This is a genomic window from Undibacterium sp. 14-3-2 (assembly GCF_016595265.1).
In the GTDB taxonomy this organism is placed as follows: Bacteria; Pseudomonadota; Gammaproteobacteria; order Burkholderiales; family Burkholderiaceae_D; genus Undibacterium; species Undibacterium aquatile.
The window spans coordinates 1-57,671 of the sequence record NZ_JAENGS010000005.1 but is presented as its reverse complement, the minus strand read 5'-3'; the positions used below and the strand labels follow the sequence as shown (position 1 = coordinate 57,671).

General features: G+C 48.7%; 51 protein-coding genes and 1 pseudogene (1 of these 52 running past the window's edge). 36 read left to right on the top strand and 16 right to left on the bottom strand.

Annotated elements, in window-relative coordinates; translation table 11 throughout:
* Both Undi14_RS12220 and map read right to left on the bottom strand, forming a co-directional pair.
* A protein-coding gene (locus Undi14_RS12220) for a [protein-PII] uridylyltransferase (protein ID WP_200180551.1) crosses the window boundary here: on the bottom strand, positions 1 to 1,320 show its 5' portion. It extends 1,233 nt beyond the left edge of the window; the window shows 1,320 of its 2,553 coding nt (coding positions 1-1,320); its start codon is at positions 1,318 to 1,320; its stop codon lies beyond the left edge, outside the window.
* Positions 1,321 to 1,342: 22 nt separating this feature from the next.
* A complete protein-coding gene (gene map / locus Undi14_RS12215; RefSeq protein ID WP_200180550.1) occupies positions 1,343 to 2,152 on the bottom strand; it encodes a type I methionyl aminopeptidase in 810 nt (269 codons plus the stop codon).
* A gap of 320 nt (positions 2,153 to 2,472) precedes the next feature.
* Here map and rpsB point away from each other — a divergent pair, with 320 nt between their 5' ends.
* The 17 genes from rpsB (at position 2,473) to Undi14_RS12130 (ending at position 20,972) form a co-directional block, all read left to right on the top strand.
* Complete coding sequence (gene rpsB / locus Undi14_RS12210; RefSeq protein ID WP_186885349.1) at positions 2,473 to 3,219, top strand: 30S ribosomal protein S2; 747 nt, start codon at positions 2,473 to 2,475, stop codon at positions 3,217 to 3,219.
* Positions 3,220 to 3,354: 135 nt separating this feature from the next.
* A complete protein-coding gene (gene tsf / locus Undi14_RS12205) occupies positions 3,355 to 4,236 on the top strand; it encodes a translation elongation factor Ts (RefSeq protein WP_200180549.1) in 882 nt (293 codons plus the stop codon).
* 156 nt (positions 4,237 to 4,392) lie between these two features.
* On the top strand, positions 4,393 to 5,109 hold the full coding sequence (gene pyrH, locus Undi14_RS12200) for a UMP kinase (protein ID WP_186885347.1): 717 nt from the start codon (positions 4,393 to 4,395) through the stop codon (positions 5,107 to 5,109).
* An 84-nt stretch (positions 5,110 to 5,193) separates the two neighbouring features.
* On the top strand, positions 5,194 to 5,754 hold the full coding sequence (frr, locus tag Undi14_RS12195) for a ribosome recycling factor (protein ID WP_186885346.1): 561 nt from the start codon (positions 5,194 to 5,196) through the stop codon (positions 5,752 to 5,754).
* Between the two features lie 298 nt (positions 5,755 to 6,052).
* Positions 6,053 to 6,871, top strand: coding sequence for a phosphatidate cytidylyltransferase (locus tag Undi14_RS12190; protein WP_200180548.1), 819 nt, complete (start codon positions 6,053 to 6,055; stop codon positions 6,869 to 6,871).
* A 4-nt stretch (positions 6,872 to 6,875) separates the two neighbouring features.
* Positions 6,876 to 8,057: a 1-deoxy-D-xylulose-5-phosphate reductoisomerase gene (gene ispC, locus Undi14_RS12185; RefSeq protein WP_200180547.1), complete on the top strand. Its 1,182-nt coding sequence runs from the start codon at positions 6,876 to 6,878 to the stop codon at positions 8,055 to 8,057.
* Positions 8,054 to 9,421, top strand: a complete 1,368-nt coding sequence (rseP, locus tag Undi14_RS12180) for an RIP metalloprotease RseP (protein ID WP_200180546.1) — start codon at positions 8,054 to 8,056, stop codon at positions 9,419 to 9,421. The genes ispC and rseP overlap by 4 nt, the downstream gene beginning before the upstream one ends.
* 70 nt (positions 9,422 to 9,491) lie before the next feature.
* Complete coding sequence (bamA, locus tag Undi14_RS12175) at positions 9,492 to 11,840, top strand: outer membrane protein assembly factor BamA (protein WP_200180545.1); 2,349 nt, start codon at positions 9,492 to 9,494, stop codon at positions 11,838 to 11,840.
* Between the two features lie 78 nt (positions 11,841 to 11,918).
* Positions 11,919 to 12,395, top strand: a complete 477-nt coding sequence (locus Undi14_RS12170; protein ID WP_186885618.1) for an OmpH family outer membrane protein — start codon at positions 11,919 to 11,921, stop codon at positions 12,393 to 12,395.
* Between the two features lie 3 nt (positions 12,396 to 12,398).
* A complete protein-coding gene (gene lpxD, locus Undi14_RS12165; RefSeq protein ID WP_200180544.1) occupies positions 12,399 to 13,460 on the top strand; it encodes a UDP-3-O-(3-hydroxymyristoyl)glucosamine N-acyltransferase in 1,062 nt (353 codons plus the stop codon).
* Positions 13,457 to 13,918: a 3-hydroxyacyl-ACP dehydratase FabZ gene (gene fabZ / locus Undi14_RS12160; RefSeq protein WP_186885340.1), complete on the top strand. Its 462-nt coding sequence runs from the start codon at positions 13,457 to 13,459 to the stop codon at positions 13,916 to 13,918. The genes lpxD and fabZ overlap by 4 nt, the downstream gene beginning before the upstream one ends.
* Positions 13,918 to 14,706: an acyl-ACP--UDP-N-acetylglucosamine O-acyltransferase gene (lpxA, locus tag Undi14_RS12155; RefSeq protein ID WP_200180543.1), complete on the top strand. Its 789-nt coding sequence runs from the start codon at positions 13,918 to 13,920 to the stop codon at positions 14,704 to 14,706. Before fabZ ends, lpxA begins: the two co-directional genes overlap by 1 nt.
* Positions 14,707 to 14,715: 9 nt before the next feature.
* Positions 14,716 to 15,879, top strand: a complete 1,164-nt coding sequence (gene lpxB, locus Undi14_RS12150; RefSeq protein WP_370589947.1) for a lipid-A-disaccharide synthase — start codon at positions 14,716 to 14,718, stop codon at positions 15,877 to 15,879.
* 58 nt (positions 15,880 to 15,937) lie between these two features.
* Complete coding sequence (locus Undi14_RS12145; RefSeq protein ID WP_200180541.1) at positions 15,938 to 16,717, top strand: TatD family hydrolase; 780 nt, start codon at positions 15,938 to 15,940, stop codon at positions 16,715 to 16,717.
* An 8-nt stretch (positions 16,718 to 16,725) separates the two neighbouring features.
* Positions 16,726 to 17,376: an ankyrin repeat domain-containing protein gene (locus tag Undi14_RS12140; protein ID WP_200180539.1), complete on the top strand. Its 651-nt coding sequence runs from the start codon at positions 16,726 to 16,728 to the stop codon at positions 17,374 to 17,376.
* A gap of 444 nt (positions 17,377 to 17,820) precedes the next feature.
* Positions 17,821 to 19,554, top strand: a complete 1,734-nt coding sequence (locus Undi14_RS12135; protein WP_200180537.1) for an ABC transporter permease subunit — start codon at positions 17,821 to 17,823, stop codon at positions 19,552 to 19,554.
* Between the two features lie 107 nt (positions 19,555 to 19,661).
* Complete coding sequence (locus Undi14_RS12130; RefSeq protein WP_200180536.1) at positions 19,662 to 20,972, top strand: nitrate/sulfonate/bicarbonate ABC transporter ATP-binding protein; 1,311 nt, start codon at positions 19,662 to 19,664, stop codon at positions 20,970 to 20,972.
* Positions 20,973 to 21,100: 128 nt separating this feature from the next.
* Here Undi14_RS12130 and Undi14_RS12125 read toward each other — a convergent pair whose 3' ends face one another.
* On the bottom strand, positions 21,101 to 21,310 hold the full coding sequence (locus Undi14_RS12125) for a hypothetical protein (protein ID WP_200180535.1): 210 nt from the start codon (positions 21,308 to 21,310) through the stop codon (positions 21,101 to 21,103).
* Between the two features lie 128 nt (positions 21,311 to 21,438).
* Positions 21,439 to 22,179 carry a toll/interleukin-1 receptor domain-containing protein gene (locus Undi14_RS12120; RefSeq protein WP_200180534.1) on the bottom strand — a complete coding sequence of 247 codons (741 nt, stop codon included), beginning with the start codon at positions 22,177 to 22,179 and terminating at the stop codon, positions 21,439 to 21,441.
* A 365-nt stretch (positions 22,180 to 22,544) separates the two neighbouring features.
* Between Undi14_RS12120 and Undi14_RS12115 the strand changes: the two genes are divergently transcribed.
* Together Undi14_RS12115 and Undi14_RS12110 are read left to right on the top strand one after the other, a co-directional pair.
* Entirely contained in the window at positions 22,545 to 22,892 is a 348-nt protein-coding gene (locus tag Undi14_RS12115; RefSeq protein WP_200180533.1) for a YkvA family protein, read from the top strand.
* Positions 22,893 to 22,968: 76 nt separating this feature from the next.
* Positions 22,969 to 23,910 (top strand): L-lactate dehydrogenase, encoded by a 942-nt coding sequence (locus Undi14_RS12110; protein ID WP_200180532.1) that lies wholly within the window; start codon positions 22,969 to 22,971, stop codon positions 23,908 to 23,910.
* A 117-nt stretch (positions 23,911 to 24,027) separates the two neighbouring features.
* Here the strand turns inward: Undi14_RS12110 and Undi14_RS12105 are convergent, their stop codons facing one another.
* From Undi14_RS12105 to imuA, 3 genes are all read right to left on the bottom strand, one after another.
* The gene (locus tag Undi14_RS12105) at positions 24,028 to 27,231 is read right to left on the bottom strand and encodes an error-prone DNA polymerase (protein ID WP_200180529.1); all 3,204 of its coding nucleotides are present in this window, start codon (positions 27,229 to 27,231) and stop codon (positions 24,028 to 24,030) included.
* Entirely contained in the window at positions 27,231 to 28,781 is a 1,551-nt protein-coding gene (locus tag Undi14_RS12100) for a DNA polymerase Y family protein (RefSeq protein ID WP_234030573.1), read from the bottom strand. The genes Undi14_RS12105 and Undi14_RS12100 overlap by 1 nt, the downstream gene beginning before the upstream one ends.
* Before the next feature lie 65 nt (positions 28,782 to 28,846).
* The gene (imuA, locus tag Undi14_RS12095; protein ID WP_200180527.1) at positions 28,847 to 29,623 is read right to left on the bottom strand and encodes a translesion DNA synthesis-associated protein ImuA; all 777 of its coding nucleotides are present in this window, start codon (positions 29,621 to 29,623) and stop codon (positions 28,847 to 28,849) included.
* Between the two features lie 391 nt (positions 29,624 to 30,014).
* Between imuA and Undi14_RS12090 the strand changes: the two genes are divergently transcribed.
* Positions 30,015 to 30,242: a hypothetical protein gene (locus Undi14_RS12090; RefSeq protein WP_186883374.1), complete on the top strand. Its 228-nt coding sequence runs from the start codon at positions 30,015 to 30,017 to the stop codon at positions 30,240 to 30,242.
* Between the two features lie 144 nt (positions 30,243 to 30,386).
* Here Undi14_RS12090 and Undi14_RS12085 read toward each other — a convergent pair whose 3' ends face one another.
* Both Undi14_RS12085 and Undi14_RS12080 read right to left on the bottom strand, forming a co-directional pair.
* Positions 30,387 to 31,004 carry a 4'-phosphopantetheinyl transferase superfamily protein gene (locus tag Undi14_RS12085; protein WP_200180525.1) on the bottom strand — a complete coding sequence of 206 codons (618 nt, stop codon included), beginning with the start codon at positions 31,002 to 31,004 and terminating at the stop codon, positions 30,387 to 30,389.
* 17 nt (positions 31,005 to 31,021) lie between these two features.
* Positions 31,022 to 35,089, bottom strand: coding sequence for a Pls/PosA family non-ribosomal peptide synthetase (locus Undi14_RS12080; protein WP_200180523.1), 4,068 nt, complete (start codon positions 35,087 to 35,089; stop codon positions 31,022 to 31,024).
* A 423-nt stretch (positions 35,090 to 35,512) separates the two neighbouring features.
* On the opposite strand from Undi14_RS12080, the gene Undi14_RS12075 reads away from it, so the two are divergent.
* On the top strand, positions 35,513 to 38,440 hold the full coding sequence (locus Undi14_RS12075; protein WP_200180520.1) for an EAL domain-containing protein: 2,928 nt from the start codon (positions 35,513 to 35,515) through the stop codon (positions 38,438 to 38,440).
* Between the two features lie 67 nt (positions 38,441 to 38,507).
* Positions 38,508 to 39,713: a 3-oxoadipyl-CoA thiolase gene (gene pcaF / locus Undi14_RS12070; RefSeq protein WP_200180518.1), complete on the top strand. Its 1,206-nt coding sequence runs from the start codon at positions 38,508 to 38,510 to the stop codon at positions 39,711 to 39,713.
* Positions 39,714 to 39,938: 225 nt separating this feature from the next.
* Here the strand turns inward: pcaF and Undi14_RS18535 are convergent, their stop codons facing one another.
* A complete protein-coding gene (locus tag Undi14_RS18535; protein ID WP_200180516.1) occupies positions 39,939 to 40,181 on the bottom strand; it encodes a hypothetical protein in 243 nt (80 codons plus the stop codon).
* Positions 40,182 to 40,357: 176 nt separating this feature from the next.
* Positions 40,358 to 40,891 carry a hypothetical protein gene (locus Undi14_RS12060; RefSeq protein WP_200180514.1) on the bottom strand — a complete coding sequence of 178 codons (534 nt, stop codon included), beginning with the start codon at positions 40,889 to 40,891 and terminating at the stop codon, positions 40,358 to 40,360.
* 425 nt (positions 40,892 to 41,316) lie between these two features.
* Here Undi14_RS12060 and Undi14_RS12055 point away from each other — a divergent pair.
* The 6 genes and pseudogenes from Undi14_RS12055 (at position 41,317) to Undi14_RS12030 (ending at position 47,728) form a co-directional block, all read left to right on the top strand.
* Positions 41,317 to 41,741: pseudogene (locus Undi14_RS12055) on the top strand (VIT1/CCC1 transporter family protein).
* Between the two features lie 310 nt (positions 41,742 to 42,051).
* Positions 42,052 to 42,630 carry a superoxide dismutase gene (locus Undi14_RS12050; protein WP_200180868.1) on the top strand — a complete coding sequence of 193 codons (579 nt, stop codon included), beginning with the start codon at positions 42,052 to 42,054 and terminating at the stop codon, positions 42,628 to 42,630.
* A gap of 190 nt (positions 42,631 to 42,820) precedes the next feature.
* On the top strand, positions 42,821 to 43,372 hold the full coding sequence (locus Undi14_RS12045) for an NADPH-dependent FMN reductase (protein ID WP_200180866.1): 552 nt from the start codon (positions 42,821 to 42,823) through the stop codon (positions 43,370 to 43,372).
* 198 nt (positions 43,373 to 43,570) lie between these two features.
* Complete coding sequence (locus Undi14_RS12040; RefSeq protein ID WP_200180512.1) at positions 43,571 to 44,872, top strand: cytochrome c; 1,302 nt, start codon at positions 43,571 to 43,573, stop codon at positions 44,870 to 44,872.
* A 44-nt stretch (positions 44,873 to 44,916) separates the two neighbouring features.
* On the top strand, positions 44,917 to 45,390 hold the full coding sequence (locus Undi14_RS12035) for a (2Fe-2S)-binding protein (protein ID WP_200180510.1): 474 nt from the start codon (positions 44,917 to 44,919) through the stop codon (positions 45,388 to 45,390).
* Entirely contained in the window at positions 45,383 to 47,728 is a 2,346-nt protein-coding gene (locus tag Undi14_RS12030; protein WP_234030572.1) for a molybdopterin cofactor-binding domain-containing protein, read from the top strand. The genes Undi14_RS12035 and Undi14_RS12030 overlap by 8 nt, the downstream gene beginning before the upstream one ends.
* A gap of 74 nt (positions 47,729 to 47,802) precedes the next feature.
* Here Undi14_RS12030 and Undi14_RS12025 read toward each other — a convergent pair whose 3' ends face one another.
* Entirely contained in the window at positions 47,803 to 48,420 is a 618-nt protein-coding gene (locus Undi14_RS12025) for a hypothetical protein (protein ID WP_200180508.1), read from the bottom strand.
* 19 nt (positions 48,421 to 48,439) lie between these two features.
* A complete protein-coding gene (locus Undi14_RS12020) occupies positions 48,440 to 50,602 on the bottom strand; it encodes a catalase (protein ID WP_200180506.1) in 2,163 nt (720 codons plus the stop codon).
* A gap of 435 nt (positions 50,603 to 51,037) precedes the next feature.
* Between Undi14_RS12020 and Undi14_RS12015 the strand changes: the two genes are divergently transcribed.
* From Undi14_RS12015 to Undi14_RS11995, 5 genes are all read left to right on the top strand, one after another.
* A complete protein-coding gene (locus Undi14_RS12015; protein WP_200180504.1) occupies positions 51,038 to 51,211 on the top strand; it encodes a hypothetical protein in 174 nt (57 codons plus the stop codon).
* A 23-nt stretch (positions 51,212 to 51,234) separates the two neighbouring features.
* Entirely contained in the window at positions 51,235 to 51,495 is a 261-nt protein-coding gene (locus Undi14_RS12010) for a DUF1003 domain-containing protein (RefSeq protein WP_200180502.1), read from the top strand.
* A gap of 320 nt (positions 51,496 to 51,815) precedes the next feature.
* Positions 51,816 to 52,205: a PRC-barrel domain-containing protein gene (locus Undi14_RS12005; RefSeq protein ID WP_200180862.1), complete on the top strand. Its 390-nt coding sequence runs from the start codon at positions 51,816 to 51,818 to the stop codon at positions 52,203 to 52,205.
* A 106-nt stretch (positions 52,206 to 52,311) separates the two neighbouring features.
* A complete protein-coding gene (locus tag Undi14_RS12000) occupies positions 52,312 to 52,794 on the top strand; it encodes an NAD(P)-binding domain-containing protein (RefSeq protein ID WP_200180500.1) in 483 nt (160 codons plus the stop codon).
* Positions 52,795 to 53,023: 229 nt separating this feature from the next.
* Positions 53,024 to 53,242, top strand: coding sequence for a hypothetical protein (locus Undi14_RS11995; RefSeq protein WP_200180905.1), 219 nt, complete (start codon positions 53,024 to 53,026; stop codon positions 53,240 to 53,242).
* 949 nt (positions 53,243 to 54,191) lie between these two features.
* On the opposite strand, the gene Undi14_RS11990 is transcribed toward Undi14_RS11995, so the two are convergent.
* Complete coding sequence (locus Undi14_RS11990; protein ID WP_200180498.1) at positions 54,192 to 54,941, bottom strand: SDR family oxidoreductase; 750 nt, start codon at positions 54,939 to 54,941, stop codon at positions 54,192 to 54,194.
* A gap of 99 nt (positions 54,942 to 55,040) precedes the next feature.
* On the opposite strand from Undi14_RS11990, the gene Undi14_RS11985 reads away from it, so the two are divergent.
* The gene (locus tag Undi14_RS11985) at positions 55,041 to 55,415 is read left to right on the top strand and encodes a helix-turn-helix domain-containing protein (RefSeq protein WP_234030570.1); all 375 of its coding nucleotides are present in this window, start codon (positions 55,041 to 55,043) and stop codon (positions 55,413 to 55,415) included.
* A gap of 12 nt (positions 55,416 to 55,427) precedes the next feature.
* Here the strand turns inward: Undi14_RS11985 and Undi14_RS11980 are convergent, their stop codons facing one another.
* Together Undi14_RS11980 and Undi14_RS11975 are read right to left on the bottom strand one after the other, a co-directional pair.
* Positions 55,428 to 55,877 carry a hypothetical protein gene (locus tag Undi14_RS11980; RefSeq protein ID WP_200180496.1) on the bottom strand — a complete coding sequence of 150 codons (450 nt, stop codon included), beginning with the start codon at positions 55,875 to 55,877 and terminating at the stop codon, positions 55,428 to 55,430.
* Between the two features lie 45 nt (positions 55,878 to 55,922).
* On the bottom strand, positions 55,923 to 56,270 hold the full coding sequence (locus tag Undi14_RS11975; protein WP_200180493.1) for a DNA-binding protein: 348 nt from the start codon (positions 56,268 to 56,270) through the stop codon (positions 55,923 to 55,925).
* Positions 56,271 to 56,460: 190 nt separating this feature from the next.
* On the opposite strand from Undi14_RS11975, the gene Undi14_RS11970 reads away from it, so the two are divergent.
* Entirely contained in the window at positions 56,461 to 56,940 is a 480-nt protein-coding gene (locus Undi14_RS11970; protein ID WP_200180491.1) for a hypothetical protein, read from the top strand.
* Positions 56,937 to 57,479 (top strand): tyrosine-type recombinase/integrase, encoded by a 543-nt coding sequence (locus tag Undi14_RS11965; RefSeq protein ID WP_200180859.1) that lies wholly within the window; start codon positions 56,937 to 56,939, stop codon positions 57,477 to 57,479. The genes Undi14_RS11970 and Undi14_RS11965 overlap by 4 nt, the downstream gene beginning before the upstream one ends.
* The last annotated feature ends 192 nt before the right edge of the window (positions 57,480 to 57,671 follow it).

Sequence of the window (57,671 nt, the reverse complement as noted above, 5' to 3'; positions counted from 1 at the left end):
CAGGATATGCTGATCGACGGTGTAGGCATGAAACAGATCATGTTGCATCTGTCCGATAATCCGCCGGAAATTGGGCAGATAACGGCCGAGTATGCTCATCTGATTCATGCGCCGCAAAGCATGCGTGATGCCCTGTGGGGCCTGCAATATCTGTAAAAAGAGTGAGCGATTGAAAATGTTGTGCCTGAATTCGGCATCAATCAGCAAGCGGGCATGCCATAACGCGCGCGTTGTTCGCGCTGTCATACCTTTCAGTTCACTATGGCGCGCCATCACGAGAAAAATTTCCAGTAACGCTGACGGATTGCTTTGGAACGTGTCGTCAGAGGCAATATCGATGAAGCCATTGACCTCATTGAAGCGCTCATTGATGGGACGTGGCACCGAGGGCTGAGGAAACAAAACGGCTTCGATATTCTGCAGCAGTATCAGATTTAACTGGGTGACCGCTTTGGCGGCCCAGTAATATCGCTGCATCAGATATTCGCTGGCACGTCGCGATTCCGTCGTTTTGAATCCGAATGATTCTGCAATCGGTGTCTGTATATCAAACACTAGCCGGTCTTCACGGCGTCCCGCAGCGATGTGCAGGCGTGCGCGTATGTCTTTAAAGGCGCGTTCATTACGTTTGAGTTGATGCGCTTCGGTGTCGGTAATCAGACCGCGCTGCGCCAGTTCTCGCCAGGAATTGCCGAGATTAGCTGCCCTGGCAACCCAGAGGATGACTTGTAAGTCGCGCAGACCACCAGGACTTTCCTTGCAATTCGGCTCCAGACTGTATGGCGTGTCTTCATATTTGACATGCCGCTGCCGGAGCTCCAGCAGTTTTTCCTGGAAAAATTTTTGCGGATTCATTGCCTCTGCGTAGCATTGTTGCAGCTTACGGAACAGGCTGCGACTGCCGCAGACCAGACGCGCCTCAAGCATGCTGGTCTGCACAGTAATATCTGCTGCCGACTCCTGAAGGCATTCTTCTACCGTACGTATACTGTGACCGATATCGAGTCCGATGTCCCAGAACAACTGCACCAGACACTCAAGTTTGCTTTGCGTTTCTGCTGTCGGCGCTTTGTCCAGTAAGATCAGAACATCCACATCAGAATAAGGAAAAAGCTCGCCGCGACCATAACCTCCGACGGCGACCAGTGAACATTCCTTGGGTATGTCGAAATGTTTCCAGATCTTTTCCAGCACATGATCCACACTGCGGCATAAACCCTTCAGTAACTGTTCAGCTTTGTGATTGTCATTAAACGCCAGTATTGCTGACGCTTGTGCTGACTTGATTTCTTCTTTGAATGCAAGTGCTGGTGAAAGCATTATTCCGGGTCGCCTTGTACGTTTAAACGAGTTGAATGTAGTCAGGAATTGGTGGGTAGCCAGCCGACAACGTTAAGATTTCATAACCTGTTTCGGTGACGAGCACAGTATGTTCCCATTGTGCAGACAAGCTGCGGTCTTTGGTGCGGATAGTCCAGCCGTCACCCATGGCGCGAATCTCACGTCGGCCGGCATTAATCATCGGTTCTACGGTAAAAATCATGCCCGCTTCCAGTTTTTCCATGGTGCCGGGTTTGCCGTAATGCATGACCTGAGGCGCTTCGTGGAAAACTTTACCGATGCCATGTCCACAAAACTCACGGACCACGCTGTAACCGGCTTTTTCAGCATGCTGCTGAATCACATGTCCAATGTCTCCCAGATAAGCGCCAGGTTTGATTTTTGAAATGCCCAGCCACATGCATTCATAAGTGATCTGGTTCAGGCGCTTGCTTAAAATAGATGGTTCACCAAGCAAAAACATACGACTGGTGTCACCGTGGTAGCCATCTTTAATGACGGTAATATCAAGGTTGACGGAATCGCCGTTTTTTAAGACTTTATCGCCAGGAATACCGTGACAGATCACGTCATTGACAGAAGTGCAGATTGCTTTCGGGTAGGGCGTGTAACCAGGAGGGCAATAGTTCAGCGGAGCCGGAATCGTGCCTTGTACATTCACCATATATTCGTGACAAAGACGATCAAGTTCACCGGTTGTTACGCCAACCTGAACGAATGGGGTAATGTAATCAAGGACTTCTGATGCCAGTTTTCCGGCGATACGCATACCGGCGATATCTTCCGCGGTTTTAATTGAAATGGATTCCATATTGTTTCGTAGTAGAGCAGCGATATTGAATTGAATGAAAAAGAATGCATCGCTGCGTGAGAAAGTGCGATAAATAAGTGCTATCAGCAGGTAATCAATAATTATAGACGTGAAAAGTGCGCCTGTCGCAGTGAAGTCAACTTCATACTTGAGGAGAATCGCAATTTCATAGTAGAATAGATGGTTAGCTTGTAAATGAATGCAAATTTCTTATAGGTTAATTCATATTCTTATCAATCGAATCCGGTCGAAAAGGGTGTCTTTTCTGCTCAGGTAGAGAGATCACTGGCTGGATTCAAGACCTAACCCTGGAGTTTATTATGTCTGTAACAATGCGTGAAATGCTGGAAGCTGGCGTGCACTTTGGTCACCAAACACGTTTTTGGAATCCAAAAATGGCACCGTACATCTTCGGTCACCGCAACAAAATTCATATCGTTAACCTGGAAAAAACACTGGCTTTGTACCAGGAAGCGATGAAGCATATCCGTCAATTGTCTGCAAATCGCGGCACAATTCTGCTGGTTGGTACAAAACGCCAATCTCGCGAAATCATCGCAGCAGAAGCGCAACGTGCAGGTATGCCTTACGTTGATCAACGTTGGTTGGGTGGTATGCTGACTAACTTCAAAACAGTAAAAACATCGATCAAGCGCCTGAAAGAAATGGAAGCTGCTGTTGAAGATGGTTCCGTAGAGAAGTTGTCCAAAAAAGAAGCGCTGATGTTTGATCGTGAAATGATTAAACTGCAAAAATCTATCGGCGGTATCAAGGATATGGGCGGCGTTCCTGATGCAATTTTCGTGGTTGACGTTGGCTACCACAAAGGTGCAATTACTGAAGCAGCTAAACTCGGCATCCCTGTTATCGGCGTGGTCGATACTAACCACTCTCCTGAAGGTGTTGCTTACATCATTCCTGGTAATGATGACTCATCCAAGGCAATTGCTCTGTATGCCCGCGGTGTTGCTGATGCAATCCTGGAAGGCCGTGCAAACGCAGTGAATGAAGTTCTGGAAGCAGTGAAGCCAGGTTCTGACGAGTTTGTGGAAGTAGAGCAAGCGTAATTTTTGTTCAGATAGAGAGTTTCGGGGCGATTTATACCCGGGACGCGAAAAATGGGGCAACAGTCGTTCGCCCCTTTTTTTAAAACAAAATTTGATGATCAGTGCTGAATAGCACTACCGATTTAGGAGAATGACATGGCAGCGATTACAGCAGCGATGGTTGGTGCTTTGCGCGCAAAGACAGATGCGCCAATGATGGAATGCAAAAAAGCTTTGACAGAAGCTGATGGTGATATGGACCGTGCAGAAGAGATTCTGCGTGTAAAACTGGGTAGCAAAGCATCTAAAGCTTCCTCCCGCGTTACTGCGGAAGGTGTAGTTGCTTCTTATATTTCCGGTAATGTCGGTGCTTTGATCGAAGTTAACTGCGAAACAGACTTCGTTACAAAAAATGATGACTTCATTGCATTGGCTAACACTTGCGCTAAATTGATTGCTGAGCACAATCCAGCTGACGTAGCTGCTTTGGGCGCATTGCCACTCGATGGCAAGACAGTAGAAGAAGTTCGTGCAGCACTGGTTGGTAAGATCGGTGAAAACATGTCCTTCCGTCGTTTCGCACGTTTTGAAACACCAGCTAAGCTGACTTCTTATCTGCACGGCACACGTATCGGTGTTGTTGTTGAATTTGAAGGTGCTGATGAACAAGTTGGTAAAGACGTAGCAATGCATATCGCTGCGATGAAACCAGTTGCTTTGTCGACAGAACAAGTACCTGCGGAATTGATCGAAAAAGAACGTTCAGTTGCGTCTCAGAAAGCAGCGGAATCTGGCAAGCCAGCGGATATCGTTGAAAAAATGGTAGAAGGTTCTGTGCAGAAGTTCCTGAAAGAAGTTTCTTTATTCAATCAACCTTTCGTTAAAAATGACAAGCAAACTGTGGAGCAAATGCTCAAATCAGTTGGTTCGAATGTGAAAGCATTCACGATGTTTGTTGTTGGTGAAGGCATCGAGAAAAAAGTCGATGATTTCGCAGCAGAAGTGGCAGCTCAAGTAGCTGCGGCAAAACAAGCGTAATCAGGCGTAATAAAAAAACGGGCCGAAAGGCCCGTTTTTTTAAGCTCAGAAAAGTAGTTTCAGGATTATTTGGTTTGGATGTCACTTCAAATGTGAGCAAACCAAATGATTGCTTGTATTAATTTAATTTCTTAACTTTCCAGAAGGAGTCCTATCATGACAAAACCTGCTTACAAGCGCGTGCTCTTGAAGCTCTCTGGCGAAGCCCTCATGGGCGATGATTCATTTGGCATTAACCGTGCCACGATTGAACGTATGGTAGCGGATGTTGCAGAAATATCCCGCTTAGGTGTCGAGCTTGCTATCGTAATCGGTGGCGGCAATATATTCCGTGGCGTTGCTCCAGGTGCGCAGGGCATGGATCGTGCCACCGCCGATTATATGGGGATGCTCGCAACAGTGATGAATGCCTTGGCGTTAGCGGATGCGATGCGCCAGGCAGGGGTGACTGCACGCGTCATGTCTGCGATCGCAATTGATCAGGTGGTTGAACCTTATGTTCGCCCGAAAGCATTGCAATATCTGGAAGAGGGTAAGGTAATTGTGTTTGCGGCAGGTACCGGCAATCCATTCTTTACTACCGATACTGCTGCTGCCTTACGCGGGTCTGAAATCGGCGCTGAAATCGTTTTGAAGGCGACGAAGGTGGATGGTGTTTATACCGCAGATCCGAAAAAAGATCCGACTGCGACACGTTTTTCCACTATTTCATTTGACGAGGCCATCTCACGCCATTTGCAGGTGATGGATGCAACCGCATTTGCACTTTGCCGCGATCAGAAATTGCCAATCAAAGTATTCTCTATTGTTAAGCCTGGTGCGTTAAAGAATGTCATTATGGGTGAAGACGAAGGCACACTTGTCCACGTATAATGCAGCGTTTTTGATTGACTGGTTTAATTTTGATAAGGGTCTTTTGCTTTTTAAAGACTGAGAATTGATGTACAGGAGGGCAGTATGAGCGTAGCAGACGTTAAAAAAAATAGTGACCAGAGAATGCAGAAGTCGATTGAGACTCTGAAAGCGGACTTGTCGAAAGTTCGTACAGGCCGTGCACATACAGGCATTCTGGATCACGTGATGGTTGATTACTATGGTTCCCCGACAAATATCACTCAGGTTGCTAACGTAACGCTGATTGATGCGCGCACGATCGGTGTTCAGCCGTGGGAAAAGAAAATGCTGAGCACGATAGAAAAAGCAATTCGCGATTCTGATCTTGGTCTGAATCCATCGAGTCAGGGCGATATGATCCGTGTGCCAACGCCACCATTGACAGAAGAACGTCGTAAAGAAATGGTCAAGCTGGTGAAGACTGAAGGCGAAGGCGCGAAAATTGCTATTCGCAATATCCGTCGCGATGCCAATGAATCGTTGAAAAAAATGCTCAAGGAAAAAGAATGCTCTGAAGATGATGAGCGTCGTGCACAAGATGATATTCAAAAGCTGACAGACAAATTTGTCGCTGAAGTCGATAAGTTATTGGCTGAAAAAGAAAAAGAAGTGTTGACGGTTTAAGCTATTCACTAAGTCACATTTACTTGTTTTTTTTGGCTCAGATTTTGAATACGCTGTAAGTAAAACTACTTCTGACTCCTTTCTTTGTAGTGATCGGAGTTGGCGGTAGTTTTTTTTATGCTCACCTGAGGGTGTTATTTCTCAATTATTCGGTCTTTATGAGTCAGGTATTGCGGCGAGGGCAATTGTGAGTATGCCGGATAAAACCGTTTATACTCTGGCCGCAGAGGCAGTAAGCGATTGATCGCCTATTTTTTGAGTTCAGTGCAGCACAACATAATCAGACAGAGAGTCATTGATGTTAAAAACCCGCGTTATTACCGCGTTGATTTTGCTGGCCATTTTGTTGCCGGTTTTGTATTCAGGGAATTTCCTCGCTTTTTCGGTGATCGTGGTCGCCTTCTTTGGTGCGGCGATCTGGGAGTGTCAGCGTTTATTTAAAAAACCACTTCCTTTGCTGATGGCTGCAGGATGGGCTGCCTTCTTTGCTTATCTCTTATTTCATCTCGATAGCTTTTCTACGCCATTATTATTTGCCTTGTGTGTTGCCTTCTGGTTGTTACGACTGGCGCCGTTGCTGGCCAAGGGCTTGCCGCCTGAATTCGGGTTTTCAAATGGAATCCTGAGTACGCTGTACGGCATCGTTATTTTTGGATGTTTTATCGCGATTGCGGTGTTATTTAAAGTATCGCCGCTCTATCTGCTATCAGTCATGGCGATAGTATGGGTCGCGGATATTGGAGCGTATTTTTCAGGAAAAGCATTTGGGAAACATAAGCTGGCACCCTCTATTTCTCCCGGAAAATCCTGGGAGGGCGCTATTGGCGGTGGCGTGGCGGTGCTGTTACTGGCTGCTGGCTCTGTCTATATTCCGGCACTACAAGACACATTCGCGGTACAGATTTTTCTGCGTAAAGGCTGGTTGGTTTTTTTTGGTGTGATGAGTTTACTTTGCGCTGCAAGTGTCATCGGCGATTTATTTGAATCCATGTTGAAACGACGGGTTGGCATGAAAGACAGCAGCAATCTCTTACCTGGCCATGGTGGCGTACTCGATAGAATTGATGCATTGATTCCCGTGTTGCCGCTGGCTGTTCTTCTGGATTTATGGCGTTAATAGTATGAGTTCACAGCGTGTTTGTATTTTAGGATCCACGGGATCTATCGGCGTTTCCACTCTGGATGTGATTGCCAGGCACCCGGATCGCTATCAGGTATTTGCATTGACGGCGCACACGCAGATAGAAAAACTCGCAGTCCAGTGTGTGCAATTTCAGCCGCAAGTTGTTGTTGTCGGTTCTGCCAGCGCAGCAGATGCGTTACGGCATTTGCTTGCAGAAAAAAAATTAGGTCAGATACAAATTCAATACGGGCCTGAAGCTTTGTGTGAGGTGGCCTCGTCTCCGGAGTGCGACAGTGTGATGGCGGCGATTGTCGGTGCGGCTGGTTTGCCGGCTTCGCTGGCTGCGGCACGTGCAGGTAAAAAAGTCATGCTCGCAAATAAAGAGGCGCTGGTAATGTCCGGCAACCTGTTTATGGATGCGATCAGGAAAAGCGGAGCGTCGCTATTGCCGATTGATAGCGAGCACAATGCGATATTTCAGTGCTTACCGCGGCATTATGATGGTCAGGCTGAACAGCACGGCGTCAGCAAAATTCTGTTAACAGCATCAGGCGGGCCGTTTTTGCATCGCGATATTGCAACGCTGACGGATGTCACGCCAGAGCAGGCAATTGCGCATCCGAACTGGGTGATGGGGCGAAAAATCTCTATCGATTCAGCTACCATGATGAACAAAGGGCTGGAAGTCATTGAAGCGCACTGGCTGTTTTCGGCACCTGCCGATATGATCGAAGTCGTGATTCATCCACAAAGCGTTATTCATTCCATGGTCTCTTATAACGACGGCTCTGTGCTGGCTCAACTGGGAAACCCGGATATGCGTACTCCTATTGCCTACGGACTTGCATATCCTGAACGCATTGCCTCTGGCGTATCGCCGTTAGATCTTGTAAAAGTCTCCAAGCTCAATTTCGAGGCGCCGGATTTCGCTCGTTTCCCCTGTTTGTCGCTCGCGTATCAGGCACTGAAAACAGGTGGCTCTGCACCAACGATATTGAACGCAAGTAACGAGATTGCTGTCCAAGCATTTTTAGACGGAAAAATCGGTTTCCGCGCGATAGATCAACTGATTGCACTATGCATGGATAAAATCGCTGTCACTCCAGTGACTGATCTTGATGGCATTTTGGCGGTTGATGCAGAAGCGCGTGCGGTTGCCCATACGATTGTGATGCAATGAAGTTGATTCAGACTATTCTCGCATTTATCGTCACACTCGGCACACTGGTGACGATACATGAGCTGGGACACTACATAGCTGCGCGTTTGTGTGGCGTCAAAGTATTACGTTTCTCTGTTGGTATGGGACGCGTGATTTTCTCCCGTAAGCTTGGTAAAGATCAGACCGAGTGGGCGATATCGCTGCTCCCGTTGGGCGGATACGTAAAGATGCTGGATGCTCGCGAGCAGGATGTGGCGGAAATTCCTCCTGCAGACTTGCCACGGGAATTTTGCCGTCAATCCGTCTGGAAGCGTATCGTCATTGTTGCTGCCGGCCCTGTGGCGAATTTTATTCTGGCGATCATGTTGTATTCGGCGTTGTTTGTTTACGGAATACCTGAGCCGGTCGCAAAAATCCGCGTTCCTTCTGACACTTCAATTGCATATGCATCTGGTTTGCGTCACGGTGATGTGATATCCGGCATCAATGGCAAGGCGATTCAGAGTTGGAGCGAAGTGCACTGGGAATTAATGCAGCGTGCACTGGAAAAAAATAATGCAGAAATTTCTGTTATTCGCACTTCAGATGATCGAACGAATCAGCAAATCAGACGTGTCATCGAATTACCGCTCAAGCAGCTTGGTAGTCAGGATCTGGAGGGTGATTTTATGTCGCAACTCGGATTTTCACTCGCGCGTCCGCCTGCTGTATTGGGCGAAATCCTGCCGGATGGTCCGGCTAGTCTCGCCGGGCTAAAAAAGGGTGACCTGATATTGCGCATCAACGGTGATCAGGTGCTTGATGGCCTGGCGTTTACAGAAAAGGTCAATGCCGCAGCCGGGCAGCGTTTGACTCTGCATGTCAAGCGTAACGGTAATGAGACTGATGTGGTGGCAACGCCGGTTGCAGACGAAGTTAACGGAACAAAAATCGGGCGTTTGAAAATTCAGATGATGCTCGCGCCAGAGATGACGATCGTACAGACCAACCTGATTGCATCGATAGGAAAGAGTGCGCAGAAAACCTGGGACACCAGCATCGTCAGCATAAAAATGCTATGGAAAATGGTGGTCGGTGAGGTTTCTTTGAAAAACATTACCGGTCCGTTGACTATTGCTGATTATGCAGGGCAGACATCAAGAGTTGGACTGATCAGCTATCTCAGCTTTATGGCGCTTATCAGTATCAGCCTTGGGGTCATGAATTTGCTGCCTATTCCTGTGTTGGATGGCGGTCATTTGTTGTATTATTCGCTGGAAGTTTTGACGGGCAAGCCAGTGTCTGAACGCTTTACTGAAATTGCACAACGTGCCGGAGTAGCATTGCTGATGGCAATCATGGCAGTCGCATTTTTTAATGATATAGCCCGACTAATGTCATAATAGTCAGCTTGATGATAAAAAACTCAATTCTGATCGCCATATTGAGAGTATTGAAAGAACTTTATACCCAATGAAATTACATATCGAGCATTTCACTTTGCCAAAATTTCGTCTTCATTCTATGGCTTTAGCCGCGCTCACTGTATGTTCAGGCAGCGCATTAGCGATACAACCTTTCACAGTAAAAGATATTCGCGTTGAAGGTTTGCAAAGAACAGAAGCAGGTACGGTATTCAGCTACTTGCCAGTCAAAGTCGGTGAAGTGTTTGATGACGCTAAAAGTACGACAGCGATCAAATCTTTATATGCGACCGGTTTTTTTAAAGATATTCAAATCGAAGAGCAAGACGGCGTGTTGGTAGTTTTGCTTGATGAGCGCCCAACCATTGCAGGCGTTGAATTCACAGGCACAAAAGAATTTGAAAAAGATGCCCTGGTAAAAGCATTGAAAGATATCGGCATTGGAGAAACGCGGATTTTTGATAAAGCAACCGTTGATCGTGCCGAGCAAGAATTGAAGCGCCAGTATTTGTCGAAAGGCTTATATGGTATGCAAATTACGACCACGATTACGCCAATCGAACGAAATCGTGTCAAAGTAACTTTCGCGGTAGATGAAGGCGAGATTGCCAAGATTGCGCAAATTAAAATCATAGGCAATAAAGCGTTTTCAGATGGCGAATTAAGAGACCTGATGGCATTAAATACGCCGACATGGTTCTCGTGGTACACCAAAGCCGATCAGTACTCCAAACAAAAATTATCCGGCGATATTGAAACCTTACGTTCGTTCTATCAGAATCGCGGCTATCTGGAAATGCAGATTCTCTCGACGCAGATTTCGATTACTCCCGATAAAAAAGATATTTACATCACGATCAATCTGACCGAAGGTGATAAATATACTGTTTCAAATATCAAGCTCGAAGGCGATATGTTCGGTCGTGAAGACGAACTCGCTTCGCTGATGTTACTCAAAAAGGGTGATATTTATAATGCGGCTCGCCTGACAGAAAGCACGAAACGGATTTCTGAACGTATGGGTAACTTCGGTTATGCGTTTGCGAATGTGAATGCAAACCCGATTCTGGACAAGGAAAAGAAAGAAGTTGCCTTCACCGTTTTTGTTGATGGCGGCAAGCGTGTCTATGTTCGTCGCATTAACCTTGCCGGTAATACGCGGACACGTGACGAAGTTATTCGCCGTGAATTCCGTCAGTTTGAAAGTTCCTGGTACGACGGCGAGAAAATTAAAGCCTCACGTGACCGCGTTGAACGCCTGGGTTATTTTGGCGACGTCAAATTGGAAACGCCGGAAGTGGCAACCAGTGCCGATCAGGTCGATGTGAATTTGTCTGTGACAGAAAAACCAACTGGCAATCTGACATTCGGTGCAGGTTATTCCAGCGCAGAAAAACTGACATTGTCCGGGGCAATTCAACAGGCTAACGTTTTTGGTAGCGGTGACACGATAGGCTTGGAAATTAATACCAGCCGACAATACCGTACCGTAGCTGTTTCGCATCTGGATCCATACTTTACCGACGATGGTATCAGTCGTAGTGTGGATGCGTATATGAGAACAACGAATCCGTTGATCGGCAGTACGTCTTACTACAAAATTCAGACTACTGGCGGCAATTTACGCTTTGGTGTTCCATTCTCTGAAGTCGACACCGTATTTTTTGGTATGGGCTTTGAGCGAACAAAGGTTGAGACAGACGCATCCAGTCCGAACCCGTATAAAAAATATGTTGCTAACTACGGTAATGGCACCAAAGATCAGACTGCCCTTGACTATGGCGTCGGAACCGCGACGACGAATTCTTTCCCATTGACGATTGCGTGGCAAAGGGATAGTCGCGACAGCGTACTGACACCGACCATCGGACGTTATCAGCGCGCCAACTTGGAAGTTGCTGCGATCGGTAATTTTAAATATTATCGCGCCATTTATAACGCTCAGTATTTCAAACCGATTTATCGCTCTGTGACACTGGCACTGAATGGTGAATTTGACTACGGTCACGGCTTGGGCGGAAACCCTTATCCGGTATTTAAAAACTTCTATGCTGGCGGTATTGGTTCGGTTCGTGGTTATGAGCCTTCATCTTTAGGCACTAAAGATTTCAACGGCAATTCCACTGGTGGTGCCAGTCGCGTGCTGGGTAATGTAGAATTACAGATTCCATTCCCTGGTGCGGATAAGTCCCTGCGTTGGTTCACGTTCATCGACGGTGGTCAGGTATTTGATGAAGGTCAAAAAATGCGCACGAGTGATTTGCGCTTCGGTGCGGGTATCGGTATAAGCTGGATATCTCCGGTGGGTCCTTTGAAACTGAGTTTCGGTCGTGCTTTAAATGCGAAACCTGATGATAAGAAACAAGCCTTCCAGTTCCAGATGGGTACAGGTTTCTAATTTAGATTTACATAAGTTTGTGTTACGGAGATTATTTTGAGTCAACATATTACCCCGTCCAAATTGTTCCAACGCTTGATGATTTGTGCGGCTTGCTTCGTCGGCGTTGCTCAAGTTCATGCGCAGGATTCCAGGGTCGCCATTTTTGATTCGCAGCGGGTGATACGTGAATCTGCACCGGCTAAGGCGGCAGAAGCTAAGATAGAGCAAGAGTTTTCCAAGCGCGGTAAAGATCTGCAAGATCTGGCGACGAAAATTAAGGCTATGGCGGATAGGTTGGATAAAGATTCTGCGGTGTTATCAGAGTCCGAAAGAATCAAACGTCAACGTGAGCTGACCGATCTGGATCAGGACTTCAAACGCAAACAGCGTATTTTTAACGAAGACCTGAATCAGCGTAAGAATGAGGAAATCGCCTCTTTAGTTGATCGCGCCTACAAAGTCGTCAAACAAATCGCTGAAACTGAAAAATACGACATCGTTTTACAAGACGCTGTTTTTTATAATCCACGCGTTGACATAACCGATAAGGTTCTCAAAGCGCTCGCCAAATAAGTTATGACCACAACGAGCACTCGGCTGGGGGAATTGGTCGATCGCTTCGGTGGTCAATTAATTGGTTCTCCAGATATCGTTGTCGTCGGTATCGCTCCATTGAGTGATGCCGGCGATACTCATATCACCTTTCTTTCCAATTCCAAATTAAGGCAGCAAGCCGCAGCGACCCACGCAGCAGCTTTGATTGTGACTGAAGCAGATCATGCGCAGATCGCAGCAGAATATAAGGGCGCGTGCATTATTACCGCTAACCCTTACGTCTATTTTGCACGTGCAGCGCAGTATTTTGCGTCCTTATCCGCAATTCATCCTGCTGTCGGCATTCATCCTAGTGCCTGGGTCAGCCCACATGCGGTTATTTCGCCCACCGCCAGTATCGGCCCGCATGTCAGTATCGACGCTGAGGCAATTATTGGTGACGCAGTTGTGATAGAGGCCGGTACCAGCATCGGCCGTGGCGTCACCATCGGTGATGGTTCCTTAATTCATGCCAATGTCAGTATTTATGATTATTGCGTGATAGGTCAACGCGCGATTATTCATTCCGGTGCGGTGATAGGTGCCGATGGTTTTGGTTTTGCGAATGAGCGTGGTGCCTGGATCAAAATTCCACAAACCGGTCGGGTATTGATTGGTGATGACGTCGAAATCGGTGCCAACACCAGTATTGATCGCGGCGCGCTGGCTGATACCATCATAGAAAATGGCGTCAAGCTGGATAATCAGATTCAGATCGGTCACAACTGCCACATCGGCGAACATACTGCGATGGCGGGTTGTGTCGGCGTTGCCGGCAGCGCAAAAATTGGTAAGCATTGTACCTTTGGTGGTGCAGCGATGGTGCTGGGACATTTAACGATTGTCGATAACGTCCATATTTCTTCCGGCAGCATGGTATCCCGCTCAATTTTGGAGCCAGGTCAATATACTGGTTTCTATCCATTGGCAAAGAATGCAGACTGGGAAAAAACGGCGGCGATTGTCCGCAATCTTTCCGGTATGCGTGAAAAAATTCGCCAACTTGAAAAAACAATTAAAACATTGACTGAGAAATCATCATGAACACACTGAACATTAACGAAATCAAAGAATATCTGCCGCATCGCTATCCAATGTTATTGGTCGATCGTGTATTGGATTGGGAACTGGGCAAGAGCATTACTGCGATCAAAAATGTGACGGCGAATGAGGAATTTTTCAACGGTCACTTCCCGAATAAACCAGTCATGCCTGGCGTGCTGATGATAGAAGCCCTCGCACAAACGGCAGCGATACTGTCATTTCTGACGATGGGTCAGAAGCCCGACGAAAAAACCATTGTGTATTTCCTCGGTATTGACGGTGCCCGTTTTAAACGTCCGGTTGAACCAGGTGATCAACTGAAAATGGAAGTGGAAATTTTGAAAGTGGCACGCGGCATCTGGAAATATAAAGCCAAAGGTACGGTTGATGGTCAACTGGCACTCGAAGGCGAACTGATGTGCACCATGCGTACGACTGACGACGCAACGGAGAAGTAATGGCTATCCATCCAACGGCGCTGGTTGATCCCAAGGCAAACCTTGACAGCACGGTTGAGGTTGGCCCATACGCTATTATTGGCCCGCATGTCAGTATTGATGCTGGGACAAAAATCGCTGCACATGTGGTGATCGATGGGCATACGACCATCGGCAAAGATAATCACTTTCACTCGTTTTCGTCTATCGGCGGCCCGCCACAAGACAAGAAATATGCAGGCGAAGTCACTTATCTTGAGATCGGTGACCGCAATCTGATTCGTGAATTCTGCACATTCAATTGCGGAACGGTGCAGGATAGAGGTATTACCAAAGTTGGCAGCGATAACTGGTTTCTTGCCTATGTACATATCGCGCATGACTGCACGGTCGGTAATCACACCATTTTTTCGAATAACGCCGCACTGGCAGGTCACGTTGAAATCGGTGACTGGGTCATCATGAGCGGTTTTTCTGCAGTTCATCAGTTCTGCAAGATCGGGGCGCACGCGTTCGTCGGTATGAATACCAGCCTGACGCAAGATGTGCCACCGTTTGTTTTGTTGTCCGGCAATCCGGCGCAAGCGCATGGCGTGAATCTCGAAGGGCTGAAGCGGCGGGGTTTCAGTCGCGATCAGTTGAACGCGATCCGGCAATCATACAAGCTGATTTACAAATCCGGGCTGACGCTGGAAGAATCTAAAGCAGCACTGGATGAGCAAATGTTGAGCCTTAGTGCAGACGCGGCGGCGCAGGTAAAACTGATGCGCGATTTCCTTGACGCGTCAACGCGCGGCATCGTGCGCTAAGGAACATTCGTGTCACTCTCAGCGTCATCACGTCCTATCATCTCTATGGTCGCCGGGGAAACCTCCGGTGACATGCTGGCTGCCCGCTTATTATCTGGTTTGCGCCCGCGTTTACCTGACTCACTGATGCATGGAATCGGTGGGCCGCGTATGGCGGAGCAGGGCTTTGTCAATGACTGGCCTATGGATAAGCTGTCGGTACGCGGTTTGTTTGAAGTGCTGATGCACTACCGTGAAATCAGCGGCATACGTAAAAATCTGAAGCAGCAGTTACTCGCAGAAAAACCGGATGTTTTCATCGGTGTGGATGCGCCCGACTTTAATCTGGATCTTGAAATACAGTTAAAGCAGGCAGGCATTCCGACCATTCATTACATCGGCCCATCGATCTGGGCATGGCGCGGCGGCCGCATTAAGAAAGTTGCCGAAGCGGTATCTCACATGCTGGTGATTTTCCCGTTTGAAGAACAGATTTATCGCGATGCAGGCATTCCTGTGACTTACGTGGGACATCCGCTGGCACAGGTCATTCCTATGGAAATCGACACTGCTGCTGCGCGAGAAGAACTTGGTCTGGATCCGCGATTTAAGGTCGTCGCCATTCTGCCAGGTAGCCGTATTTCCGAAATCAAATACAACACCGAAGCATTTATCGGTGCCGCAAAAATACTGATACAGCGCGATCCAAATTTACAGATCGTGGTGCCGATGGCAGGTAATAAACAGCGTAGTTACTACATCAAGCTGGTGGTCGCCGCGCGGTTAGAAGGCGTGCCGATTTTACTGATTGACGGCCGCTCGCATACGGCGATTGCAGCTGCGGATGCGGTACTGGTCGCCTCGGGCACAGCGTCTTTGGAAGTTGCGCTGTTCAAGAAGCCGATGGTGATCGCCTACAAAATGATGGAAGCATCGTGGCAGATACTCAAACACATGGGCTACCAGCCCTGGGTCGGTTTGCCGAATATACTTGAAAAAGAATTTGTGGTTCCTGAGTTTCTGCAATCTGCCGCCACACCGGAAGCGATGGCAGATGCGATCTGGCTGCAACTCAATGACGACAATATGCAAAAGAATCTGAAAGACAGATTCACAGCGATGCATCACAGCTTATTGCGGGATACGGCCAATATCTCGGCGCAAGCGGTGTTAGATGTGATTGCTCGCCGCTAAAAGTTGTATGTCTGTTGCCGATACCGCCTGATCAGGCATTTACCTTAGACTGTTAATTATGTACGTCGATTCCCATTGCCATATCAATTTCCCTGAACTCGCTACGCGTATGCCGGAAATCATGCAAAAAATGGCAGATAACGGCGTTACGCATGCACTCTGCGTGTCTGTAGATTTGCCCGATTTTCCGCAAGTGCTGGCCTTGGCTGAGCAATATCCGCATATTTACGCATCGGTTGGCGTGCATCCTGATTATGAAGATACGCCGGAGCCGAGCGCGGAGCAGTTGGTCGAATTGGCGCAACACCCACGCATCATCGCCATCGGAGAAACCGGGCTGGATTATTTCCGTCTGAAAGGTGACCTTGAATGGCAGCGTGAACGTTTTCGTCAGCACATCCGTGCGTCAAGGCTGAGTCGGAAGCCTTTGATTATTCATACCAGAGCCGCCGCAGAAGACACGATACGCATTCTGCGTGAAGAAGGTGCGGGAACGGCAGACGGCGGCGTCGCTGGTGTGATGCATTGTTTTACCGAATCGCTGGAAGTCGCATTGGCGGCGATAGAAATGGGCTTTTATATTTCTTTCTCCGGTATTTTGACCTTCAAAAGCGCCAAAGATTTACAAGCGGTCGCCAAAGCTTTGCCGTTGGATCGCATACTGATAGAAACCGATTCACCTTATCTGGCACCGATGCCGCATCGTGGCAAAATGAATGAACCAGGTTTTGTGCGTCACGTTGGTGAATTTCTGGCCGATCTCAAAGGCGTTTCTGTGACAGAAGTACAGGAAACCACCACGAAAAATTTCTTCAAGCTATTTCAGTTTGCCCATTGAGGTTCGCCATGCGCTTAACGCCTGCTGCTTTACTGCTTGTTCTTGCTTGTCTGATGCCGGTCGCAGCAAAAGCCGATGCTTATGCGGATTTTGTTTTCGCTGTGAAATTCAATGACGCGCCTGCAGTTCAGGAATTTTTACAACGCGGCATGGATGTCAACTCGGTAGAAGAATATCGCGGAGAATCGATGCTCATGACGGCACTCAGAAACAAATCCATGCGCGTTGTCGATTTGTTGCTGCAAGTGCCGGATCTGAAGATCAATGCCCGTGCAAAGAATGGCGATACCGCGTTGATGGTTGCCAGTTTTCTGGGGAATGCCGATGCAGTCAGAAAAATTATTGCCCGTGGTGCCGAGGTCAATCAGCCGGGCTGGACGGCGCTGCATTATGCTGCCGCAAATGGCAGTGTCGAAGCGATCGCCTTATTACTCGAACATCACGCCTACATCGATACCGAATCACCAAATAAAACGACGCCACTGATGATGGCAACCCGTTTTGGCAAACTTGATGCCGCCAGACTGTTGATAGGTGAGGGTGCTGATCTCACGCTGAAAAATGATCTCGGTATGACTGCGTTTGATTTTGCTAAAGAAAGTCAGCATGGCGATCTGATGGAACTTTTACAGCAATCGCTCACGGCGCAGAAAAAGTAAATCTACATCGCTGATTTTTGTTTCGTATTGTTCTGATTGCGGTGCAGCATATTGTTTATTCACGAAGCTCTGTGTTAAAGTTCGGACTTCTCAATTTTGGAGTTAATTCTGTGGACAGTTATAGTTGTCGATCCCCGATCGAGCTTAACCTGGCAATGTAAGCACAGATACTCTGCTGCTACCTTGCCATCTGGCGGGTAGTAGTTTCTTCAGCGGTATTCTTCCGTATTTCGCTGCACTCCTACTTACCCAATTTGTTTTTTTCTGTCTTCCGTTGTGGTCGCGTGGTTTCGCTTGCCACCGCTGCGGAGTAGAATGCATCTGTCTATGCTGCTGGCACGATTGTCAGCAACAGGGGAGGTAGTTTGTTGCGCATCACCTTATTTTGTCAGGCTTATCTGACACCCTCTTTTCTTGCGTATGTCCTGATGTCCGGAGGTACGCATGTTTGAATTATTCAGACTCCGTTCACGCGAAGACGCAGTTGATAGCGGCGGCCCGAATCGCTGGGACTGGGCTTTACTACCGCTGATTCTTGCCCTGTTAAGCATATTTGCGTTTGCAGCAATGCAGATGAGCCGGCCTTTCTCGGTCGGTGAAGCCTTGCAGGTATCGCTTGATCCGTTTTATCTGCCTTACTATCTGCTGCGCACGATCTTGCGCATGTTTACGGCGCTGGCGTTCTCGCTGTTATTCAGCCTGATTTTTGCGGCGATTGCAGTCAAATACATCACCGCTGAAAAAGTCATGATTCCGGCACTCGATATTCTGCAATCGGTACCGATTCTGGGTTTTCAGGCGATCGCAATTGCGCCGTTCATTGCGCTGTTTCCCGGCAATTTACTCGGTGTTGAATGCGCGGCGATTTTTGCGATCTTCACCTCGCAGGCCTGGAATATGGCATTCAGCCTGTATCAGTCGATGCGCAATGTGCCGGCAGAATTACAAGAAGCCGCACACATTTTCAGACTGTCGAGCTGGCAGCGTTTCTGGCGGCTGGAGTTGCCGTTTGCGATGCCTGGCTTGCTGTGGAATATGATGATGTCGATGTCAGGCGGCTGGTTTTTTCTGGTCGCTGCCGAGGCAATTTCTGTCGCCGGACAGGATATTAAATTACCCGGTATCGGCTCTTATATCGCAGTCGCCATCGAAGCCAAAGACGGCCATGCCATTGCCTGGGCCATCGCTGCCATGCTGAGCGGCATACTGCTGTACGACCAATTGTTTTTCCGCCCTTTGCTGGCGTGGGCAGACAAGTTTCGTTTTGAAGAATCGCAAGGCGATACCGCGCAACAATCCTGGTTGCTGGACTGGATGCGCAACAGCCGCTGGGTGCGCACCTGGACTGAGCAATTCTGGTCTTTGATGAGCCATGCGCTGTCGTGGTTCAGCGTCAGCTACGATGGCACATCAACCCGTGCCGCAAAGAAAACGATCAGCCCGCTGTGGTCACGTGTTTTTGATGGTGTGCTGATTGTTGTCACCATGCTGGCGATCTACCGGCTGGTGACGTTCATACACAGTGATGTCGGCTGGAGCGAAGTGGCGCACGTCGCTGGTCTGGGTGTGATCACGCTGATCCGCGTTATGTTGTTGATTGCGTTGGCCTCACTGGTCTGGGTGCCGATTGCGGTTTGGATAGGTTTGCGCCCGCAGTATTCGCAAAAAGTGCAGGCGGTGGCGCAGTTTCTGGCGGCGTTTCCGGTCAATTTGATGTTTCCGCTGGTGGTGCTGGCGATGGTGTCACTCAATCTGACGCCGAATATCTGGCTCAGCCCATTAATGGTTTTCGGTACCCAGTGGTACATCCTGTTTAACGTTGTTGCCGGTGCGGCGACGATACCGAATGAATTGCGTCTGGCGGCAGATAATCTGGGACTCAAAGGCTGGCTGAAATGGAAGCGCGTTTATCTGCCAGCGATTTTCCCGAGTTACATCACCGGTGCGATTACCGCCAGCGGCGGCTCGTGGAATGCCAGTATCGTTGCGGAATATGTCACCTGGGGTAAAACCACGCTGATTGCCGACGGGCTGGGCAGTTACATCAAACAAATGACCGAAGCAGGGGACTTCCATCGCATCGCGCTCGGTATCGGTGTGATGTGTATTTTTGTGATGCTGCTGAACCGGTTTTTCTGGCGCAAATTATATTTGCTGGCCGAAGACCATATACGCTGATTTGCATAGCGCGCCTCATATACTGCATAAACTGCTATATAGCACCTATGCATAACGACCATGAAACGCAGCGGCAATAAACCAGCGCCGCTGTCAGGAGAATACACATGACACAAGCTTTACTGATCGACCTGAATCAAGTCGCCAAATCCTTCAAAGCCACCGACGGCAAATCGCGCCTGATTCTGGATAAAGTTGATTTTCAACTCAAAGACGGCGAAATCGTCGCCTTGCTTGGCAAATCCGGCTCAGGCAAATCGACACTGCTGCGCATCATGGCGGGCCTGATTCCCGCCGACAAAGGCAAAGTCGCCTATCGTGACAAAGACATCTACGGCCCGGTTGCCGGTATCGCGATGGTGTTTCAATCATTCGCCTTATTCCCATGGCTGACGGTGCAGCAAAACGTCGAACTCGGTTTAGAAGCGCAGGGCGTGCCTGCGGCCGAGCGCGAACGCCGTGCCGATGCCGTGCTGGAACTCATCGGCCTGGCCGGTTTTGGCGGTGCGCTGCCACGCGAACTCTCTGGCGGCATGAAACAACGCGTCGGCATTGCCCGCGCGCTGGTGACGAACCCCGACATCCTGCTCATGGATGAAGCCTTTTCTGCACTCGATGTGCTGACCGGCGAGACCCTGCGCAATGACATGCTGGAACTCTGGCAGGATAAAAAAATCTCGACCAAAGGCATACTCATCGTCTCGCATAACATCGAAGAAGCCGTGATGATGGCCGATCGCATCATCGTCTTATCCAGCGACCCTGGCACCATCCGCTGTGAAGTCAACATCGATCTGCCGCGCCCGCGTGATGTCGATGCCGTCGAAGTGCGCGCCCTGATTGATGAAGTCTATGGCCTGATGACGATGCGCCACACCCACGAAGCCACTGCCGAAACCTCCAACGCGCGCCATCTTGGCTATCGCTTGCCCGATACCAATGTCAGTCGCATTGAAGGCGTGCTCGATATGCTGGCCGATGTACCGTTCAACGGACGCGCCGATTTACCGCAACTGGCCGAAGAATCCGAATTATCCGACGAAGAATTGTTCCCGACTTACGAAGCACTGAGCTTGCTGGGCTTTGCTGTCCTCGACAAAGGCGACATCATCCTCACGCCGATGGGACAAAAATATTACGATGCCGAAAAGAACCACAAACAGGAACTTTTCGGCCAGCAACTGCTGACCCACGTACCGCTGGCGGCTCACATCCGCCGCAATCTGGAAGCCGAAGTCAGCGGCAGCCTGCCTGAGCAACCGCTGCTGGAATTGCTGCAAGAATTCCTCAAAGCTGACGAAGCCAAACGTGTGCTGGAAGTCGCCATCGAATGGGGTCGTTACGGTGAGGTCTATGAATATGACTACCATACCGGACGTCTGACATTGCCGGAAGATACGGAGCAGAAAGCGTTGTAACGCTGCGCGCAATTTGCCAGCGTACGATGCTGGCAAATTAGAACGTCCGCAGAAGCGGTGCGCATGAGGCACCTTACGATGTTGCTTTCTTTGTTTTTTCTTGGTCGGCTGACGCGAATTGTTGAGTATTATTTCAGGCGCTCCACTCGAACGGCTCTAGGAATACCTGCTACCGTCATTTTGTAGCCGCCTTCGTTTGTAATAGTGACCCTCGGCATATAAGCGTAGTGATAGTGGTACCAATACTCGCTTTGCTGCCAAACTTGGCCATTAACTAGCTTCACTACAGTGTCTCCATCCCAGCCGTTGAATTCTCCATTAATTTGTGAATGAATCATTTTTCGCCTTTCATTGCGTTTGTGCAAAGAACCCAATAGGTGTGCATCATTTTTCCCGTAAGATAAACCACGCTTTTCCCGTGCCGCCCAACGTTTTGACGTGAGGTAATAGTTAGGATGCTATTTCATTATTTAAGAAGCTTGTGTTGAATCGCGTAATGCTTACCCTTGTTTGTAAGACGAAGGTCTTTGTCGTTGTCCTGAGTAATCAGCCCCTCTGATTTCGCATCGTTGACATACAGATCGAACATGATTCTGGACATAGGCGCGCGCGCGATTAGTTTGCTGTAGTTGATGTAATCCACGGCTTGGCTCTCAAACTGAGCAACAACCAACTTCATAACTATCAGTACGCCATCTCCAGTACGATTTGGTGGAGTTTCCGAAACTGGAGTGAACGGATTGTTCGCGATAGCTGGTTTCTCATAGAGGGGGGCGTCGTGAAGAGTGCGGATTAGCTCATCGAACGAAAACTCAAATTGATCCGGACGTGAAAAGTCTAAAAACAGTTTCGAGCGAAGGAATGCTGGGACGTCGTGGCTCCCGTTCTGACGAATCAACGGAATGACCTTTTGAGAATCGATCGTCTTCAGCAAATCGGCGGTGATAATCATTTTCTCGTATCCGACTCCGCCTGCTCCTAAATTTGCCTTTTCGACGTACTTATCTGTGCAGATCATAAGTATGCGATCAGCGGTGGTCAGGCCCAGTTCCATAAAGTGTGGGAGGTCTCCTCCAGGCTTTAGATCCCATTGATCTAGGATTGCATCAACGCCGTTGTTTCGTAGGCGCGTAGCAAGGTCGAGAACCCATTTCTTGTGTTCTTGAGAGTCATGTGAGTAAGAAATGAAGGCTTTTGGGATCGACATTGTTTTCTTTAAATTAATTATTGGCGCGTTTTCGCAGGAAGTTAATGTGGTCTAACTTCTATTTTTTTGACAAAAATGAAGCTTAACTCGGAATGTCAAAAAAGACAATTTTCTTCAATTGCCTTTAAATCCGCATGACCAGCGCAAAATATCCTGATGGATAAGTTTCACTAGCGGCACTTGTTTGGACACCTCAATTGCTGCTGAAAAACGTTCGTTTTGATAAAAACAGGGGAGTATGTGCCATTTTCGCCTTATTCTCAGCGTATTCATTGGGCTATTAAATATACTCCCCCCAGTATTATTTGCCGTTCTGTGGCGTAAAATCATGGGTGTTGGGATGTTTTTTTGAGAAAGGATGCGCGATGACGACGCCGGAAAATACCGCTTATTCGGACAGCAGCTTCTGGGAAAAGCTCAAAGGTTTTGCGCTGAAGGCGGGGCGTGAGGTGATAGAAAAGGCGCTGTATCTGTACTATGCGGCGCAGCGTCCGGAAACACCTGCGTGGGCGAAGACGGTGATTTATGGTGCGCTGGCCTATTTCATTTCACCGCTGGATGCGATTCCCGATGCGATTCCGCTGGCGGGTTTCAGCGATGATCTGGGTGCGCTGGCGGCAGCGGTGGCGATGGTGTCGCTGTACATCACAGCGGATGTGAAAGCGCAGGCTAAACAAAAATTGCGGGATTGGTTCGGTAAAGAGGTATCCTGAACCTGAAGCAAGTCAGATCGTCTTCAACTCATCCGCATACCTTCCTGGTTCAACGCATTTCTTCCCGAAAGTATTTATGAAAATTGGCATTGTCGGTACCGGCAACGTTGGCAGCACGGCTGCCTATTCACTGGTGTTACAGGGCATAGGCAGCGAACTGGTGCTGGTTGATCATTTCCCTGCGCTGGCAGAGGCGCATGTGATGGATATTTTGCATGCCACGCCGTTTTCGCATCCGGTGAATGTGCATGGCGGCACGTTTGCCGATCTGGCTGGCTGTGCGCTGGTGATTGTGGCGGCGGGGGTGAATCAGCAACCTGGCGAAACGCGGCTTGCGCTGTTGCAGCGAAACGCAGAAATTTTCGCTGGCATTATTCCGCCAATAGTGCGGGCGGCGCAGGATGCGATTATTCTGATTGCGACCAATCCGCTCGATATCATGACGCAGATCGCCACCAAACTGGCAGTGCGGGAAGGGATGCCAGCGTCCCGTGTGCTTGGCACCGGCACCATGCTCGATACCGGGCGCTTCCGCACCTTGCTGGGCCAGCGCTATGACGTCGCGCCGAGTTCGGTGCATGCGTATGTGCTGGGTGAACATGGCGATTCTGAGGTGTTGAACTGGTCGGGTGCGAGTGTGGCGGGCGTGCCGCTGGAGCAATTTGCGATCGCCAGCGGCCAGCCGCTGACTGCAGAGATCATGCAGCAGGTGGATCAGGATGTGCGGCGTGCCGCCTATAAAATCATCGCGGGTAAAGGCTCTACTTATTACGGCATCGGTGCGGCGATTGCAGCACTCAGCCGTTGTATCTTGTTTGATGAACGCAGTGTGTTCACGGCGAGTTCTGTGATGGCTGAGGTCGAAGGCGTAACGGATGTGGCCTTGTCGCTGCCACACATCATCGGGCGCAAAGGCATAGAAATGACGATATTGCCGACACTGAATGCGGAAGAACATGCGGCATTGAAACAAAGCGCGACCGTCATCAAAACGCATTTGCAATCGATACAGTATTAAGGCTGCGTTGTATGGTGCCAGCACAGTGATTAAGACTGAATATGCATGCGCCTTGCCGGGCGAAAAGCCTTGCGAAGGCGCATGTTGATTGAGAGATTCCGGTCTGGACATGCAAGGTCAACAAAAATCACGACTGCTGACGGCCAGCTCGCCCAGCAGATGCGACATATCCACCAGCCGCTTGGCGACCAGATGGCAGACTTCATTCTGGCGTTGCCATATACCGTAGACACCCAATAAGCGCGCGCTCAGCACCTCGCGTCTTTGCTGCTCCAGCAGCGAGGGCCAGATGATCACGTTCACTGGGCCAGTTTCATCTTCTATCGTCAAAAACAAAACGCCATTGGCGGTTCCCGGGCGTTGCCTGACGGTGACGATACCGCAGGCGCGGGCAAACTGATCTTGCTGAAAGGTGTTGAGTGTCTCGGCTGGCAGAAAACGTTTCGCCAGCAATTGCGTGCGCAGCAAGGCGAGCGGATGGCGTTGCAAAGTCAGCCCCATGCTGTGGTAATCACTGAAAATCTCCTGCGCTTCTGAGGGGGCGCGTAGCTGTGGTGCGCTTTCCTGCAGCGTGGTCGGGTGCAGCAAATCTTTATCCGGCAAGGAGCCGACTGCCTGCCACAAAGCCTGCCGCCGGTGACCGGCAAGCGAGGTGAGGGCGTTGCCTGCCGCCAGCACCTGCAAATCGTGGCGGCTCAGTTCCGCGCGCCGCGCCAGATCGGTGACATCGGTAAACGCCTGTTGCTGACGCGCTTGCTGTATGCGCAGCGCCGCCGCTGCCGACATACCACTCAGCAAGGACAGACCCAGACGCACCACCGGTTGCGGGGTTTGCGTGTAGCGGTTGAAATGCATGTCCGGCTCGAGCGAGGTATCCCAGTTGCTGTGCATGACATCGACGGCGCGCACCTGCACATCGTGGCGGCGTGCGTCTTGCAGTAACTGCGACGGCGAGTAAAAACCCATCGGTTGCGAATTCAGCAGCGAGCATAAAAAAATCGCAGGCTCATGGCGTTTAATCCAGCTGCTGACGTAAGCCAGAATGGCAAAACTGGCGGAATGGCTTTCAGGAAAACCGTATTCGCCAAAGCCTTTCATTTGTTCGAATATACCTTCGGCGAAGGTCTCGCTGTAACCATTGCCAACCATCGCATTGACGATGCGGTCATGGTAAGACTCCAGCCCGCCTTTGCGTTTCCAGGCGGCCATCGCGCGTCGCAAGCCATCGGCTTCGCCTGCCGTAAAGTCGGCAGCGAGCATGGCGATCTGCATTACTTGTTCCTGAAAAATAGGAACGCCGAGCGTGCGCCCCAGCGCTTTTTGCATCGCCGGATCATGATACGTTTCTACCTCTTCGAGTCCCTGACGTCGCCGCAGATACGGGTGCACCATGCCGCCTTGTATCGGCCCTGGTCGGACGATGGCAACCTGCACCACCAGATCGTAAAATTCGCGCGGACGTAAGCGTGGCAACATGCTCATCTGTGCCCGTGATTCAATCTGGAACACGCCGACGGTATCGGCTTTGCAGATCATGTCATAGGTGGCGACGTCTTCGCGCGGAATGTCCTGCATCGTGCGTGGCTTGCCGGGGAAAGCCGCCATCATGTCGAGTGCCCGCTTTAATGCGGATAACATGCCGAGTGCCAGCACATCCACTTTCAGCAAACCCAGCGATTCAAGATCATCTTTATCCCACTGAATCACGCGGCGGTCTTTCATGGCGGCGTTTTCTATCGGCACCAGCCGCGATAACTTGCCGCGTGCAATCACGAAACCGCCGCTGTGTTGCGACAGATGGCGCGGAAACCCTAATAAACGCGTTGCCAGTGTTGCCCATTGTTGCGCCAGCATCGACTGCGTATCGAGACCACATTCTTCAAAGCGATGCAGTAAATCCTGTTTGCTGTCGAACCAGCGGTGGGATTTTGCGACGGCATCAATAATCGCCAGATCAACGCCGAGCGCCTTGCCAACTTCGCGCAGCGCACCGCGCGGGCGGTAGGTATGCACCGCGGCCGCCAGCGCAGCACGATTGCGGCCATATTTGTTGTAGATATATTGCATCACCTCTTCACGCCGCTGATGTTCAAAATCGACGTCGATGTCTGGCGGTTCGCCACGTTCTTTGGAAATGAAGCGTTCAAACAGCAGGGTGTTAACTTCGGGATTCACTTCTGTGATGTGCAGGCAATAGCAAACGACGGAATTCGCCGCAGAACCTCGCCCTTGGCAAAGAATGTCCTGGCTGCGGGCAAATTTGACGATATCGTGTACCGTCAGAAAATAAGGCTCGTACGCAAGATCGTTAATCAAATGCAGCTCATGTTCTATCGTTGCAGCGATGTGATCCGGTATGCCTTTGGGATAACGCAGATGCGCACCAGCCATGACTTCCTGCCGCAGATACAGCGCTGGCGTCATTCCTGCGGGCACCAGCTCATCCGGATATTCATAGCGCAATTCATCCAGTGAGAAATGACATAAGCTGGCAATGTGCAGCGTTTCAGCCAGCATAGCCGGTGGATAAATACTGGCCAGCCGCAGCCGTGAGCGCAGATGTTGTTCTGCATTCGGCGCCAGTGCATAACCGCAATCAGCAACGGCTTTGCCCAGACGTATGGCTGTCATCGTGTCCTGCAAAGGCTTGCGCGAGCGTACATGCATGGTGACATGGCCTATCGCGACGACCGGCAACGCATATTCATCGGCGATATGGCTGACATGCTGTAATTGATAAGCATCAGATAATTGCAGCAGCAGATTCAGCCCCATCCAGCTGCGTTGCGGAAAGACCTGCGCACACAAGGCCGCCTGTTGTGCCAGAACGGGCGGGCGCAAAGGATATTCTGGTACCAGTATCAGCAAACAATCCGGCATACCGGCAAGATGTTCATAACCTGCTGGCGGATGGCTGAAGTCGGTAGTATTGAGCAAATAGCTGCCTTTGATGCAGCGGCTGCGTGCCAGGGTGATGAGTTCAGACAGATTGCCATAGCCTTCGCGGTTGCAGGCCAGAATAATCAGCGTCGGCCCCGGCAAGCCATCCGCTGTTTCAGTCAGTCTGAAATAAGCGCCGACCATCAGTGGCAGCCCATGTTTTTTTGCTTCCTCATGCGCACGTACGATGCCCGCGAGAGAACACTCATCCGTTATCGCGATTCCCTGATAGCCGAGATTCACTGCGCGTTTGACTAGCTCTTCGGCATGCGACGCCCCTTCCAGAAAACTGAAATTCGAGAGGCAGAATAATTCTGCGTATCCGGGCAATTGATGGCCAGCAGGCGCAGCGGTGTTGGACTCTTGATCATCACTGCGCATCAGCCAAAGACCCCATGTAAAAACCAGCGCGGTGCATTGCTTTCAGGATCGCTGGAACGTTCACGGTAAATCCAGTAACGGACATGATCTGCGCTGGTGGCGACAAAATAATCGCGTGCCTGGGTTTGTGCAGTCCACCAGCCCGCTTCTATGCGCTCTGCGGGTGAAACTATCGTCAGTATTGAACGGTAATACGGGCGATGTTGCCGCAACGTCAGCGGCAGTGGTTGCGGCAATAACCATGCGGGTCTGTGGAGCAGGGCGGCAGCAGGCACATCTGCACCTGCCGGGCGTTTTTGCATGACCGATATCCATTGATTCGCAATTTCAGGCCGGTGATCGGCCAGTGGCGCGGCTTGCAAGACATGATCCTCGCCCAGCCGGGCCACCAGCAAGGCCAGCAAACGCTGATGGTCTTCCGGCTTTCCTCCCGGTTCAGGAAATAAGGATTCGCTTTGCACATCAAGTGCGACTGTTTCCGGCGCTTCCAGCACCAGCGCAATCACCGCGGATGGCAGACTGAGTTGCGCTAACTTTTCTTTCAACAAGGGCAGCAAATGTGCGTCTTGCCAGCAAGCCTCTGCCATGGTGACATTCAGTATGCTTGGTGCTACCGCCTGACGACCGCGCTCATGCTGCAACTGCAGGCGGATTTGCTTAACCGCCAGACGATGCGCGCTGAGCCAGCCGGTTAATTGCCTGAGCAAACTATGGCAATACGTCAGGATCATATCGCTGCGCTCAAGTCTGTCGGGCAACTCCAGCCGGGCGTGGAATTCAGGCGCAGCAACTACCCAGGTGAATAAGCTGCTTTGTCTACCATAGACCTGATCCAGTTCATCCAGCAAGACTTTACCAAAACGGCGTTGCACGCCAGCGCGTGGCAATTGTTGTAGATGAAAAAGTGAGTGACATGCCAGCCCTTGCAATAATTCCCGACAGGGACGGGCATGTGTCAGCAGACTGACTGGCAATGCATGCAGTCTGGCGGGCAAACGCTGCGCATGCAAACACTGCGCGCCGGATTGGTGCTGACGGGCCGCATCACGCGCCAGTATGCAGGCGGCTTTGGCAAACGGGGCGCAGGCAATGGTGGTATGCAAACCCAGTATTTCCATGGTTTGCCGTACATGCTGACGCAATGCCCGCAAGCCACCGAACAGACGCAAACTGGCACCGATATCCAGCACGATGGTGGCATCTTCTGCGATGGCTACCTGCGGCGTATATTGCAACAAGGCGATGGCGGCAGCCTCTAAGGTATTTTTTTGTCTGAGTAAATCCCGCTGAAACAGCTTCGCGGTTGGTAATAACATGAGAACGCCGCCACACCGCATGCCTGCGCGTACGCCAGCCTGTTGCGCTGTTTCAGTCATCGCTGTCACACGGTTTTGTTGCAAGACGACGCTGCCGTGATCTTCTTTGCGCCGCTGCCAGCATGGTAAAAATACATCCAGCTCAAGCAAAGGGAAATGTACGGCCAGCCAGAGCTGCGTTGGCGCAGTCGACATACTGGCAGTTGCGGATTTGCGCGATCTGTCTGACGACATTTCTACATTTCGTTCATATCCTTGATGAAAGTGCGCCGTCATAGTTCAGCCTTTTTCAGCATCCGTCAGCTGGCATGCTTAGGCTGCACATGATCGCGAAAAACAGCGGAAACTTTGTGCCGGACGGATGCGGTCTCGACAGGTATAGAAGGTGAGATTTCCGGCGCACGCGGGCTGATGCAGGGATTGAGATGCGGATTGAGATACGGATGATCAGGTAAATACAAAGGCAAAGGTTCCTCGCGCAATGCCCCGCGTCGTTTCAGTAAATGCACTTGCAAACCAAATGCTGTCGGCCGCACGCTGACACGCAGAGGTGCAGGCGATGCGGAGGCTGCCGCACGTAAAGGTCGTATCAGGCAAAACAAAGTCTCTGAGGCTTGTGCTGCCAGATGCAGCCGTCGTAATGCCTCGTTGCGTATCTGTGGCTGCCAGAATAGCAAGGTACCGCAACTGCCATGTCGTAATATTTGCTCTGCTGCCCACAAACTATCGGCATGTTTATCGCAAGCCACCCACAATAATTGCGATGAGCACAATTGCTGGCTCAATAAAGCTGTGGCTTGTGGTGCGTAGGGCGGAGCCAGTAAAGCAAGCGGGCGCGACCCCATTTTTTTGATCGCTGGCAATAACAACCGTAACTCTGCAGTGCCTTCTTGTTCGGTCAGTATTTCCGTCAGTTGCCCTAATGGCCAGCCGCTATCCGGCAACTCCCGGTTCAGAGCTATGTAGCCGCTAGCCACTGTTTTTGCGGCACCGTGCGCGAGTTGCGAGGCGCGCCAGAGTGCGGGGTGCAGGTCTTGCAGGCCATTCAAAACAGGGATTTGCGTATTGTTATTCATGCCAAAATAAATTTATACTGATTATGTGTACAGTATAAATCAGACTATCTGAACTGCAATAGTTTTTCAGATGTATCCGTAATATTGCTGGAAAGTGAAGACAGATAATGCTTTGCGGGGATATGCAGATTTTTCAGTAGTGGAAAGTTTGCGACACTTTTAAATATACTGATTGCATATACAGTATTTTATGTTAAAGTACTTTCCATGGACAAACGATGAGTCAGTGATGAATGAAAGCCTCACTGAACGATGCACTCGATGATGTCCTTCAAGATCTTTTTTGTATCAGGGAAGTTCGCATTTTTCTGTAGTGACCGGAAATGCTCTGTGTTTCAAGTGTCAGAGAAAAAGTATGAACTGCCTTTATAACCAACTCGGAGATTCATTTATGGCATACCTCGACCAGTCTTTTGATACGCGCTTCAGTCTGCAATTGTCGCCAACTTCTTTTTTGCTGCGCTTAGGCCGTCGCGAGATATTTGTCTGCCGCGATTACAGACAACGTGCGTATTACGTCAATCCCGTATTGGATTGCTCCACAGGCATACAGGCCGGGCATCTGGAAATTTTGTTCTGCAAGAAATGGCTGATTATTTTATCCAAGGCAAACTGGTAAGCGCTGAGGATTCGCGCCTTATGCTTCGCAATATGCACGCCTGATTTTGCTATTTTTGTTATTGCTTGCGCATGCCGTAGGGCAGCAGTATCAGCAAGCGCAACAGCCTGAACAGTAGCCTTGCAGGTAAGGCTGGGGAAATGATCAGGGTCGTAGTATCAGTGTGCCGATATAGCCAGCGGGCAACGTCAGTGCATAGCTGCAGGAGTCTTTTAAAGCCGATGCCATCTGTTGCTGAACGTGTTCGTCGTACTCCGTCATGGCAACGCCAGCACATTTAAAACGCGCTTCCATCATCGTCCAGTACTGCGCAAACAGCGCTGCGCGTTCATCGTCTGGCGCCTGTTGTAGTGCAGCGATTTGCTGAGGGGGGAAATAGATATCGGCAACATCCTGCCAGTCATCCATAGCCTTTACTGCCAGCAGATCGATACCCGGCAGTTGTTTCTGACTGATGGCGGCCAACGATAAACCGAGCTCATGGCTGACGGAAATAAAAATTTCTTGTGTGGCGATGAAACATTGCAGTCTGCTACCAGCGATACGGATCAGTCGTATCTGTTCCGCTGCACAAGAAAATGCCTGCATCAATAATTCAGTGATGGCGAGATGCAGCTGTTGCCTGGCGACTTCGCGCTGAAGGTTTTGCGGGAAAGACAGGCTGATCACAACATTGGACTGTTGACTGAAATAGTCGAGAGCAGACAGACATTGTGATTCCCAGTCGAATACAGCAAAAGCTGGCAGACTTACGCCTTGCATGTCTGTCTCATTCGTACTTATTTGCCCGTCATCGCGGCCGGGCAACCGCGCCAATGCGAATTCGCAGGAATAAATTCCCCTTTCATCACCAGCGTCAGCGCCCCCAGGCTTGCATCATTACCGACAACTGCGCTGTACAACACGGCACTGCGCGGCCCCATGTAAACGCGTTCACCGATGTTGACATGATCAATTTTCATGACGCGATCTTCAAACAAATGGGTTTGCGGACAGGCGAGGGCATTGATTTCGCTGTGTTCGCCAATGCTGACGCAATCAAATTCAGTAATATCCGTGGTGTCCATATACACACCGCGACCAATTTTGCAGCCGAGCAGGTTGAATGCCAGCGGTAACCACGGTGTACCACGCAGATAACGCATGAAATTCGGCACAGCAATCCCTTCGTATAAATTGGTAATGCCTTCCGATAGCCAGACAAATGGCGTCCACATGGGTACGCTGGCTTTCTTGTAGCGAAAAATCAGCAGCCATTTCAGTACCAGTACAAAGACAAAGCTGCCTATCCCATACAGCAAACCTGCCGCGACCAGGTAGTACAGCACTTCAGCCCAACGGTCCTCTCCCGCCAGCGGCATCAGATCAAGAACGACGGTGTAGCCGACTGCAATCACCATCGCATGGGGCGCAATAATCCGGAAAGTTTCGACCAGCGTGCGTCCTATACGTCGCATCACTGAAGGTTTGAACGTTAAACTTTCAGGGAAACCTTTGACCTCTTCGCGTGCCGGCAAATTGATCGGTGGCGAACCTAGCCAGGTATCGCCATTTTTCATTTGCGCATTGTCTGGTGCGCAGGTATGCACGCCTATCAGCACATTTTCGGGCAATACTGTTCCATCCGGGATGTAGGCACCGTTGCCGACAAAACTACGCCGCGAAATGATAGTTGGATGCATGGTCATCCAGCCACGATCTATCTGCTCATCGCCGAGTAATACGGCGTCGGCGATGAAGGTTTCATCGCCCAGTGTCAGCATGTCCGGCACCACGCCCAATGCCGTCGAAATTTCTGCGCCTTTGCCGACTTTGGCACCCAGCATCCGGTACCAGAATGGCGCGTATACCGTCGCATACACGCCATGCAGCACATTCAGACTTGATTCCTGAATTTGATTGACCAGCCACTTGCCGCAATAGATGTTGCCATGTACCGCATAACTACCGGGAGTTAACTTCGGCAAAATGCTCCAGCGTATGCCAGCAGAAAGCAAGGCAGTACAAACGATCAGGACAGCCGTTGCTGGAAACGCGAGTAAGAAATATTTCGCCAGTTGCAAAGGAACAGAGTTGGTTTGCAACCAAGGGAAATTGTCTGCATTGTCAAACCAGTCTATCGTGACAAAGCTGGGGAATACCGGCATAAAAAACAGCGCGCTGATAAACAGCGAGCCCACGACGAAGAATGTATTTTCGCCGATTGCACGCAGTTTACTGTAAGCTGGCCTCGCCGGATAAGCATTGGCATCAAATGCGCCGATGTCTTTTGCCGGTGATCCTTTCCAGATACGATCCCGTGGAATAGTCTGGCCTTCGGCCAATGCTGATTGGCCTTCCAGATGCGCGCCTTCTTCCAAAACGACATTTCCTTCGAGCACACAATACGAACCGACGTAGGCATCTTTGGCGATGTTGATGCTGCCGATCAAGAGCTCACCATGCTGAACCCGCACATTTTCCAGATTCGTTGCATTACCTATGCTGGCACCGTCACCGATGGACAGCAAATCCGGCGCGCGCAAGGTAATGGAACCTATCATGACATCGCGGCCTATCTTCGCGCCGAGTGCACGTAACCACCACGAATACAATGCAGAACCGCTCAGCATATAGACTGGTGCGGCATCGACCAGCCGGTCTGCCAACCACCAACGGAAATACGTCACGCCCCACAGCGGATAACGTCCGGCCTTCAGTCGTCCGGCGATCAGCCATTTTCCGAGAATCGCAATCGCGAATTCTGCTACCGTCAATAACAAAAACACGCCAACCGACAACAATACTGCGCGGGTAATCGAGTCGCCGGGGTCGCCGGTAAAAAAATGGTAAGCAAAAAACGGCGTCAGCCATTGCACCATGCGCATTGCTACCAGCCACGGCACCGTGGCTGCCTGCGCCGCGCCACAGATCCAGCGTTTCCAGGCAGGAGCGGGGCGCCAGGCTTCGTGCGTGTCAGCAAGCGCAGCATCCTGCAGCAGGCCGGCTGCCTCCAATACCTCAGCGATGCCTTGCACGCTACGTTGCTGATAAATATCGGCAATCTTGAAATACGCAAACCGGGGATGTTTTCGTAATACAGAAACCAGTTTTGCCGCCATCAGCGAATGGCCGCCAAGATCATTAAAAAAGTCGGCACTGCGTCGTATGGCTTGTCCTGGGAATAAGCTTGCCAGCGCGCTGAACAACACTTCCTCAGTTGCGGACTCCGCGACGTCCGATTCGCCGGATGCGGCTACGGCTTGTAAGACACATCGTTTTAACTCGTTGCGGTCGATTTTTCCCGAGGTCAGGCGCGGAACTTCACTCATAAATTCGAAGCGCGACGGCACCATATACGGTGGCAGAAGCGCGCTGAGTATGCCCCGTAAGCCTGCGCCAAATTCTGCGTCGGATTGCGTCGCCATCGATGCAACCGTATTTTCTGCATGACTGTCTTCGCGGACGATGAAAGCGACAATCTGGTCTATACCCTGATCCTGACGCAAGACCACGGCCACGGTGCCAACACCGGTTTGCTGGGCAAGAACGGTTTCAATTTCACCCAACTCAACCCGGAAACCACGAATCTTCACCTGATCATCGGCACGTCCAAGACAGACCACGCTGCCATCCGGCTGTATGCAGGCAAGATCGCCGGTTCTGTACAAACGTGCTTCGTTTGCCTGTCTGGCCCACGGATTCGGCAGAAATTTTTCTGCCGTTAAATCGGGACGTCCCAGATAACCGGTTGCAACGCCCGGTCCCGAAATGCAAAGTTCGCCCGTTTCTCCCCATGGCAACAAGCGCAAACCATGTTCAATATCAGTTGCAATCACCATCAGCGAATAATTCGGCAGCGGTTTGCCTATCGTCACAGCTTGCTGTGGCTGCAACGGCGCAAGACTGGCTGATACCGTTGCCTCCGTTGGCCCATAGGTATTGAACATCTGCCGTCCCGGTTTGCTCCAGCGATTGACCAGTGCTTCCGGGCACATTTCGCCACCAAGATTAATCAGACGCAGGCTGGCAACATCCTGCGAAAATAAAGCGAGCAGGGTGGGGACGGCATGTAATACGGTAATGTGATTTTCTGCGAGCGCGACAGGCAAAAGATCAGGGTCGGCAGTGATGGCTTTCGGTGCTATCCATAAGGTCGCACCAACCAGGTAACTGATCCAGATTTCTTCGAATGACATATCGAAAGCTACTGAAAAACCCTGATAGACGCGATCAGTCGATTGGATCCCTAACACCTGATTTTCACTGCGTAAAAAATGGCAGATGCTGGCCTGACTGACCAAGATGCCTTTTGGTTTTCCCGTTGAGCCTGAGGTGTAAATCACATAGGCAGGATAATCTGATTCACTGGCGCGACGTCGCAACAAGGTTTCTGGCTGATGTGCCGCCGCAGTTTCTGCGATCCAGACCTGATGACGCGATGAATGCAACTGCGCTTCAAACTCGGCACAACTCAGAATACCAATGGCGTTTGCGTCTGCCAGACAAACGGCAATACGGTCAACGGGTGTGTCAGCATCAAAAGGCAACCAGGCTGCGCCTGTTTTCGCAATACCCGCCTGCATCACCAGTAGATCAATGCCACGCGGCAACCACAAGCCCACGATTTGCCCGGGGCCGACTCCGGATGCAATCAGAAATGAAGCTACACGGTCGGCAGCCAGATTTAACTCACCATACGTTAGCGAACGATCTTCAAAAATCAGTGCCGTTTTGTCTGGATAAAGAGAGGCGCTAGCCTCCAGAATGTCAGCAAGAATTTCTTTACGAATCAGATCGGGTTGAGACTGTCCATACAAAATTTCGCTATCGGATGAGCTTACAAGGGTGCTGCTAGACGAAGGCATAAGTATTCAGAAGTGGTGACGACGATTGTTTAATTGTTTTAATTATTACTGGCAGCGTTGATAGTTGATCTGGATCAGGAAGCGGGAATAACGCGCAATGTCGATAGACTGAGAGTTTATCATTTCGGGAAAGTAAATAATGTCGAAATAGCGCACTTAGCAACATCTGTTTCTATTTATTGCGCATGATCATATTGCGTATGATTAAAAACCGGACTCGATCTTGTCCGTTCTTGGAATAACCAAAAAAAAGACGATGCTGCGGGAAAGCGGTTGACCATACTGAAGTCTGTCAGCTATGGTTTGCATTAGATTGTTTGATATATAAGTTCAATTACATAAGATCAATAAAATCTACGAGGATTTCTCAGTTAGCGCCGTTAGCAATCGTGTTTAGAACGACTGATCGTCATTTTTTTGCCCATGTTAAAAAAAGAAAACCTCCCCAGCAGTTTCCTGTTCATTCCATGGGTCATTCTGATTTTTGGATTGGCGCTTACTTATGCACTGCAGGATACGCCCCGTGAGGCGAATCGTCAGGCGCTGCACGATGAGTTCGAATACAGATCAAATGAGATCATTGACAATATCAACCGACGATTGCAAAACTATGAACAGGTTCTGGAAGGTGTGGCAGGTCTGTTTACCGCTTCCCATAAAGTCACTCAGGCTGAATTCAGCCGTTACGTAGAGACGCTGAAGTTTGAAGATAAATTTCCGGGCATTCAGGGCGTGGGTTTTGCCCGTTTTGTTAAGTCGAAAGAAAAAGCAGAGCACATCGCCGTCATGCGCGCGACCGGATCAAAAGAATACGATATCCGGCCATCAGGTGAGCGCGAGATATACGCTCCGATTACTTATCTGCAGCCGCCCAACTGGCGCAATCAACGCGCAATCGGCTATGACATGTACTCGGAAACCGTTCGTCGTGCTGCGCTGAATAAGGCAACAGAGGAAAATACAGCCATCATTTCAGGTAGGGTAAAACTGGTACAGGAAACTGACCAGGACGTGCAGGCGGGCTTTCTCATGTATATGCCCATTTACCGCTTGCATAGCAAGCATGCCAACATCGAAGAGCGGCACGAGAATATTGAAGGTTGGGTGTATGCGCCATTTCGCATGAATGATCTGATGACAGGGATACTCGGTCATCGTTTCGACGAGAGCAGCTCGCCTTTTCATCTGCTCATCTATGACGGCAATTCAATTGACAAAAGTCAGTTGATGTTCGAGTCAAAACAAATCACAGAGAACAATAACTCTGCTTTTCGTACGACGAAGGTATTGAATCTATTCGGGCACGAGTGGAGTATCGTCATTAGTTCATTGCCAACGTTCGATGCCAGATTGAAAAGTGACAGGGCAAATATTATTGCTGCGACCGGCAGTATCGCCAGCATACTCTTAGCGATCGTGGTGTGGCTGTTGGTCACTGGACGCTCCCGCGCATTGGCAATCGCACGCAGTATGACGAGTGAATTAAGACAAAGCGAAGCGGAGCAAAAGAAACTCAATCGAGCACTAAGACTCATCAGCGACTGCAATATCGCGCTATCACGTAGTGAAAACGAACATCATCTGTTGTCCGAAATTTGCCGCTTGTGCGTAGATAATGGTGGTTATCTGATGGCCTGGGTTGGCTATGCAGAAGAAGATCAGGCGAAAACAGTACGCCCGGTTGCGCAAGCTGGCTATGAAAGCGGCTATCTGGAAACGATTAATATTTCGTGGGGTAACAATCAACAGGGACAAGGCCCGACTGGTACCGCAATCCGGACAGGTACGCCACATATTATTCAGAATATCCTGACGAATGCCAGTATGGCGCCGTGGCGCAAAGCTGCGTTAGAACGCGGCTATCAATCCAGTGTTTCCTTACCGCTGATCTGTGATGCAAAAATTCTCGGTGCTTTGAATATTTACTCTTGTGAAGCAGATGCCTTTGATCCGGCAGAAGTGCAGCTACTGGAAGAACTGGTTGATGACATAGCTTATTGCATTGTCAGCTTACGCACGCGTGCAGAAAATGCAGAAACCAGAGAGAAACTGGAATTCCTGACGAATTTCGATCCCTTGACCAATCTGCCAAACCGCTTGTTGTTACGCGATCGCTTTGATCATGCAGTCATTGTCGCCAACAATGAAAACATGACGGTCAACATGCTCTATCTCGATCTTGATCACTTTAAACAAATCAATGACAGTCTGGGCTACGGCATCGGCGACCAGATACTGCTAGAAGTGGCAAACCGTTTGCAGCATAGCATTCCGGCGACAGCCACGATGAGTCGTCTGAGTGGTGACGAATTCGTGATTCTGCTTACGGGAAAATATGATGTTCCGGGAATTGCAGAGGTTGGCAATACGATCTGCGAGGCATTTTCCACACCATTCACCATCAATAACGATGTCGTGAATTTGTCCTGCTCAATCGGGATAGGACTTTATCCTATCGATGGCGATGATTTCGACACCTTATTAAAACACTCTCACACTGCTTTAAATAGTGCAAAAGAAGCAGGGCGCAATACTTACCGCTTCTTTACACGCGATATGAATGCAGGCCTGGTCGAGCAAATCCGTTTAACCGGAGGCTTATCCAGCGCAGTACGCAATAATGAGTTCGTGCTTCACTATCAACCTCAGATTGATATCAAAAGCGGAAAAATCATCGCTGCGGAGGCGCTGATACGCTGGCAACATCCGATGGATGGACTGATTGCACCCGGTAAATTCATCGGGCTTGCCGAGCGCAGTGGTCATATTATTCAGATCGGTGAATGGGTCATCAACGAAGCATGTCGCCATGCGCGGGCGTGGCAGGATAAATATCCTGTGCCACCAGTGGTAGCAGTCAACCTCTCGGCATTGCAATTCAAACGCGGCGATGTCCTTAAAATCGTCAGTAATGCACTTGCTGTTTCCGGCTTGCGGCCAGAACTTCTGGAACTGGAGCTGACTGAATCAATTCTGCTGCAGGACGTCGAAACAACTATCAAGTCTTTACACGGTTTGAAAGAATTAGGCATCAAACTGTCGATTGACGATTTCGGAACCGGATATTCCAGTTTGTCCTATCTGAAGCGACTCTCTGTCGATAAGCTCAAGATAGATCAGTCATTTGTCCGGGATATGCTGAGTGATTCTGATGGAGCATCTATCGTCAAGGCCATCATTCAATTAGGCCATACCCTACAGTTATCGGTCATTGCGGAAGGCGTTGAAACCGCCGAGCAACTAGCCTTTCTGGAAACGTCAGCTTGTGACGAGGCACAAGGATACTTATTCAGCCATCCCGTGCCTGTTGAACAGTTTGTGCAATTAATCGCGCAGGATGAGCGTAGATAACGCGTAAAACTCGGTGGGTAAAAGTGGCAAGCATATAAATACAAACCAATGAAATGACAGAGACACGATGAAAAAGAGCGCTTTTATTTGTGATGCAGTGCGTACCCCGTTTGGCCGTTACGGTGGAGCCTTATCCGGGGTCAGAACAGATGATCTGGCGGCCTTACCCATTAAAGCGCTGATTAGTCGCCATCCGTCACTGGATTGGAGCAGGGTGGATGATGTGATTTATGGCTGCGCAAATCAGGCTGGTGAAGACAATCGGAATGTCGCCCGTATGGCAAGCCTGTTAGCAGGGCTGCCTGTGGAAGTGCCCGGTAGTACGATTAACCGTTTATGCGGTTCCAGTATGGATGCACTGGGGGTGGCTGCGAATGCGTTAAAAAGCGATAGTTGCGATCTCATGATTGCTGGTGGCGTAGAAAGCATGTCGCGCGCACCCTTTGTCATGAGCAAGGCGGACAGCGCCTTTTCACGTGCAGCAAAAATAGAAGATACGACCATCGGCTGGCGCTTTATCAATCCTTTAATGAAGTCCTTGCATGGAATCGATTCCATGCCGGAAACAGCAGAAAACGTTGCTGCGGAGTTTGGCATTTCCCGCGCCGATCAGGATCTGTTTGCGCTATCGAGTCAGTTACGCGCAGCTCGCGGCCAAAAAGAAGGTGCATTTCAAGATGAAATTATTCCAGTCGCATTGCCGCAGCGTAAAGGCGAACCAGTTGTTTTCGGTCAGGATGAGCATCCTCGAGTGACCAGTCTCGAAGAGCTGGCAAAATTGAAGGGGGTGGTGCGTGCCGATGGCTCCGTGACTGCGGGTAATGCTTCGGGTGTAAATGACGGTGCGTGCGCACTGTTGTTGGCTTCGGATACAGGTATTGCGCATTTTGGCCTGACACCTAAAGCACGCATCATCGCAGTAGCTACGGCCGGTGTCGCACCGCGGATCATGGGTTTTGGCCCGGCACCGGCAATTCGTAAAGTGCTGGCGAAAGCGAATTTAGCGTTGAATCAGATGGATGTGATTGAACTTAATGAAGCCTTTGCAGCACAAGCGTTAGCGGTAATACGTGATCTCGGTTTGCCGGATGATGCCGAGCACGTCAATCCTAACGGCGGCGCCATCGCACTGGGACACCCATTGGGAGCATCTGGTGCACGCCTGGTGACAACGGCGATGTACCAATTACATCGCACCAATGGACGCTATGCCTTGTGCAGCATGTGTATCGGCGTCGGGCAAGGGATTGCCATGATAATAGAACGCGTATGAATCTGAGACTAATCGATACTCAGAAAGTAGACGGCGCTCTAAATAAACAAACCTTTTACTTTCATTTAAGATAATAATATTATTGCAATTTTCATATAATTCACTCACCTGAATGCCGCTGTGAATACCGATTGTTTCACCAACATCAAAACTCTAGCAATACCTGGCACGGATTGAGGGAGGTTTAGAAGTTGACTGATTGGGATTAGACTCTAATTCCGTGTGCTACTCAAATGTGGGGAGACGTCGTAGGGTCTGCATCCGTTCGGCCGATGCAAATAGTGTCCGTACTTTCTCTTGAATATACTCGCTGAGCGGGACCTTACTCACCTCGCTGAAGTCTCGATCGCAGACAGGGCAAGTCTCGTCAGAAATGAAAGATGTAAGCTCGGCCAGTGCCGATCCAAAACTCCCAGTGGTCTTTGATAAAAGAGTAACTTTTCCATCTATCACGTCACGCCGACGCATCACTACATTGCGCTCATCTAGCGCTACTGCATGTCATGCTAAACGAATAGGCGGAGACGACTGTTTGATCCTATATGCTCTTAACTACCACATTAAATTTGAAAATCATTTTCAAAAAAAACTTGCCATTGGATTAAATTTAAATTTAAATTTGCAAAAACCTTATTTAATTATTTTTATTTCCGCAATTTCGTGCCAGTTTCCCTATAGTCGCCAACGAGACTTTCGATAACTTCTCTAGCAATATTTGTCTCTTGCAGCGTAAGAGTTTCCACAACCAAGACCAATTGACCACTCGATATTGCATCCTGAATTAGATCTGCAAACCGACCTTCTTTGTGGCTTGCATTCGTGACACTACCCGCTGTTGCCCCGATCAAAGCACCAAGACTGGCTCCCCATCCCAGCATGACTAAAGGGGCGATTAATGGACTAGCGATAAATAAACTAATGTTCGCCGCTACCAGCGCTAGTTCGCCAATTGCACCGATACCGGTGCCGACCGCGGTTCCAATAGCGCCGTCGACGAGAACATTCTCTAGTACTTCATTGCTTTCTGATTCCAAATTTGACTTATACGGTGTAGAGCATGTGTCAAATATGCGAACTTGTTCGAGTGGAAGTCCTCGCTCTACCAATTTAGTGCGAGCATGTTCGGCTTCCTCGTCATTGGAAAAAAAGCCTGAAACGTGGTGATGATATTCATTCATATTTTTAATTCTTTCTGCATATGGTCTCAGGCCGATTAATCTGATTCGAAATCTTAATTTTGATTCTTGTTGCTCGAGGTATTGACATGCTTCTACACACGTTTTCCGATCTCAATCAGCTAGGTCCACACGTTAAAAAAATTCCTCACAGTTCCAAATTTGTCTGAATAGCTGGACGTCAGGTTAAATAAATAAATTGATCATATCTGTGCGGTAGCGCACCGGATATAGAGCCAAATTCAAATAAAGTTAATAAAGTGGTTGATGGCGCGTGTTAAAGCACCATAGATTAATTTTCACATTCTCATATAAGTAGGTTTGTTAATCAGTGAGTTGAATGAATTCAGATTGGGATCATAGCAATGACGTTTCGGTCTCCTGAGCAGCACCGCATAAAGTCTATAGGCTAGTTACGTGCAGCGGTACTGGGCGCAAATGATGGGATCGTATCGACGCAAGCCTTATCGTCGGAGTAGCGTCGGCACATGTCTCTCATCGCAATATTTTACTTACTGGTGTAGCAGGTTTGGTTTCCGGTGCGATGTCTATGGCTACTGGCGAATACGTATCTGTCTCCTCGCCAGCAGATACAGAGCAAGCGGCGTTGGCGTCGGCACGTAGTTTTTCTATTGGTGCGGTGCTTCCGCTTACCGTTACTGTATTGCTGCACGAAACGTGGTTGATCAAGGGTGTTGTGTTCGTTGCATTGGTATCGCTTGCAATCCTTGGTGGATTGGCGGCGAGAGTAGGTGCTGCAAAAATTTTCCCTGGCGTGTTGCGAGTAACGCTTTGGAGCGCGTTGGCAATGACTATCACCTCAATTGTTGGGACTTTATTTGGAGGTGTTTAATGCAACGGCAAATACAACTTTTCAATCTCGCCGTCAAATGTGGCGGACATCATACTTAAGTCGGTAATCAATGAGGAAATTCATGATGAACAATGATCAAGACGAAAAGACCAATCCTGATGAAGTGGATAGTCCTATGCAGCATAAGCATGATCAATTGTCAGACCAAGCCCAAGAAAAGCCCAGGAAGATCATGAAACAAGCTTTCAAGGATTTAGAACACGGCCTGGTCGATACCGATATGCATGGCGAACGGGGTGTTGAAGAGGTAGTTAAAAATGAAGTAGTACAACGATTTAAAGGAGTTGCAATGGAACATATTTTACCAACGCTGCCATATCCGCTTTCTGCGCTAGAGCCGCATATCTCAAGAGAAACCTTGGATTATCACTATGGCAAACATCACAAAGCTTATGTTGATAATTTGAATGCCTTAATAAAAAACACGGAATTTGAACCGGATACTCTGGAAGAGATCATTAAAACCTCATCTGGCGCTATTTTCAACAACGCCGCTCAAGTGTGGAATCACACTTTCTATTGGCATAGTTTGCAACCAAGTGGCGTTGGTAAAGCCATTGGTAATTTGGGTGAAGCAATTATTGCTAAATGGGGCTCTTTCGATCGTTTTAAGGAAGACTTTACGAAATCATGTGTAACTAATTTTGGTTCTGGTTGGACGTGGCTAGTCAAAGAAGAGAACGGGCAGCTTGAAATTATCAGTACTAGCAATGCCGTTACGCCGATCACTGGATCTGCGATACCTCTGTTGACTTGTGATGTATGGGAGCACGCGTATTACATTGATTATCGTAATGCCCGTCCCAAATATATCGACGCATTTTGGAATTTAGCGAATTGGCATTTTGCCGATGAGAATTTTTCTTAATTACTAGCCCTTGGAAATATTGAGCATCAAAATAAAATGATGCTCAGCTATTTATGTTTTGGTGTGTCACCGCACGGATGTGCGTATGTACTTCTGGCACGATGAAAGAACGCCGAGAATTGCACGTTTTTTTATCTCATGCAAACTACGCCGAGAATATGATTTTTCATACGTTAACCAGGAGTCCTCATTGTCAAATTTTGAGATCGCAGTCGTTGTCGGAAGTCTACGCAAAGATTCTTATAACGAAAGGCTTGCACACGCCATTATTAAATTTGCGCCGCCAGATTTTCAATTTAAATTTGTAGAAATTGGCGATTTACCGCTTTACAACCAAGATTTTGATTCCACGCCAGCACCGTCCGTTGCACGTATGAAGGGCATAATTACAGCTGCTAACGGCGTTCTATTTGTGACGCCGGAATATAACCGATCTATTCCAGGTGTCCTAAAAAATGCGATTGATCATGGTTCGCGACCTTACGGTAAGAGCGTCTGGGTTGGTAAGCCTGCGGGCATAATCGGTGCATCCATTGGTGCCATTGGTACTGCGGTAGCCCAGCAAGAATTACGTAATATCCTCGCCTACCTAGACATGCCAACGCTTGGCCAGCCAGAAGTGTTTCTTAATGCCACAGACGGCTTGTTCGATGAAAATGAAAACATTAGCCTCAAATCGGAAGAGTTTTTAAAAACCTGGATGAATGCGTATGTTAATTGGGTGAAAAAGCATGCGGTTTGAACGCCGATATGCCTTACATTTTTCTTATTTTTTCTGGTGAATTTTTTTGGGTGATCAAAGCCTCAGAGAGTAAAGACGTAGGTAAGCATGCATAAGCTTCTATAAATGAATCGAAGCTCAGAATCTTATTTGAAATACCGTGAATAAATTTTTTAAGCTCTCATCACCGCCATTTATTTCTCAATAGAGGATTACCCAATGAAAAAATTCTTCACGGGAGTCGCTGGGCTTGTTCTGCTATTGCTCGTCGTCGTGGTTGGATTCTCATGGCCACCGGCGCTAGCAGATGTCGAACAAGTTCAGACAAGTTTTTTCTCAGCGGAGCAAATCAACAAAGGCGCCATACTTGCTGGTATCGGTAATTGCGCTGCATGCCATACCGTGAAAGGTGGAGGCGAATTTGCAGGAGGCTTACCTATCGTTACGCCGTTTGGTCGAGTCTATTCAAGTAACATCACACCAGATCCCGAAACGGGCATCGGGCGATGGTCACAAGAAGCGTTTAAACGTGCACTTCATGACGGTGTTCGGCAGGATGGTGCTAACTTATTCCCTACCTTTCCATATACCTATTTCTCTCACATCAAAGACGATGACATCAGCGCGCTTTACGCCTATTTCATGACGCGACCACCGATTCAATCTGTATCAATAAAAAACACCTTGCCTTTTCCTTTGAACATTCGCGCTCTGCAGACATTCTGGAAATGGCTTTATTTTGATAAGTCACCTCTGCTTCCGGATGTGAATAAAAGCGAAGAATGGAATCGTGGCCGCTATTTAGCCGAAGGAGCAGCACATTGTGCGGCATGTCACACGCCACGCAATAGTTTGGGAGGCGAGCGAAAAAATGCTTCCTATGCTGGCGCAACTATTGATGGTTGGTATTCTCCAGCGTTGACTTCGGCAAATCCCGCATTAGTGATTTGGAGTGAATCGGAAATATATGCCTATTTGCGTTACGGAAAAACACAACTCCATGGAGTTGCCATCGGACCAATGGCTGAGGTCGTACATATTGGCTTGGCCAAAGCAACGAACGCAGACGTGCATGCGTTGGCTGCATATTTTTCTGATTTAAACGGCGCGACGCAAAATGCGCAGAATACATTGGCGATTGACGCTATCGTTGCTAAGGTAACGGCGCAGTCATCACAAGTTTCGAACCTCTATAGCGATCATGGCGCCGCCCTCTACGTCGCTGCGTGTGCATCATGCCACTCTAATAGCGCTACATCAACGAATCCATCGCGGCCTGAGCTAGGATTTTCCGCTACATTATTCGCGCCCGATCCGACTAATTTTTTGCAAGTGATTTTATATGGCATAGATAGAAAAGATGGTAGCTCCGCAATGATGATGCCAGGTTTTGAAACGGCCTTGACCAATACCGATATCGTACAAATGGCCGCTTATCTTCGTCGAAGTCGGACTACGCAACCTCCATGGTTAAACCTGAAAAACGACATTGCTACCATTCGACGTGCTCATCAACCATGAATTGCTTATATCACTAGCACAAAAAATAAAAGGATGAACACGATATGACCCAGTTTTCAATCAATGGTAAAGATGTCGATATCGATGATGACCCCGCAACCCCATTGCTTTGGGTGATTCGCGATCATATCGGTCTAAAAGGTACTAAGTTTGGGTGTGGCATAGGTCTATGTGGTGCCTGTACCGTACATATCGATGGACGTGCCGTGCGTTCGTGTATTACATCGTTGGCCGGAGTGCAGGGCGCACATATTGTAACGATAGAAGGACTTGATCCTCTAGGCCAACACCCCTTACAAAAAGCATGGATTGAAACACAAACGCCGCAATGTGGATATTGCCAATCGGGACAAATCATGCAGGCTGCTACGTTGCTCAACGACTACCCAAACCCTACTGATGCCAACATCAACGCAGTCATGAGTGGCAATCTATGCCGTTGCATGGCATATATCCGCATACGTAAGGCGATCAAAATAGCTGCATTGGAAATGTCCGAGGTGCATCCGCATGTTTAAGTTGATGAAGCATTTGCGGATTGGAGGAGATGTTGGAGATACTAGACTCCCGTCTCTTGGTCGGCGTGGATTTTTAATTTCAGCAGTAGGTACAGGATTTTCACTCACCTTTTTGCGCGCAGATCAAAGTTTTGCTGAGGATAGTAGTACTGCGATCAGTGCGACAGCTGTTTTTGATCCAAGCATTTGGTTTGAGATTAATCGCGAAGGTATCGTCACGGTTAATATCGCTAAGGCCGAAATGGGGCAACATGTGGGTACGGCATTAGCACGCATTTTAGCGGACGAATTAGAAGCTCGTTGGGGTGATGTCCGTTTGAACTACGTCAACAGTGATCCTAAATGGGGCACCATGGTGACAGGTGGGAGTTGGTCAGTATGGCAAAGCTTTGACGCTTTGAGTCGTGCCGGTGCAGCCGGACGTATTGCATTAATTGAAGAAGGTGCAAAACTTCTGGGCGTTGATCCAATTCATTGTGTGGCTCGTGACAGTATCGTTCGTGCAGCGAATAAAACAATTAGTTATGCCGAGATTGTCGGTCATGGGAATCTTGTTCGTCAGTACACGCCTGAGCAGTTGAAGGCCTTGACCTTAAAATCGCCAGACCAGCGTCGTCTGATCGGCAACGCTGCTGCAGCGCTTGACATACCATCGAAGACGGACGGTAGCGCTATTTACGGCATTGATGCGATGGCTGTAGGTATGGTGTATGCACGCCCACTCATCCCACCCACCCGTTATGGATCAAAAGTAATTTCAATTGACGATAGCTTAGCCAGAAACGTCAAAGGGTATATAAAATCGATTGAACTCATCGATCCATCGGATACTGTACCAGGGTGGGTAATGGTCTTCGCAGACTCGTTTGCAGGTGCAATTCGTGCAGCCGATCTTGTTAAAGTGAATTGGGCTGCTGGTAGTCGTGCCAATGTTTCTGAGAGAAATATTTTGGATCATGGCACCAATTTGATTAATGAGCAGTACGGCGGTTCTTTGGTCGTTGCTGATGATGGCGTAGCGTTGGCATTTTCAAACGCGAAGCTTATCGTCGATCATACCTATACCACCAGTACAGTCTTGCACTTCCAATTGGAACCGGTGAATGCACTCGCTTTAGAGCAAAATGGTGTGTGGCATATTCACACTGGTAATCAGTGGCAATCATTAATCCTCCCCGTGTTAGCTAAAGCCTTGCAGGTATCTGAAGATAAAATTTTGATGCATACCTATTTGTTGGGGGGCGGCTTTGGGCGCAGATTGAATGGTGACTATGCAATCCCAGCTGCGCTTGCTGCAAAAGCGCTGGGTCGACCAGTGAAGATGGTCTGTACCCGAGCCGATGATGCACGCTTTGATTCACCACGTTCGCCATCGGTGCAGCGCTTACGTTTGGCATTTGACCAGCAAAATAAAGTCATCGCGATGCAACATGACGCATGTGCCGGTTGGCCTACTCAGGTAATGATTCCCTCATTTATGCCAAAAGGAAAAAATGGTGTGCCGTATGATCCGTTTTCGATTTCTGGTGCCGACCATTGGTATTCTGTCGGAGCGCACCAAGTGCGTGCACTATCTAACGATCTTGCCAACAACACTTTTCGCCCCGGATGGTTACGCTCGGTTGGGCCAGGATGGACAAATTGGGCACTCGAGAGTTTTATTGATGAGGCAGCCATTTCCGCCAAGCTGGATCCATTAGCTTTTCGTTTATCGTTATTGGACGCTACGGGTATTAACGCTGGCAGTGTACCCAATGCTGTTGGTGGCGCTAGTCGGATGGCGAATGTATTGCAACGTGTTGCAGCCAATGCAGGCTGGGGAAACGTGATGCCAGCCGATACCGGAATGGGAATTGCCAGTACGTTTGGTCAGGAACGCGATATGCCAACCTGGAGCGCATGCATAGCCAAGGTGAAGGTCGATCGACTTACCGGTTTGGTTAGCGTTGAAAAGATTTTTTTAGTCATTGATGCCGGTACTATTATTCACCCAGACGGCGCATTAGCTCAAGCCGAGGGCGCGGTATTATGGGGACTAAGCATGGCCTTGCATGAGGGAACTCAATTTGAACACGGACAGGTGCGCGATACCAATTTGAATACTTATACGCCGCTTCGGATGGCTGATGTCCCAGAATTAGAGATTGAATTTGTGACGAGTACAGAAGCTGCGACTGGTATGGGCGAGCCACCGACCACGGTAGTGGGGCCTGCAATTGGGAACGCTATCTTTGCAGCGATAGGGGTTCGCCTTCGGCATATTCCAATTCGTCCGGAAGAAGTGTTAAAGGCTTTGGGGAAAATACAAGCTGCGCCATCGGAAAAATTGGGAGGCTAAGCCATACAAAATTCCTTTGAGCGTATCGTGTATCCGAGTAAAAACGTGCGCTCGCTTTTTTGAGAAAGTGGCAATCACTCTTTCGGCATCGCTAAATAGTCAGTTGCCAATAAACTTACCTTTGCTAACCAGATTGCGTGCTCTTTACTATGTGGTCCGTTGTAAATTGCGCTTGCCTCGCTCCAACCAGTACCAGTTGCACTTGCATAAAAGTGAACATCCAGCATCGATTTCCAAAGTAGTTCTGCCGCCGCGAAGTCGGCTTTTTCTAAAAAAGGCGCCAATGGTATATGAGCTGTCCAAGCATATTCATCTAATCCGTACAGCATAAAGGTTGTTGTATGGTAATCGGCAATATCTTTGATAGGCAACTCAAATACTTGAGCATACGTCGACATATTTTTTGCGTATGCTTTGCGATAGGCAAAATCATTTTTGATTAAGGTCTTTGCAAGATCTTTCCAATCTTGTTCAGACAATGATAGGTTCATTTCTTTTGCCCGCATTCGCGCATAACCGTTGGCGATTACTCCGCTCAAGGTATCATTTCGCACAACTGCCAGAGCGAGTTTGGCGTACTTCACGCCTTGACGTACGAGAGTAATCCAATAATTTTCGCAATCGCCTTTTTCGGCATAGCTGCTAAGTATTTCAACTTGGCGAGCAATTCTATGAGTGGTAAGCGGAGTCATTGGTTTCACCATGTATGGGCTAAGCTAAAAGAGTATTTATTTTGTCCTCTCTCTGCCAATGTCGATGTTTGGCGATTGCGGCAATAAAGTCGATTGTTAATTGCTCCAGAGTGATGTCTCTCCCTAGCAGGACACCAATGGAAGCTTCGCTGACACCAACGGGATCTTGTGATCCGCATGCAACATCAACGATGTCACAACCCTCATCACTTGCTGCGATGGTTTTGCAATGTCGATATGCCTCTCGGATAAAATCTATTGCATAGCCGTTGCCAGTAAACGCATCGATAATTTTTGCTCCGCCTGGAATATATACCGCATCAAACATAACGGAACTTGTGGTTAGATAGGAATGATCAACCTTGATGTCTGTACCATCCCTGCTCGTCACTTTCCCACCTGAAGGAGCAATGATTTTGCTATAGGCACCTAAATCTGCTAGCGCCTTTTGTATCGAAAAGAGTGTTTTCTCGTCGACACCGTCAGCAGCCAAGATAGCAACACGACGTGTTTTTATCGTCTCATCTTGTTGGTTTGCCATACTCAAAGCGGGTGATTTCGGCAGCGATAAATTAGTACGTTTAGACTGATAGTCTTTTGGATTAGCATCGGCCGGGAAGCTGCCGTTAATTGGAAGTCCAAGAGGCACGATCATGCCTAAACCTTTTGCGACTCGCGTAGTGAGGTCGGCATTTACTTGCGCCAACATCATCAAAATTCGCTCGCAGATCACAGTTGATTTGACTTTGCCTAGTTCAAACTGTAAAGCTTGGACAAGATGTCTTTGCTCCCAAATCGCCAGACTATTGAAAAATAATGCCGCCTGACTAAAATGATCTAAAAATTTATCGTTTTTCGCTCGCTGTTTCACTCCACTCGTCGACTCAGCAGTGCTCACGAAACCACCAATATTAGCGCCTGCCTGCATTGGGCAACCTCCAGCTAAGGAATTTGGCGCATAGCTTACCTGGCCCTTATTGATGGTTTGACGCATATGACCATCACGCTGATTGTTATGTACGGCAGCGATCGGTCTATTAATCGGAATTTCATTAAAATTTGGACCGCCCAGGCGGGACAACTGTGTGTCCGTATAGGAGAAGAGGCGGCCTTGTAGAAGTGGATCGTTAGTGAAATCAATACCGGAAACAAGATGTGCAGGATGAAAGGCGACCTGCTCCGTTTCAGCGAAATAATTTTCCGGGTTACGGTTCAAGACCATTTTACCAATGCGTATCACTGGCACTAACTCTTCTGGTATTAATTTTGTCGCATCTAGTAAATCGAAATCGAATTTATGCTCGTCTTCCTCGTTGACTATCTGTACGCCAAATTCCCATTCCGGGTAGTCGCCATTTTCGATGGCATCCCACAGGTCGCGTCTTTGGAAATCAGGATCCTGCCCGGATATCAGGAGCGCTTCGTTCCAGATAACCGAGTGAACGCCAAGCAGAGGTTTCCAATGAAATTTTACAAATGAAGATTTCCCATCTAAGTTGATAAATTTAAAGGAGTGAACACCGAAACCCTCCATCATACGCAAGCTACGTGGAATCGCTCTATCGGACATGATCCACATAATCATGTGTATCGATTCAGGCATGAGCGAAATAAAATCCCAAAACGTATCATGCGCAGAAGCAGCTTGAGGCATCTCATTATTTGGTTCAGGTTTAACTGCATGTATAAGGTCGGGAAACTTCAATGCATCTTGAATAAAAAAGACAGGCATATTATTTCCGACCAGATCATAGTTGCCTTGATTTGTAAAAAAACGTACTGCAAAACCGCGGACGTCACGTGCAAGGTCACTTGAGCCGCGAGAGCCTGCCACGGTAGAGAAACGGACAAATACTGGCGTCTTCGTTTGAGGATCTTGTAGAAATACTGCTTTGGTTAATTTCTCTTGCGATTCATAGACTTGAAAATAGCCATATGCACCAGCACCCCTGGCATGAACTACACGTTCCGGAATACGTTCATGGTCAAAATGCATTATTTTTTCACGGAGCAAAAAATCTTCTAACAATGTCGGCCCACGGTTGCCTGCCTTTAGTGAATTTTGGTCGTCGTTAATCCGAAGCCCCTCATCGGTCGTGAGGTATTGGCCTACGTCAGTCTCAGAAAAAGCGTTGATGTCAATTTGCTTGGTGTCACCGCTTAATGGTTCTATTTTTTTCATATGCGCTTCCACTAGTTAAATCAGAATTCAGACACAAAAGCGAATAGTAGGAGACGGTTGAAAATAATTCAGTGTGTTGGGGCACAGACATACGAGGACTAATTTGCCCATTACTGTTTTCGGTATAGTGCTTGCAATAAGGGAGCGATTGATAATGTAGCGTTCATAAAAAGCAAAGGGTTGGTTCGCTTGGTTAAGTCGTCTACTCATCTTTTTATCCGTCATATGTCTGATAGCGCACTGATCAAATTTTAAGCCTACGTAAGCATGAAAATATCAAAAGAGATATGCATTGAAAGATCGTATTTTTTGGATATTTAGAAAATACCAATGTTAACTTACCTTACTTAATTTGATAGAAATCAGCGTCAGATTTCAAACCTTGCCCTCTACTTCTAACTGAGCCAGTACAGGTTCAAAAGATTCAGGAATATCATGAGAAAACAACCACCAGTGAAACATGAGGTGTTGTCTGATGCGGTTAAGAATAATATCGAGAATATTGCAAAATATTATGACCGCGAAGAAGAGAAAATTTCAGGTCCACAGAGTGTGATTGAATTGATCAGCTCATTTTTCGGAAGTACTGTTTATTTTTTTGCTTCGTGATGTTTGTTCTCAGTTGGGTTGGCGTGAACGAATCTGTATTGCTGGCGGGATACGTTCCCATTGATCCTCCTCCATTTCTTTGGTTGCAAGGGCTGCTTGGTTTAAATGGTGTGTTAATCGCGATTGCCGTTTTAACCCGGCAGAGTCGCATGACTAAGATTACAGATATTCAGGTTCATCTCAGCCTACAAGTTCATTTGTTGACAGAGCAAAAAGTAACAAAGGTATTGGAGCTTTTAGAAGCATTACGTGAAGATTTGCCAGGTGTCAAAAAACAGAGTTGATCCGGAACTCACCGCAATGCAGGTGGACACTGATCTTGGCGCTGTTCTGGATGCCATAGAAGCAAAGAAAGTCGAATCTAAGCGGTTGTAATTGACAACGCATTCCTTATCGCTCAAATGATGAATTATTGGCTTCGATCTGAGGGGTAAATACCTAAAACATCGTTCTTTCTCTCTGTGGTGTCGTTGAATTGCATCTTCCAACTTTTTGAGAATTTGCATTTTTATGTTCGCAACCGTACGGATGAATCTTCACCAGAACTTCATACTTCTAGCTCCACACTCTACGAGGTATCAAAATGATTAACGAAAACTTAAATATGGAAATCACTGAAGCACCAAACTTGACATCCAGTACTGAAAATGGACCAGGCCCGGAATTGATGGGGGCTCATACGCTTATCGGCGACAATGTCGTTAATCAGGCAGACGAACATCTGGGAAGTATTAAAGAAATTATGTTAGACATGAAAACGGGTCACGTGACGTATGCGGTCGTTGCTCATGGCGGTGTTTTAGGAATCGGAGAAAAGCTATTTGCAGTGCCTTGGTCGGTTTTAAATCTAGATGCCATTAACAAACGGTTTGTGATGAATATTGAGAAGGAACATTTTGAAAATGCCCCTGGATTTGATAGCGATCATTGGCCGGATATGGCAAATCCGAGGTGGGTAGATACTGTGCATCATCATTACGGGTTGACTACGTAACTGTACTCTAAATGAATGAAGATGAAATTCAAGAGCACACAACAGGCATAGCCGATTTATTGAGAGAAGCACTTTATCAATATAGTGAGGTTATAAATGCATCCATTTGAACCAGGAAATTCCCAATGAAGCTCGGTATGATCGGATTGGGTCGCATGGGGCAAACTTGGTGCGACGCTTGAGCAAGGATGGTCATCAGTGTATCGTTTATGACGTCAATCCGGCAATTTCAGAAGCATTCGCAGTGGATATCATTGCGGGTGTTTCTGTTGCCCCTTCGCTTGAGGAGATGCTTGCACAATTAAACGAGCCGCGGATTGTATGGATTATGATTCCCGCCAGTGTTGTGGGACAAACCATTGATAAGTTGGCGACTTATCTTACACCCGACGACATCATCATTGATGGTGGCAATAGTTATTATCGTGACGACATCCTGAGAGCCAGTATGCTTAGTTCTTTGGGCATTCATTACATTGATTGCGGTACCAGTGGTGGCGTGTTCGGCTTAGACTTTGGTTACTGCCTTATGCTTGGTGGTGTGGAGAAGATCGTTAGTTATTCAGATTTCTTATTGGTCACAGGCTAAAGATTAAGCTAATAAATACATGCCATCTGTTCGATGGCACACAGACAGTACAGACATAATTGCGCATGATGTATGCGTACAACTCAGTTAGACCACTTGAAAATTGGGTTAATGAGAGTGCACAAAAACTAAAAAAATAGTAATGAAGTAAATCGATCTTCCAAAGAGCAGGGAACAGGCGTAGCAAACGCCTTGTTGCTCTTCTTTTATAACCAGGCTTAACGAGAAAATGAATAAAAAATCGATTACTTCAAAATCAAAGAAGCCGCCCCACGGTCAGACCAAAATTATTCCGCAAGAGCAGCTAGAGAAATCAAACTCTGAAGATGACGTGGATAAAGCGTTGGACGAAGCCTTGAAAGAAACATTTCCTGCCAGTGACCCAATTGCCGTGGATGCAGACATTTCGCTACACGGGAATATCGCATCAAAAGAAAAGAAAAAATAGCGGTATTAATTTCAGTAAGCATCATGCAGTAAGCCTCGTATAGCTTGCTTCAGGTTTACGACCAAAAAAGAGCGACAGGAGATGACGAGGCGATCAAAGTCATGCAAAGCGTATAGCCAGTGGCTTGGCGACATGTGAACTTGATAGGCAAGTTCGATTTTAAAGCCGAAATGCCCATTATCGATCTGGATGCGTTAGCGGCTCGATACGCGGAACTTGGATATTGGCGCACGTCGTTAGAGGAAGGTGATGAGGGCTCACTGGCCTAAAATTGTTTCAATTAAGAAACTTTGACCTTTTCGAGGGGATGGGCAAATTTAGCCCCTTTATAGCTGCCGTTATCTAAAAAATAGTCCCAATATTCTAGTCGTAACGTTGCGCTCAGCGTTTTCACACCAATTAACGTAGAGTCCCCTTTTCTTGCGCACTCAAAGCTATCTTAGTCTGATTTGCAGTCCTGAAATCCCATCTCCTTTGCTTCTTCAATACGCCCTGAAAGTTTGTATCCCTCGAAGTCGAGCGTGCTAAGTCGGCGTACATATTCCGTTTTTTGAATAGCACTCTCTTATCGAAGAAAGTGGCGCAATGTTGCTTAAGAACTGAGGCGCTTAGGGCCTGATAACATTTAAATTACGTGTAGCAAAATGGAGGCAGACCACAAGAGAAGGGAAACGCAATTGCTGTTATGATCCGATCGCAACCATTGCGTAACGCCGGTGCGTACGTGGGTAGATGCAAAAATACTGACTCCCCAGATATCAGATGCGTGGCGACGACGCGGGTATCAATTACTTAGTTAACTTTTTGGCGAGAATTTCCTGAATCCCGGCCAACCCTCTTAACTTCTCAACATGAGCGATTTAAACTAGCGACTATTGTTCGGAAAAATTTCATGCAGTAGTCGCCAGTTGGAGAACTGAGAACACTTTCAATCAAAAAAATTGTTCGTTCACAGGTTACCTACGCCACCATCAACTTGCAGTTCCGTACCGACGACAAAGCTGGACTCATCAGAAGCCAGGAACACAGCAGCTTTTGCCAATTCCAACGGCGTGCCCAAGCGACCGATGGGGACAAGATTCTTGATCTGCCCACGCAAGACTTCCTCTTCCTGTGGTGGTAGACCTAATTTGCCCAGCGCAGCAGTCTCGGTCGGACCCGGGCTTAAGCCGTTGACCCGAATGCCGCGTCCGACCAGTTCACCAGACAAGGTCCGCGCCAGTGACAGCAATCCCGCCTTGCTGGCGGCATAAGCGCTACTTTGAGGCAGGCCGATATGTGCGCTGACCGAGCCACACAGAATGACGGACGATGGATTTGCCAGCAAGGGCAATAGGGACTGGATGAGGAAGAACGGGCCTTTCAGATTGATGTCCATGAGCCTGTCATAAGCGGCTTCATCCCATCCCTGTAACGGGCGGTGCGTCACATCGCCCGCATTCACATACAGCACATCAAGGCGCGGCCAATGTTGTGCAATCTGTTTCGCCAGCGCGCGTTGATCAGCCATGTCGCCGGCATCGCTCTGGAAAAGCAGTACCGAATCGCCCAGTTCTCGGCCTATGTTCAACAGGGTGTTTTCGTTTCGTCCTGTGATGGCTACCCTGGCTCCTTCTTTCAAAAACTGGCGCGCTGTTTCCAGACCGATGCCACTGGTGCCACCAGTGATCAGAGCATATTTGCCTTGAAGTCTTAACATACCGTGTTAATCCGCTGAGTTGAAAGCAACATTATCTAATCAGTAGTATTCTTTGCATAGTAGACACCTTATGGATACTAAAAGAGGAAATAGATAGTTATGGCAATGCTCAAGAAAGTGTGTGCGCAGATAACGTCCGCAGAAATCCGACTTGCTGACCGTTGCCCGATGGTGGACTTCGTGAACCTGATCTCCGGCAAATGGGCCATTCCCATCCTGTACAGGTTGATCGTCATCGACAAACCAATACGTTTCAGCGATTTACAACGTGCGGTGGCTCCTATCACGCAGAAGGAGCTCACCCGGCAACTGCGTTTGTTTGAGCAGCGCGGACTGGTTTGCCGCACGATCTACGCCGAAGTCCCGCCACGAGTGGAATATGAAATTACCGAGTTGGGCAAGACGCTGCGGGAGACGCTGGACTCTCTTGCCGGCTGGATGCGGATCCATGGGGATCGGTTGAGACGCGAGTGATGCGACTCCAAGCTAGTTTGCCAACACCTGCCAGCGTTTACAATGCATTTTTTCGGCAATTTTTCCGACATTTGCGAGGATTTCGCTTGCTGGTCTCTGACTAATCATTGCTATCTCGTTCGCTGCCATGATGACTATGATCATAGGGGATTCATCCAACAAATGTAAAACATTCGCTATCCGGTTACTTGGTACCTGTCCAGTCAAAAAAATCTGCTTCAACTCTTCTTCGGATAGCTGACTGCGATAGCTCACATTGCTGGTATTCGCCGCCATCCAGAGCCACTTTTTTGGATTACGGGTTGTAACGGGCTTCAGCGTGTCAAATTCCAGGTCGAGCAGCCGATAAATCGAATACGGATCATTCCGATCATTCTCGGCAGCAAGCCACTGTGCTTGATCCAACGTCAGTCCAAGCTCGTGACAGCGCTGTTCAATTATCTGGTGAATTTCTTTCCGCACTGACATGACTCACTTTTTAATACCTTATGCGCTGGTTCCATTTTGTTAAATCAAAATTGCTTGAGTGAGATGTGACTTAACTACGTTTGAATCAAGATCCAACGACTGCCTCTCTGCTGCGAGCTGATCATTTGCACAATCGACAGACAGTTGCCAAAGGTCGCGGGTGAGGGCGGCGACTGGATCCGGTAGCGCAGAGACGGCCTGCGTACGCTTAAGCTTTAAGAGGTCCGCATACCAAAGGGAGATATCACGTTGGACATCGCCGTCACTGCCTTTCTTGGCGCCAGTGGACGCGATTGTCCATTCACGAACCAAGCCAATGGATGGCTTTTTTCCTTCTGCAGCGAGTGCATCACAGGCAGCCCAACTCAAATTCTGACGTTCTGACATGGCTTTTCCTTTGAAAGAAGTCAGAGGAAGCATATCGGATATCTTTGATTTTGTAATTAAACTTACGTAAGTAAGTAGTAATTAAAATTCTTTAAATTCGCTGCTAATCGAGATTACGCCAATAATCTCGACTTCTATTTAAAAGTGCGCGAATATGGCATATTTGGCTCACGAATCCTGTGGAACACACATGCCTAATGAACTGGCGCCCACGACGTCGAAAAGCACGAAGACCGAGCTTGGACGGTTTTTACTCTGGTGTCAGTCTTGTCAGTTCACGTTGGCCAATCTTCGGGTTGAAGATCTGGTTGCCTATAAAGACTGGCTACGGGATCCGCAGCCAGCTGAACAGTGGATCTCGCCGACCCGTTGGCCACGACAAGATCCGCGGTGGCGGCCATTCTTCGGTCCGCTGTCGGAGCCCAGCGTACGCCAAGCGTTTCGCGTGGTGAAGTCGCTGATGACCTTTGCCACCAATGCCGGGTACCTGAACCGCAATGCCTGCAGCCTGGTGAAAAATGTAAAGACCAATCGGGAAGCAAGGGTTACACGATACCTCGGCGGCCGTGCAGTTGAATGGGTCTACAAGGCGATCCAAGGTTTGCCCGCCGGGACGCCGGCAGCTGATCGCGCAAGGCGCGAGATTGCTTCCTTTTTGTCGCGTTCCTGACGACCGGCGCTAGGTTATCTGAACTGGCTGCAGGGAGAATGGGGGCGCTATATGAAGAGGAAGATGGACGCTGGTGGCTTGATGTGCTTGGAAAAGGCAACAAGCCGCGTCGGCTCCCGGTAGCTCCCGAAATGCTCAACGCGTACAAGACCTACCGCTTGGCATTCGGACTTTCGGCGACGACCACCAAGGACGATGGCATACCTTTGATCCTCAACAGTCGAGGGAAGGTATTGGTGGGCGTGACGGATGTAGCGGCGGCCGATTCGATGAAAAGACTGTTTGCAATGGCCGCTGGCTTGGCAGACCGGGATGGAGATGGCGATTCGGCGGCCGCCCTGCGGAATGCCTCAGCTCACTGGCTCCGGCACACGATGCTGACGAAGCACGCAAATAATGAAGTGGCTTTGAAAACGCTCCAGGACAACGCCGGCCACGCCAACTTGTCGACGACCGCAACTTATCTCCACAAATCGGATATCGAGCGGCACGATGAATTGGTCACATCGATCGCCGTCAGCCAACGTCATTTTACATAATATAAATTATGCGAATGACGAGTAGTTTACAAAGTGTCGCGTATCATAACAGCGCTCGAGCACTCGGAAAGCGCTCGGAACTAATTTAGATACATTTTGGGAAGTAAATTAGATACATCGGCATTTCGCACACATGTATCACATTTACTTCCACAGTAGAATCGGGAAAACATATCAAATCGATCACGCACA

Excerpts from the sequence above, each read along its gene's own strand:
- map (WP_200180550.1), bottom strand. The coding sequence starts at position 2,152 with ATGGAATCCATTTCAATTAAAACCGCGGAAGATATCGCCGGTATGCGT.
- rpsB (WP_186885349.1), top strand. The coding sequence starts at position 2,473 with ATGTCTGTAACAATGCGTGAAATGCTGGAAGCTGGCGTGCACTTTGGT.
- tsf (WP_200180549.1), top strand. The coding sequence starts at position 3,355 with ATGGCAGCGATTACAGCAGCGATGGTTGGTGCTTTGCGCGCAAAGACA.
- pyrH (WP_186885347.1), top strand. The coding sequence starts at position 4,393 with ATGACAAAACCTGCTTACAAGCGCGTGCTCTTGAAGCTCTCTGGCGAA.
- frr (WP_186885346.1), top strand. The coding sequence starts at position 5,194 with ATGAGCGTAGCAGACGTTAAAAAAAATAGTGACCAGAGAATGCAGAAG.
- Undi14_RS12190 (WP_200180548.1), top strand. The coding sequence starts at position 6,053 with ATGTTAAAAACCCGCGTTATTACCGCGTTGATTTTGCTGGCCATTTTG.
- ispC (WP_200180547.1), top strand. The coding sequence starts at position 6,876 with ATGAGTTCACAGCGTGTTTGTATTTTAGGATCCACGGGATCTATCGGC.
- rseP (WP_200180546.1), top strand. The coding sequence starts at position 8,054 with ATGAAGTTGATTCAGACTATTCTCGCATTTATCGTCACACTCGGCACA.
- bamA (WP_200180545.1), top strand. The coding sequence starts at position 9,492 with ATGAAATTACATATCGAGCATTTCACTTTGCCAAAATTTCGTCTTCAT.
- Undi14_RS12170 (WP_186885618.1), top strand. The coding sequence starts at position 11,919 with ATGATTTGTGCGGCTTGCTTCGTCGGCGTTGCTCAAGTTCATGCGCAG.
- lpxD (WP_200180544.1), top strand. The coding sequence starts at position 12,399 with ATGACCACAACGAGCACTCGGCTGGGGGAATTGGTCGATCGCTTCGGT.
- fabZ (WP_186885340.1), top strand. The coding sequence starts at position 13,457 with ATGAACACACTGAACATTAACGAAATCAAAGAATATCTGCCGCATCGC.
- lpxA (WP_200180543.1), top strand. The coding sequence starts at position 13,918 with ATGGCTATCCATCCAACGGCGCTGGTTGATCCCAAGGCAAACCTTGAC.
- Undi14_RS12145 (WP_200180541.1), top strand. The coding sequence starts at position 15,938 with ATGTACGTCGATTCCCATTGCCATATCAATTTCCCTGAACTCGCTACG.
- Undi14_RS12140 (WP_200180539.1), top strand. The coding sequence starts at position 16,726 with ATGCGCTTAACGCCTGCTGCTTTACTGCTTGTTCTTGCTTGTCTGATG.
- Undi14_RS12135 (WP_200180537.1), top strand. The coding sequence starts at position 17,821 with ATGTTTGAATTATTCAGACTCCGTTCACGCGAAGACGCAGTTGATAGC.
- Undi14_RS12130 (WP_200180536.1), top strand. The coding sequence starts at position 19,662 with ATGACACAAGCTTTACTGATCGACCTGAATCAAGTCGCCAAATCCTTC.
- Undi14_RS12125 (WP_200180535.1), bottom strand. The coding sequence starts at position 21,310 with ATGATTCATTCACAAATTAATGGAGAATTCAACGGCTGGGATGGAGAC.
- Undi14_RS12120 (WP_200180534.1), bottom strand. The coding sequence starts at position 22,179 with ATGTCGATCCCAAAAGCCTTCATTTCTTACTCACATGACTCTCAAGAA.
- Undi14_RS12115 (WP_200180533.1), top strand. The coding sequence starts at position 22,545 with ATGACGACGCCGGAAAATACCGCTTATTCGGACAGCAGCTTCTGGGAA.
- Undi14_RS12110 (WP_200180532.1), top strand. The coding sequence starts at position 22,969 with ATGAAAATTGGCATTGTCGGTACCGGCAACGTTGGCAGCACGGCTGCC.
- Undi14_RS12105 (WP_200180529.1), bottom strand. The coding sequence starts at position 27,231 with ATGCGCAGTGATGATCAAGAGTCCAACACCGCTGCGCCTGCTGGCCAT.
- Undi14_RS12100 (WP_234030573.1), bottom strand. The coding sequence starts at position 28,781 with ATGTCGTCAGACAGATCGCGCAAATCCGCAACTGCCAGTATGTCGACT.
- imuA (WP_200180527.1), bottom strand. The coding sequence starts at position 29,623 with ATGAATAACAATACGCAAATCCCTGTTTTGAATGGCCTGCAAGACCTG.
- Undi14_RS12090 (WP_186883374.1), top strand. The coding sequence starts at position 30,015 with ATGGCATACCTCGACCAGTCTTTTGATACGCGCTTCAGTCTGCAATTG.
- Undi14_RS12085 (WP_200180525.1), bottom strand. The coding sequence starts at position 31,004 with ATGCAAGGCGTAAGTCTGCCAGCTTTTGCTGTATTCGACTGGGAATCA.
- Undi14_RS12080 (WP_200180523.1), bottom strand. The coding sequence starts at position 35,089 with ATGCCTTCGTCTAGCAGCACCCTTGTAAGCTCATCCGATAGCGAAATT.
- Undi14_RS12075 (WP_200180520.1), top strand. The coding sequence starts at position 35,513 with ATGTTAAAAAAAGAAAACCTCCCCAGCAGTTTCCTGTTCATTCCATGG.
- pcaF (WP_200180518.1), top strand. The coding sequence starts at position 38,508 with ATGAAAAAGAGCGCTTTTATTTGTGATGCAGTGCGTACCCCGTTTGGC.
- Undi14_RS18535 (WP_200180516.1), bottom strand. The coding sequence starts at position 40,181 with ATGCGTCGGCGTGACGTGATAGATGGAAAAGTTACTCTTTTATCAAAG.
- Undi14_RS12060 (WP_200180514.1), bottom strand. The coding sequence starts at position 40,891 with ATGAATGAATATCATCACCACGTTTCAGGCTTTTTTTCCAATGACGAG.
- Undi14_RS12050 (WP_200180868.1), top strand. The coding sequence starts at position 42,052 with ATGGAACATATTTTACCAACGCTGCCATATCCGCTTTCTGCGCTAGAG.
- Undi14_RS12040 (WP_200180512.1), top strand. The coding sequence starts at position 43,571 with ATGAAAAAATTCTTCACGGGAGTCGCTGGGCTTGTTCTGCTATTGCTC.
- Undi14_RS12035 (WP_200180510.1), top strand. The coding sequence starts at position 44,917 with ATGACCCAGTTTTCAATCAATGGTAAAGATGTCGATATCGATGATGAC.
- Undi14_RS12030 (WP_234030572.1), top strand. The coding sequence starts at position 45,383 with ATGTTTAAGTTGATGAAGCATTTGCGGATTGGAGGAGATGTTGGAGAT.
- Undi14_RS12025 (WP_200180508.1), bottom strand. The coding sequence starts at position 48,420 with ATGACTCCGCTTACCACTCATAGAATTGCTCGCCAAGTTGAAATACTT.
- Undi14_RS12020 (WP_200180506.1), bottom strand. The coding sequence starts at position 50,602 with ATGAAAAAAATAGAACCATTAAGCGGTGACACCAAGCAAATTGACATC.
- Undi14_RS12015 (WP_200180504.1), top strand. The coding sequence starts at position 51,038 with ATGAGAAAACAACCACCAGTGAAACATGAGGTGTTGTCTGATGCGGTT.
- Undi14_RS12005 (WP_200180862.1), top strand. The coding sequence starts at position 51,816 with ATGGAAATCACTGAAGCACCAAACTTGACATCCAGTACTGAAAATGGA.
- Undi14_RS11995 (WP_200180905.1), top strand. The coding sequence starts at position 53,024 with ATGAATAAAAAATCGATTACTTCAAAATCAAAGAAGCCGCCCCACGGT.
- Undi14_RS11990 (WP_200180498.1), bottom strand. The coding sequence starts at position 54,941 with ATGTTAAGACTTCAAGGCAAATATGCTCTGATCACTGGTGGCACCAGT.
- Undi14_RS11985 (WP_234030570.1), top strand. The coding sequence starts at position 55,041 with ATGGCAATGCTCAAGAAAGTGTGTGCGCAGATAACGTCCGCAGAAATC.
- Undi14_RS11975 (WP_200180493.1), bottom strand. The coding sequence starts at position 56,270 with ATGTCAGAACGTCAGAATTTGAGTTGGGCTGCCTGTGATGCACTCGCT.
- Undi14_RS11970 (WP_200180491.1), top strand. The coding sequence starts at position 56,461 with ATGCCTAATGAACTGGCGCCCACGACGTCGAAAAGCACGAAGACCGAG.